The sequence below is a fragment of the Candidatus Thiodiazotropha sp. AKIB8 genome (assembly GCF_058244675.1).
Window position 1 is genome coordinate 1 of the sequence record NZ_JBSYOO010000023.1, and the last position, 57,671, is coordinate 57,671.

Sequence of the window (57,671 nt, forward strand, 5' to 3'; positions counted from 1 at the left end):
ATCAAGACAGATCTGTTGCTTGCGCGATATCGTCATCGCCGGCTCCTTGGCTTAGTTACATTCCTTGTATCGCCTGACTTTAACGCACCTGAATGCTCTTTTCAAATGGTGGCTGTCCCTATACCTCCCTACTAAATGGTGGCTGTCCCTATACCTCCTGTGGCTGTCCCTATACCTCCTACCTATACCTCCTATACCTCGATACCTCCCCAGCCCTATCAGGTCGTTCCAGAATCGCCGACCTGATCAAAGTAGTAAGTGACATATTCTGAAAGATTAAGATAGTTGAGTACGGTTGGGGACAATTCGGAACGACGGCAACTCTCGCTGACACTCAGATCTTCCTCCATAAGATCCAAGATCAGAGCCTCCTCTTTTGGAATCTCCGGATCATACACCAACACATTCGGTTTAAGGAGTTCTTCATGATTGATGGTAACCACGCATGCAATGCGCTGGTCTGAGAGTCGCACTACGGTCCCTGGGGGGTAAACTCCCAGATTGCTGATAAAGGCTGTAAGGATAGATGAATCGTATTTACCCCGCTCCTTACTGTACATCAGCGATACCGCTTCATAGGGCGAAAGTGAACGATTAGGATCCGCATGGTTACACAACTCGTCATAATGATCGACGACCGCAACGATGCGTGACAGCATCCCGACTTCATGTTTCAGACCCTTCGGATAGCCGCTGCCGTCCAGTCGCTCATGATGCTGTCCGATGATGGCGACAGCCTCCTCAGGCAGCGTTCCGATCTTTTTCGCCATCTCGACTCCCAGTAAGGTGTGACGCTGATAGATCTTTTCTTCGACCTCAGTTAGGGGTTCCTTCTTGAGCAGAATCTGGCTTGGGATTCGCTGGTGACCCAGGTCATGAAACAGAGCGCCAAGTCCCAACACATGCAGCTTTCTGGCATCCAGTCCCAACTTTCGGCCCAATACCAGCGACAAAGCGGTTACATTCAGTGAGTGGTAGTAACTGCTCTCGTTCTTGCCCTTCAGACTAACTAACTGCATGGTGACTTCAGTGTCTTCCGTGAGACCGACAACCATATCCCCAATCACCTCATCCGCCACACGTATAGCCTGTTCCGGTGTGGCGAATAGCACCCCCATCAGCTTGCGCACCGAATCAACCGACTTTTCATAGCGACCGGCTGTCTGGTTGAGTTTGCTGCGACGCGCTTTAAGCACCTTAATACGCTTGCGTTTTTCCTCCCAGAGCGCATCTTCGGCACTATCCTGGACCAGCTCTTCTTCTGCAGTGGCCTCGACAAGTGGAAGTGGCTGGGTATCACTTTTATCGGGATCGAACTGTAATGAAGTCAACTTGAGACTGCGTAAAGTATTCAACTGCTTCTGAGAGCGGATCTTGAAGCTACTGGTCATAAAAGGATGCTTCATCCATGGAAGATCCAAGTGGATATACAAACCTATGCAAAGTTGGTCTTTATGGATAGTCTTATCCGACATCTTTTAATAACTGCTCCGGGGTTCTGAGAGTGGCTTGAATAGTCATATATGGGCGCCACAAGTAAAGCAACTATTTACGAAGGGCGCCAACCAACCATTGTGGGGATGTGGCCTGTTATGACTATAGTATCAAGTGACATGTTCCGTAATATGGTTTTTTGTTCCCTCACAACTAGGTATGGCCACCTCGGGAATCCAATCTGATTTGCTGAGAGATTTTGGGAAGCGAGAAACAATTCGCTAGCCCTATTGGATGGTATTAGTCGCGTTATAGCCTGTGTCGCCCCCAATTCTGCGAAAGCAGGCGTAGCTCAGTCCGCTGAAACCTCAGAATTCACCACCATTGCTGAACGAACAGTACGGATAAAACGTCATCCTGACAATCCCGACAGATGGCAGATAGGGAGACTCAACTATCTCCGGGGTCGGAGTCGAATCGAGAACGGATTGGTCTGCTAGAGATATGCACTTGTGCTGTTTCGAGGTGACTCACGCTAGGGAAGCTTTCGACTCCGACCCCTCCCGCTTAAGATAACGGCATGGCAGCAGAGGCCTCAACATCTTGCCTTGTTCAGCCCAACAGACGTTTTACCGGCCCAAAAGAGCGGCGGTGGATCGGTGTTACCCCATGATCATCAAGACCAGCCAGATGTTGCTTGGTTGGGTAGCCTTTGTGCTTTGCCAATCCATAACCTGGATATTGTGCATCCAACTCTACCATCTCCCTGTCCCTGGCAACTTTGGCGATGATCGAGGCAGCACTGATCTCTGCAACACTACTGTCGCCTCCGATAACGGCCTCTGCAGGACACGCTAAGATGGGTAGATGTTTACCATCAACTAGTGCCTGATGTGGTACAACTGATAAACCTTCTACAGCCCGTTTCATTGCCAACAGACTCGCTTGTAGAATATTGATCTTATCTATCTCTTCTACCTCGGCACGCCCCAGGGACCAACAGTAGGCCTGTTCTCGAATTACAATATCGAGTGCTTCCCGTCGTTTTTCGCTCAGCTTTTTTGAGTCTGCAAGGCCCTGAATTGGCCTGTCAGGATGCAATATAACCGCAGCTGCAACCACTGGTCCGGCTAATGGCCCCCTGCCTACTTCATCAACACCTGCCACCAACTGAATTATCTGTTTGCTCTGTTTTGAACTCATGATTTACTTTGATTATCACTCATAGTCAGACAAGATTATTGGTTGGCATCCGGCTGCCAACTCTCTCTCTTCAGAATATCCTCAGAGAGGGTAGCCACAAGCTCCTTGGCCAATAATTTACGATCAATTTTTCCATTTGGATTGGTAGGAACAGTCGAGCGGAATATCACCAGGCTGGGAATCATATAGCTGGTTAATCTCTTTTTACAGGCATTTATCAACTCATCCTCAGAAACTTTTATCCCTTTGTGTGGCACCACGATCAAGGCAATGGAGTGTCCGAGTTTGGGATGTGGAAGCCCCAAGGCCACAACCTCATTCACCAGCCCGGTTGCATGAAAAATCGCTTCAATCTCATTCGGACTGACACGATATCCCGAGGTTTTAATCTGATCATCCTCTCGGCCGATAAAATAGAGATAACCTTCACTATCCTGCTTGACGATATCCCCAGACCAAACCGCCAACTCCCGATCAGCAGAGTCATCTCTCCCATTGGGAACAGGCCTAAATCGTTGAGCTGCTTCATCTTGATCGTTCCAATATCCGAGGGATACCAATGGGCCGCGATGAACCAACTCTCCTGGCTCATCTGTACCACAGGGAGTGCCATCAGGTTTCAACACCATCACTTCAGCATTTGGAATCGCAATACCCATTGAAGTCGGACGAGCCGCCACCTGATCGGGAGGCAGGTAGGTTGAACGAAAGGCCTCGGTCAGTCCATACATCAGATAGATATCTGTATCCGGAAGGTTTCGTTGCAACTGCTCAGTGGTCTCTACAGGTACAACACCACCTGAGCTGGTGACATATCTTAGATACTTAGCAATCTCTGGAGGCCAGCTCTGCTCTACCAGAGAATTCCAAAGTGGGGGGACTGCAGCAAGGCCGGTAATCTTCTCTTTTACCAAGGTGTTCAACACTTCCATTGGTAGTAGATAGTTAATCAATACTGCAGTAGCACCAACCAGAAAGGCGGTGGTCAGTTGGCTGACGCCGTAGTCGAAACTGAGGGGAAGTACGACCAAAATCCGGTCAGAAGCGCAATTGTTCAGGTATTGCGCAACACTCTTCGCCCCTGTCACCATGTTTTGGTGGCTGAGAACTACCCCCTTGGGCTGTCCGGTACTACCAGAGGTATAAAGAAGTGCTGCTATATCAGATTCATTGATTCGAGGCAGTGCGTTGAGCTGCCCCAATTGCAGAAAAGTATGCCAGGAATAGAGTCTCTGCACATCTGTGCTACTCCTTCGACTCTTGCAATCATCGATCAACACCAAATTACTGAGTTGAACCGGCTTTCCAAGATCGCCGTTCAATGCTCTATATTTGCCGCAAGTGGTTATCAATAATTTTGCATCACAATCCTGCAGTATATGAGCCACCTGATGGGGTTTCAGTACCGGGTTGACTGGTACAAAAATCGCCCCGGCGGCTACTGTGCCAAAAATCGAAACCACATTCTCAAGACATTTTGGCAGGTAGATTGCCACCCGATCTGATTTTTCGATGCCGATAGTCATCAGGGAGCTGGCAAACAGCTCGACCTCTCTGGCCAATTCACTATAAATGTGTGAGCACTCTTTGTATTGAAGGGCGCACTGATCCGGCGAGCGATTGGCAGACTCGAATATCAGTTCATGTAGTAGCGCAGCCATTGAATAAAGTATGTTTCCTTACATTCGATATTTTAAAATACTCATCTTGCATCAGAGCAAAAAAAATGGAGCCTGTCTAATTGCATAGGTATTTGAAATTTTTTCATTGTCCAGACTCAATCAGTTGAAGGATCATTTCAGCGGCTCTTGAGGCAGCATCCTGTTTCAGATGCTGATGGATCTTATGGTAACTCAGTGCGATATCTTCTCGCTGCTGAGGGTCATTAAGCAGATCAATCAAAGCTTGCCCCATGGTCTCAGCCTGGCACGCCTCCTGAAGAAATTCTGGTGCCAGCATACGTTCACTCAACAGATTAGCGATCGCCACATAAGGCGTCTTCAGAAGCTTGAATCGCCGTATCAACCAAGCTGTTAGTGGCGACACACGATAAGCTACAACCATCGGTTTTTTTAACAGTAGAGTCTCGAGTGTAGCAGTACCAGACGCTGTCAACACAACATCTGCCGCGCCAATCGCCTCTCTGGGCTGACCATCCAATAGTTTTACAGAGATCTCAGAAGATTGTCCCTTTATCGCATCGCTGAATGCCTGTTTAATCTTCTGGTTAACCATGGGAGCAACAAACTGTAGCTCTGGCTGCTGCCGTTTTAACCAAACAGCAGTTTCAACAAATGGCAAAGCCAGTCGGCTTACTTCACTCATGCGACTGCCAGGCAGAAGCGCAATTACCGGTTTCGTGGCATCTAATCCCAGTTGCTCTCTCACTTCACCAGGGTTCCTGGGCTGTAGTGGTATCTGATCTGCCAGTGGATGCCCCACATAGGCTGCAGGTACTTGATGCTGTTTTAAAAAATCCACTTCGAAATCGAAGATACAGAGCATAAGATCAACCGCTTGACGTAACTTTTTGACCCGCCCCTGGCGCCAGGCCCAGACTGTTGGGCTGACCCAGTGGGCGGTGGTAACGCCAGCCCTCTTAAGCTGAGTTTCCAGCGCCAGATTGAAATCGGGGGCATCAATACCCAGTACCAGATCAGGTGGATGCTTGAGAAAGTGATCCACCAATTGGCGTCTGGTTTTTAACAATCCTGGCAGATGACCCAGCACTTCAACCAATCCCATTACCGGGTCCATGGTTGCCAGAGAGCGACAACCTGCCGCTTCCATCAACGGCCCAGTCATCCCTTCAAAAACCATCTCAGGGGATTTTTCCTGTAGTGCCTCGATCAATGCTGCAGCCAGTTGATCACCTGACACCTCATTAACAATGATGCCAATTCGTTTGCTATGTTGTGATCTATTTGGCTGCATCAGAGAGTGCTCTGAATACTTGTTGTGAAAAGGTGTTATCGCAGGATGCCACGACCACTATGGGAAAGAAATTCCGACAGAATTCGCAATTCCGGAGTATCTGAGGCCAACTTTTCAACCTCTTCCCGCGCCGCTTCCAGGCGCTGTCCCGAGTGATAGATAATTTTGTAAGCCCGCTTAATCTGCTTTATTGCCTCCGGACTGAACCCTCTCCGACTCAACCCTTCACGATTGATCCCATGAGGTTTGGTGGGCTGTCCTGCGGCCATGAAATAGGGCGGAAGATCCATATTGATCGCAGACCCCATGCCGGAAAAGCTGTGAGCACCGATGCGGCAAAATTGATGAACTTTGGTGAATCCGCCGAGAATAGCATAGTCACCAATCTCCACATGCCCACCCAGTGAGGCGGCATTGGCGAGTATGACGTTGTCACCCAATATGCAATCGTGTGCAACATGAATATAGGCCATCAAAAGATTATCGTTGCCGATGCGGGTAATGCTCTGATCCTGAACGGTACCCCGATGAAGCGTCGCAAACTCTCTCACCACATTGCGGTCACCAATCTCCAGAAGAGTCGGTTCACCAGCATATTTTTTATCCTGAGGATCTTCTCCAACTGACGCAAACTGATAGATACGGTTATCTTTACCGATTCGGGTCGGCCCGTTGACTACCACATGAGGACCAATCACCGTTCCAGCGGCAATGCTCACATCCGCACCGATAATTGAAAAAGGTCCGACACTGACCCCCTCTTGCAATTCCGCTTTCGGATCAATAACTGCGCGTGAATCGATCAGCTGCCTATCTCCCTGGCAGTACACATGATCTCTGCAGTGGCTACGGTTCTGCCATCCACAGTAGCTGAGCAGGTAAAGAAACCAATACCCCGTTTCAACTTATTCCGAAAAACATCAATGATCAGTTGATCGCCTGGTTCGACCTGCTGTTTAAAACGTGCCTTATCAATACCGACAAACAGGTAGATGGTGGTCTCATTGACGGTTTCAGGATTAGACTCCATGGCCAAAAGACCTGTTGCCTGAGCCATCGCCTCTACAATCAGCACACCCGGCATAACCGGTTGAATCGGAAAGTGTCCATTAAAAAACGGCTCGTTATAGGTAACATTCTTAAGCGCACGCAATCGGGTATCTTTTTCATATTCCATGACCCGGTCTATGAGCAGAAAAGGATAACGGTGCGGCAGCAGGCTCAGCACCTTGTTGATGTCCATAGCGATCAAACTACCCTCCCATGACTCATGCTTCTCATTTGAATGACTCTCCGGTGAGTGTCTTCACCGCTTTTTTTAGAAATTTCAGATCTTTGGCCATCTCATCGAGATGCCTGAGTCTGGCAATCATCTTACGCCATGCGCCATTTTCCATGGCAGGCAGATTGCCACTGTAATAGCCTGGCTCGGTGAATGAGCGCGATACCAGGGCCGCCCCGGAAAAATGCACATTATCACCTATCGTCAAATGCCCTGCCAGACCGGTTTGGCCGCCGACAGTACAGTAGCTACCTACTTTCGTTGAACCAGCAATTCCGGAACAGCCGGCCATTGCTGTATGTTCACCGACCTCGACGTTGTGCGCGATCATTACCATATTATCCAGCTTGACCCCATCATGCAGAATCGTATCTTCCAGTGCGCCCCGGTCAACTGTGGTATTGGCACCAATCTCCACCTCATCACCAATCCACACCCGTCCCAGTTGCGGCACTTTGATCCATCTACCCTGATCGTTTGCCAAACCAAACCCATCCGCACCAAGTACGGCACCGGGATGTATCAAACAGCGAGCACCTATGCGGGTCCGGTGACAGAGGGTTACCCGAGCGACTAGCCGGGTCTGTTGGCCAATCTCACAATCGGACTCGATCACACTGCCTGGCCCGATGACAACATCTGCCCCAATGCGGACTCTCTCACCAATAACAGAACAAGCGCCAATTGTAGCGCTACCATCAATCTGCGCCGATTCCGCCACAACCGCCGATTCTGCTATACCTGTTTTGGTTTCCGCGACAGGAAAAAGTATGGTTGCTGCCCGAGCATAGGCCAGATATGGATTATCAGTAATCAGCGATGCCGCTGGACAGTCCATCGCCGCATCTTCAGACAGAATCACTGCTGAGGCACCCGTCTCATTGAGGTAGCGACGGTATGCCTTATTGCTGAGAAAACTCAACTGGCCTGAGCTTGCACTCTGCAGGGTAGCAACGCCATCTATTCGCAGATCCGGGTCTCCGCGAAGCTCGGCCCCGATCGCTTCAGCGATATCTCCAAGTCGATTCGACAAGTCTACTAACCCAAACCTATTCAGCTGTTCTGTTGCGGAGCTTTTCTAACACCTTCTCAGATATATCGATCTTTTTACTGAAATAGACCACACCATCTGAGACGATCAAGTCGATATTTTCACTCTTACCCACTTCCTGAATCACCTCACGAACCTGCTGACGGAGCTTTTTGAACTCCTCATTCTGGCGTAGATTCAGATCCTCACGAAATTCGGTCTGTGCATTTTTTAACTTTCGGCTACGGCTGAGAATATCCCGCTCCAAGCGCTTCACCTCTGATTCGCTCATTACCGAACCATCTCGCTGTAGCTTCTCTTCCAGTTGTTTAAGTTGCTTTTGCGATGCCAGAAGGTCTTTCTCCCTGCGGGAAAATTCTGTCTGCAACCGCTCTCTAGCCGTCTTATACTGTGGTGATTCTTCAAAAACTTTTGTGGCATTTACAAATGCGATGCGATACTCCTCGGCGTAGGCACTGCTCGAAGCAGACACAACCAGTATCAAAGCAACTAGAAATATTCGTAATGAGTTCACCCATCAACTCCCTAATTAATTTTTAGAATCCGCTACCAATTCTGAATTGCAGCGATTTAGTCTTATCACCCTCTTCCTCTTTTAGCGGATAGCCCAAGCTGAAAGAGAGTGCACCTACCGGAGAAAACCAGGATAACATTAGACCGGTAGAAGCTCTAAATCCATCCCACTTAATCTCTTCGTTATTCGCCAGATCAAATACATTGCCGACATCAACAAACATACCGGCACGCACTGTATCCTTGAAATCGTCACCAAAGACGGGAAACAGTAACTCCATCTGACCCACGATTCTAGCATTTGCTCCCAGTGCGTCATCCTGGGAATCTTTGGGACCGAGGGTATTCTCTTCAAAAGACCTGACTGACCCTATGCCACCAGCGTAGAAGTTACGAAAAAACGGTAACTCGTCGTTATTTCCGTAACCATCACCGTAACCCAGTTCACCGTTCAACTTTAAGGTCAGGCTGCTAGTCAGCGGAAAATAGTGCGCATTACGGTAACTCAAACGATAGTACTGCAGATCACTGCCCGGCGTGTTCAATTCCGCAGAGAAGATCTGGCGCCCGCCCCGATTGGGGAAAATCGCTCGATCACGGGTATCACGAATCCAGCTGCCGACCAGTTCAAAATCGGAGAATTTCTCGCCATTCTCCTCGAGAAATGATTTGATCTCATCAGAAGGAGACGACCCTTCGAAGAACTTCGTACGCTCATAGGCAAGACTGAACTTCAATCGATCATATTCGGTTACCGGTATTCCGAAATTGATTCCCAAACGCCCGACATCAGTAGAGTAGCTGGATATATTGAGCTCAGAGTAGTCGGTCTCCCGATAACTCATCTCATACCCCTGACTGACGCCATCAATGGTGTAGTAGGGATCAGTATAGACAACAGTCACCTTCTTGGTGGCATCACTGGTATCGAAGCCGGCACTGACCCGCTTTCCTGTACCAAGAAAATTATTCTGGCTGATACTGGCGTTGAACAGCACCCCCTGGGTCTCAGAGTAACCAACACCGGCGCTGAGACTGCCTGATGCCGCTTCGGTGACACTCAGATCGACATCCACCAGGTCTGTGGTCCCTGGCACAGCAGGGGTTTCCATATTAACTTCGTTAAAGAAACCTAACCGTTGCAAACGCTCTCGTGAGAGGCGGGTCTTTTCACCTGAGAACCAGGCCGATTCCATCTGACGCATCTCACGTCGCAACACCTCATCTCTGGTGGTGGAATTTCCGACAATATTGATGTAGCGGACGTAGACCCTTTTTCCAGGATCGACAAAGTAGGTGATGGCAACCTTTCGGTTCTCCCTGTCGATGTCGGGAATGCTGTTTACATTGGCAAACGCATAACCGGCATCCGAATATTTTTTATTCAACCGCTCAGCACTGGCGGTCACTCGTTTGCGGGAGAAAACCCCTCCCCGTCGCAGACGGATCAAAGGAAAGAGCTCCTCCTCATCCAGCTCAAGATCCCCGGCCAGCTTGATGTCGCTGAGGGTAAAAACATCTCCTTCATTGAGCGCTATGGTGATGTAGATATCCCTCTTATCAGGGGTTATGGAGACCTGGGTCGACTCAATCTTAAAATCGATATATCCCCGATCGAGGTAGAAGGAGCGCAAGGTCTCCAAATCACCAGACAAAGCCTGCTTGGAGTACTTATCCTTACTCGAGAAGATGGCATACCAGGCGGGAATCCCCAGTTCGAGTTCATCGAGCAGATCATCATCTTCGTAGGCCTTATTGCCAATGATGTTGATACTCTTGATACGTGCCGTCAAACCTTCAGAGATCTCGATATCCACCCCTACCCGATTGCGCTCAAGTGGTGTGACCGTGGATTTGATCTTCACACCGTACTTTCCGCGGGCAAAATATTGGCGATTGAGCTCCTGCTCTACCTGTTCTAACAGGGATCTCTTGAAGACCCGCCCCTCAGCCAAACCGATATCCTTAAGGCCCATCAACAGCCGATCATTATCCAGATCCTTGTTGCCACTGATATTTATCTCTGCGATAGCCGGCCGTTCGTGGACGAATACAATTAACACCTCACCTTCACGTTCCAGGCGTATCTCTTGAAAGAAACCGGTTTTGTGAAGCGCACGGATAATCCGGGCAGTATTTCCCGCATTTACCTCATCACCGGTTTTAACCGGCAGATAGTTGAATACCGTACCTGCAGAGATACGTTGCAAGCCTTCGACTCGAATATCTTCTACGATAAAAGCAGAAACGAGCTGAGGAAAGAGAGCACCGCCTAGCAGCAACAGAGTGGTTAAAATCCGCAAAGAAAATAGCATTATGTTTTGATACAACAGAGTTTGTTCATTATTAAACTGCTTTTTTGCAGAATCCCCCGAAACATCAGCAATTATTCGAAAGGGCGTAAGTATAAGTTATCTTATTAGTTCAGGATACAGACCTATCCTTTTGATTCATCTGCCAGGACTACCCAAAAAACCGGTTGAAATCCACATAGAAGGCAAGACTCATAACCCCAAGCAGGATGAGCAGCCCAATCTTCTGTCCCTGCTCCATGAATCTGTCGGACAATGGCTTGCCCTGAATCGCTTCAATGAGGAAATAGAAGAGATGCCCGCCATCCAATACAGGGATGGGTAACAGATTCAATACTCCCAGACTGATACTCACCACAGCAAGAAACTTCATGAAGTAGACGATACCATAACTTGCTGATTTACCTGCAGAATCAGCAATCGATAACGGCCCACTCAGATTTTTTACCGAGACCTCGCCGATGACCATTTTACCCAGCATTCTGAGCATCAACACTGAAAGATCCCAGCTTTTTTGCAGCGCATGCCCCATGGAATCCACAGGTCCGTAGCGCACGATAGCCCGATAATCATCCCAGAGGCTGTCTGGGAACTTCTGCGCACCCGCGCCTATTCTGCCATAGGGTTCACCCCCATCAGGTGCTACAGTTTTCGGGGTCACTTCAAGAAAACGTCTATCACCATCTCGATCGACCACCAGCCGCATCGTCTGATTTGGCCTCTCCCTGACATATTCGACCCAGGCTACCCAATCGCTGATCATCTGATCATCGACCTGAACGATCAGATCACCAGGCTTAAGCCCTGCAGCTTCAGCAGGTTCATCAGCAACCACTTCACCTATAATCGGAGGAATTTCTGGCCGATCCGGGGTCAAACCCAAATTGGTCAACAAGCCCCCATCCTCTGCCAGTTCAGACAGATTGTCACTGGGCAGTTGTATCAGCCGTTCATCCTGATGCTGATTCAACAATCGGATGTTGAGTGCATCCTGATCGAGTGACTGGGATAACATCACATACAGCACATTCTCCCAGGTCGGGGTGGGTTCTCCGCCGATCGAAAGAATCTGATCACCAACCACAAACCCGCTTTGCTCTGCAATAGAACCCGCTTCAACCTTTCCAATCAATGGCTTAAGGCCTGTATCCCCGGTTACGAATATCAACCAGAAAGCCAGAATGGCAAAGATAAAATTGAACAGCGGCCCTGCCACAACAATCGCACTACGCACACCGAGTGACTGCCTGTTGAATGCTTGGTCTTGCATTGATTCAGGGACCGGCGCCTCCCTCTCATCGAGCATTTTCACATATCCACCAAGAGGAATCGCTGCTACGACATACTCAGTACCATCCACTGGGCTGACCTTTTTCCAAAGAGGCCGACCAAACCCGATGGAGAAACGCAGCACCTTCACCCCCAGTTTGCGAGCCACCCAAAAATGGCCGAACTCATGCACAGCAATCAAAATTGCCAGCGCAAGAATAAATGAGACGATGGTGAAGAGTAGTGAATTCATAATGTCTATTCAGCCGATACCGCAGCTTGAGACCCTATTTTGTACAACTTGTTCCGCGGTAACCCGCGCCTTACGATCCGCATCAAGCAGGCTATCCAGATCCTTTACCTGTTCTACTGGTTGCAACTGAAGTGTCTCCTCTACAACCTCTGCGATTGCCGTAAAGCCCAAGCGCTCATTTAAAAAGGCATCGACCGCAATCTCATTTGCAGCGTTCAAAACAGCGCAGGCAGTACCGCCACTATCGATTGCCTGATAGGCCAAACCTAGACAGGGAAACCGGTCTAGATCAGGCTCTTCAAAGTCGAGGCGGCCAATTTGAAAGAGATCGAGACTGGACACTCCGGATTCAACCCTCTCTGGCCAGGCGAGGGCGTGGGCGATGGGGGTACGCATATCGGGCTGGCCTAGCTGGGCAAGCACCGAACCATCGATATATTCGACCATCGAGTGGATTACACTTTGTGGGTGTAAAACAACTTTTATCTTATCCGTCTTGGCCCTGAACAACCAGTGGGCCTCGATCACTTCAAGCCCTTTATTCATCATCGTGGCTGAATCTACAGAAATCTTCCTGCCCATATCCCAATTTGGATGAGCACAGGCCTGAGCGGGTGTCACATCATGCAACAGATCAAGAGGTGTAGTACGAAAAGGCCCACCAGATGCGGTAAGCAGTATACGTTTGATGCCGGATTGTGTCAGGTTACCCTGATAGTCATCAGGCATACATTGGAAGAGAGCATTGTGTTCACTGTCTATAGGGAGGATCTGGGCATTATGGCTCTTCACTTCCTGCATAAACAGATCACCAGCAACCACCAGGGCTTCCTTATTGGCAAGCAGCAAACGTTTACCGGCTCTAACTGCAGCCAATGCTGGCAACAACCCTGCTGCGCCGACAATTGCGGCCATAACCCAGTTTGCCTGAGGCATGGCAGCCGCAATCTCCAATCCCCTCACGCCGGATAGAACTTCGGTTGTCAGGCCTCGCTCATTCAAGGCTTTTGCCAATTGATTGGCTGACTGCTGATCCGCCATTACTGCGATTTCAGGACGAAACTGCTCACATTGACCTAGCAGCCCCTGCACATCACTGTTGGCGGTCAAAGCGACTACCCTATATTTATCCGGGTGTCGGGCAACTACATCCAGAGTACTGATACCGATCGATCCGGTCGAACCAAGGATGGTTAAACCTTTCATCATGCTTCCCCAAGCAGGATCAGGCCGAACAGGAATAGAGGTGCTGCGGCAGTCAGGCTGTCTATTCGATCCAGCATACCACCATGTCCCGGCAGCAGTGTGCCACTGTCCTTCATACCACTCTGTCGTTTGAGCACGCTTTCAAACAGATCCCCAACCACCGAAGATAGCATCGTAATCAGACAGAGCATCAGTAGCAGGGGTGCGGTGACCCAGCCAGCATCCAACAACCATATCAGGATGAAACCGAATAAAAACGCACTCGCCAAAGCCCCATATACGCCTTCCCTCGTCTTTCCGGGACTGACTTCCGGGGCCAATTTGTTGCGCCCCCAACGATGTCCTGCAAAATAGGCCCCAACATCTGCACCCCAGATCATCATCAATACAAACAACAGCAAACCGGGGCCATAGTCGGGAATTCGATGCATTGTTATCAAGGCGATCCAGGACGGGAGCAGTACGATAACCCCTTCCGCGGCCTTGATCAGTCTGTTGCTGGAGGGTTCCTGATCAGCCTTATAGCGAACAATACGCAATAGTATAAAACACCACCACAGCACAGCACCTGCCATGATAATGGGTATCCAGGATGCAGGTAGATAGAGATAGCAGCAGAGCATGAGTGAAAGCATCAACAGAGTGTAGGCTATCTGTTGCGGCAGCTGTTTCATCCCACTCAACCTGGCCCACTCCCGACTGCCTACCCCAACCACAACAGCCAGGAACAGTGCAACGTAAACCGTAGGTAAAAACAACACTGCCGAAATCACCAGTGGTGCCAGAATCAATGCGGTGATAACACGCTGTTTTAGCATAGCAGGGAACTCAAGAGGCTTCAGCAGTCTGTCCCTGAACCTGCTCTCCTGTACGGCCAAATCGTCTCTGACGGCCTGCAAAATCTTGAATTGCTGCTTCCAGGGCCTGAATATCGAAATCGGGCCAAAGCAGATCGGTGAAGTAGAGTTCGGTGTAGGCGCATTGCCATAGCAGGAAGTTGCTGATGCGTTTTTCGCCACCGGTACGGATAAAGAGATCTGGTTCAGGTACTCCTGCAAAAGAGAGGTGTTGCTCAAGCGAATGCTCATCAACATCATCTGCAGCCATCTCTCCAGACTCAACCTGTTGAGCCAGATGCCTGGCTGCCTGAGCTATATCCCAACGCCCACCGTAATTGGCCGCAACTTGCAGCAGCAATCCTTGATTGGATTCGGTTTTTTGTTCCGCCTCGGCTATTTGATTCTGGAGTTTTTCAGAAAATGCACTGCGATCGCCAATCACCTTCAGCCGAACCTTATTTCGGTCGAGTCTTTTGACCTCTTTCTTCAGCGAGCGGATGAAGAGATCCATAATCAGATTGACCTCTTTCCGAGGCCGCCGCCAGTTTTCACTGCTGAATGCGAACAGGGTGAGTACCGGGATCTGACGCACAACACATGCCTCAACCACACGACGTACTGCTTCCACACCAGCAGGATGACCAGCATAGCGAGGAAGCCCGCGTTTTTTTGCCCACCGGCCATTGCCATCCATGATAATCGCCAGGTGCCGAGGTAGTTCAGCGACGACAGTTTGAGGGTCCATTGTCATGCCGTTTGTCATAAGGATCTCATTAAATCTCCATCAAATCCTTCTCCTTCTCCTCCAGCAACTCATCAACCTTTTTAATGTGCTTGTCTGTCAGATTCTGAATTAACTCCTGGCCACGATGCTCCTCATCCTCGGAGATCATCTTCTCCTTCACCAGGTCCTTCAAATCGTGGTTGCCATCGCGGCGAATATTGCGAATAGCAACTTTGGCATTCTCTGCTTCGTGACGGACAACACGTATCAGGTCTTTACGACGCTCTTCAGTAAGGGGAGGCATTGGAACGCGCAAAACAGATCCTGCACTCATTGGATTGAGTCCCAAATCTGATGTCATAATCGCCTTCTCTACCGCTTGCACCATATTCTTTTCCCAGGGCACAACCGTCAGCGTACGCGCGTCCTCTACGTTGATATTAGCCACTTGGCTGATCGGAACATCCGATCCATAGTAGTCGACCCGCACATGATCCAGCAAACTGGGGTGTGCTCGGCCTGTACGTACCTTAGCCAACTCGTGGACCAGAGAATCAACACTCTTTCCCATGCGGGTTGCTGCATCACTTTTAATATCATCAATCATTTTCAGTTGCCTTTTTCCACCAGGGAGCCAATCGCCTCACCATGCATCAAACGCATGAGAGCACCGGAATCGTTTATATTCATAATACGAAGGGGCATGCCATTGTCCCGACACAAAACAATTGCAGTCGCATCCATAACCTGTAGATTTTCAGCCAGGGCACGATCGTAGGTCAAACGCGGGTAGAAGCTGGCCTGTGGATCTTTTACAGGGTCAGCAGAGTAGACACCATTAACTTTGGTTGCCTTGATCAATAGCTCTGCTTTGATCTCCACAGCTCTCAGGCTGGCCGCCGAATCGGTAGTGAAATAGGGGTTTCCTGTGCCTGCAGCCAGTATTGCAACTCGACCACTCTCCAAGCTATGCCGAGCGTCCCTTGCAGTAAAAGTCTCGCACACATCAGGCATACTCAAGGCGGAAAAAACATCAGACTTAACGCCAATTCGCGTCAGCATGTCCTGCATGGCCAGTGAGTTCATTACTGTTGCCAGCATGCCCATCTGGTCGCCTCTGACCCGATCGAAACCACCTTGAGCCAGACCTGCACCGCGAAAGATGTTACCACCACCGATGACTATGCCCATTTCGACACCGGCATCAATCAGGTCCTTGATCTCTTCAGCGACACGTTGAAGAACCTCTGGATCGATACCAAAGTCTCCGCCACCCATAAGGGCTTCGCCACTGAGTTTTAGCAGTATGCGCTGACAAATTAGAGAACTCATCTTAATCCCTTTCCCGGCTATACCGCTTTGGATGGTTGAAAAGGTCTGCAGATCGGAATCATAACCGATTCAGATTCCCAGATGCCGGTAAAACCGCCACCTCATATCACAAAACCGATAATCCGCCTGATGGCAAATAATCTGCTGACAGCAGACGCTGCATCTGCCAGCGATAACAATCTCATGCTGTACAGGATCCCGCAACAGGCGCGGGATCCGTTCAGTCAACTACTGATGCAGGTATTTTAAGACATCTTGGCTTGAGCCATGACCTCTTCAGCAAAATTTTCCTGCTTCTTCTCGATTCCTTCACCAACTTCAAAGCGCTTGTACTGCACAATCTGTGCACCTTTGCTCTTCAGCAGTTTTTCAACACTGGTATCCGGATCCTTCACAAATGCCTGACCCAACAGGGTATTTTCAGAAAGGTACTTACGCATGCGACCATCGACCATTTTGGTGACAATCTCATCCGGCTTTCCACTCTCTTTTGCCTGGGCAGTTACGATCTCACGCTCTTTATCGAGCAGATCCTGAGGCATCTGCTCAGCTGAGAGACAGATTGGATTGGTTGCAGCAATGTGCATTGCCAGATCACGACCCAGCTCTTCATCACCGCCTTCAAGTTCGAGAACCACACCGATCCGCACACCGTGACGATAGTTGACCAGGGTACCTGAGGAGGCCTGAAAGCGGGCAAAACGCCGCACATTCATGTTTTCACCCAGTTTAGAAATCAGTGCTTCTCGAGCCTGATTGACTGTGGTCTCTTCACCTTCATGCAGAGGTTGCTCCATCAGTGAGGCAACGTCATCCGAGCCTCCTGCCAGAACACGTTCAGCAACAGCCTCAGCAAAGGAAGTGAAATTGTCATCCTTGCCGACAAAATCAGTTTCACAATTGACTTCAACCATCGCCCCTTGGGTCTTGTCGTCGTTAAAGCTCAAGACGATGATACCTTCAGCAGCAATCCTGCCTGCCTTTTTGGCAGCTTTCGCCTGACCGGATTTGCGCATCTGTTCGATGGCTGCATCCACGTCACCGTTGGACTCAACCAACGCCTTCTTACACTCCATCATACCTGCGCCAGTACGATCGCGCAGTTCCTTCACCAGAGAGGCTGTAATCGCCATAATACGCCTACCTTAAATATAAGTAATGAAATATGTCTGAATGGGATTTTGACCGAACTCCGAAGAATCCAGTCACTGTTTGGATAGCTTAGGCCTGATCCGGCGCCACCTCGACAAATTCCTCATTGCTGTCCGATCCGACGCTATTAGCAGCACTGGCACGACCTTCGAGGATCGCGGCAGAAGCACCCTGCACATACAGTTGAACGGCACGGATGGCATCGTCATTGCCAGGAATCACATAGTCGATATCATCTGGATCATTGTTGGTATCTACCACACCAATCACAGGAATACCCAGCTTGCGCGCTTCGGCCACAGCATTTTTCTCGTGACCGACGTCAATAATATAGAGTGCGTCAGGCAGGCCATTCATGTTTTTGATGCCGCCCAGGCTACGCTCCAGTTTTTCCAGCTCGCGGCTGAGACCCAGAGCCTCTTTCTTATTGAAACGGTGATCGACACTACCGTCTTCAAACATGGCCTCAAGCTCTTTAAGACGCTTGATAGACTGCTTGATGGTTTTGAAGTTGGTCAGCATGCCACCCAGCCAACGATGGTTGACGAAAGGCATACCACAACGCTCTGCCTCTTCGCGCACTACGTTTTGAGCAGCACGCTTGGTGCCAACAAAAAGGACTTTTCCGCCATTTGCGGAGAGAGATCCAATGAAATTCATCGCATCTTTGAACAGAGGCATTGTCTTTTCAAGATTTACAATGTGAATCTTGTTGCGATGTCCAAAGATGTAAGAACCCATTTTAGGGTTCCAATAACGGGTCTGATGCCCAAAATGTACGCCTGCCTCAAGCATCTGGCGCATTGATACTTCACTCATGAGTGACTCCTAATTGTATTGGGTTGAACCTCCACATACCCCATAATCCAACCTCATGATGCTGTTTTATAAGCAAATTATTGCTATAAACAGGATCATCCAAGGCACCCAGGACCACGTGTCGGTATGTGTGTGTTTTTACCCGCGAGAATAACCCTAGGGCTTCCGCGGACTTGGAATGCTGAACCGTTTGCGATTCAGCGGGGCGTTTTATACCATAACCTGCTTGACGCGACAATCTTGCCGCACTCCCCTTCACCCTTAACCTCCCGGACTATCAAGCGATTTCACATGGGCGTCACAATTAAAACAGCGGAAGAGATAGATAAGATGCGGCAGGCTGGAAAACTGGCCGCTGAAGTTCTGGATATCATTGCACCCCATATCCAACCTGGTGTGACAACACTGGAGCTGGATCAAATTTGCCATGAACATATCGTGAATGCACAGCGGGCTATCCCGGCACCATTGAACTACCGGGGCTTTCCCAAATCGATCTGCACTTCAGTAAACCAGGTTGTCTGTCACGGCATTCCCAATGAAAAGAGGCTAAAAAAGGGGGATATCGTGAATATCGATATTACTGTCATCAAAGATGGCTACCACGGGGATACAAGCAAAATGTTCACTGTCGGACAGCCCACAGTTCTCGCGAAGCGTCTGATCGAAGTCACCCAGGACGCCCTATGGCTGGGTATCAACAAGGTAAAACCCGGATGTCGACTTGGAGATATCGGCAGTGTCATTCAGGAATTTGTTGAAAATCACCACTATACGGTAGTACGGGAATATTGCGGTCATGGTATCGGCAAAGCATTTCATGAAGACCCTCAGGTACTCCACTATGGCCAGGCTGGAACCGGCCTGGAACTCCTGCCTGGCATGTGTTTCACCATTGAGCCGATGGTCAATGCCGGTAAGCAACAGGTCAAACTCAAACCGGATGGCTGGACTGTCATCACAAAAGACCGTAGCCTTTCAGCACAATTCGAACATACGATTCTGGTTACTGAAAACGGCTTTGAAGTACTGACTCTTCGGGAAGAAGAGCGTGGCCGGTACGCTTAATTGACCCACAACTCAATCAGTGACTGTCGCCCTGCCACAGACCAACGCCTAATATGATCGACTATCCAGCCCTGAAAGAGGCATTCACTCACGACGTTTCACCCATTCAGCCCTGCAAGGACTATCTAAAGCGGTATGCGGAGGATGTCGATGAACGCTTTTCTACCGGTCAGACGCCGACAAGTGAACTGGTTGCGGAGCGGGCCCTTCTCGTTGATGAGATACTGAAACGGGCCTGGGAACGCTTTTTTCCTGACCAGACCACAGCAACCCTGATTGCTGTAGGTGGATATGGACGTGGTGAACTACATCCTGCATCCGATATCGATATTATGGTTTTGCTGGAACGCGAGAGTCAGTTCGAAGCGTTTGAAGATCATTTACAGCAATTCCTCACCCTGCTGTGGGATATCGGCCTTGAAATTGGTCAGAGCGTAAGAACCATCAAAGATACGGTACGGCAGGCTGAGCAGGATATTACAGTCATTACCAATCTCATTGAGGCCCGCTTTTTAACTGGCTCCAAACCACTTTTCAAAACAATGCTGCAGGCGATCGGCCCTGACAAGATTTGGAACAGCCACGACTTTTTCGAAGCAAAATGGGATGAGCAGAATAGGCGCCATGCCAAACAGGGTTGCAGCCTGAGTAATCTGGAGCCGAATATCAAGGAGAGTCCCGGGGGATTGCGTGATATTCAAATGATCGGCTGGGTTGCCAAGCGCCACTTCCAAATCAAGGACCTGCATGATCTGGTTAACTACAAATTTCTGACCGAGGCGGAATACCAGACCCTGATAGAAGGTCAGAATCATCTATGGCGTGTGCGATTTGCCTTACACCTTCTGACAGGACGTTGCGATGACCGACTACTGTTCGATCATCAGCGAACTCTGGCCTCTTACCTCGGTTACGACGCGGATCACGCCAACCTGGCTGTCGAGTTTTTCATGCGTGACTACTATCGCACGGTTATGGAACTCAGCCGACTCAACGAGATGCTACTGCAACATTTCCAAGAGAGCATACTGCTGAAAGACAATCTCGGTGAACCCGTTGAACTCAATCACCGCTTCCAACAGCGTAGTCAATTCCTCGAAGTATCACATGAGGGGATATTCAAGCGTTACCCCACTGCCCTGCTTGAACTCTTTCTGGTCATCCAGGAGAACCCGGAACTTAAAGGGGTCAGAGCCAGCACCATACGATTGATTCGAAGCCATACCTACCTGATTGATGAGGCATTCCGGCAGGATATACGGGCCCAGAGTCTGTTCATGGAGATTCTTCGCCAACCGGCAGGGCTGACAAGGGCACTGCGTCGAATGAATATCTATGGCGTCCTGGCGGCCTATATCCCCAAGTTTGAGGATATCGTCGGGCGGATGCAGTACGACCTTTTCCATGTCTATACAGTTGATGAACACACATTGATGGTGGTTCGAAATATTCGCCGGTTGAGTGTAGCTAAATATGCAGAAGAGTATCCATTCTGTACTCATTTAGCCAATACCCTGCCAAAAGAGGAACTTATCTATCTGGCCGCCCTCTTCCACGACATCGCCAAAGGGCGCGGCGGCAACCATTCAGAACTGGGCGCAGAGGATGCCTACGACTTTTGTCGTCTACACCATTTGAGTGAATACGACAGCCAGCTGGTCAGCTGGCTGGTACGTCACCACCTGGTGATGTCGATGACTGCACAACGCAAAGACATCACAGATCCCAAAGTAGTACAGGAATTTGCAGCACTGGTTGGTGATCTGAACCGCCTGACCTACCTCTATTTGCTCACCTTCGCTGATAGCCGTGCAACTAACCCAGGGGCCTGGAACTCATGGAAGGACTCTCTACTGCGTGACCTGTTCAACGCTACCCGTCGTGCACTGATCCGAGGATTGGAGAATCCGCTCGTTCAAGATGATTTGATTCGGGAGAAGCAGCTGGCCGCCCTGCACCAGTTGTTAAACCAACAGATCGACGAGCCAGCAATTCGACAGCTCTGGTCCACTTTTACCCACGAGTACTTTCTCACCCACTCCCCGAATGCAATTCAGCGCCACACAAAGTCTATTCTGCAGACACCCCCGGATCAGTTTCCATTGATTCAGATGCGCCAGACTGAGAAAAGAGGGGGCACTGAAGTACTCTATTACGGCCCCGACCGGGACAATCTTTTCGCAGTCACCACGACGCTACTCGATCAACTCTCCCTATCGATAGTCAACGCTCGTGTTATGAGCACTTTGAATGGTCACTCCCTCAACTCATACCTGGTTCTGGAAGATGACGGCTCACCTGTGGAATTCGGCCTGCGTAGTGACGAAATCGTCAGCACCCTGACCGAGGGCCTGATCCAGGAGGGCGACCAACCACTCACTGTAAGTCGTCGTATTCCCAGGCAAAACAAGCATTTCGACAACTCAACTGATATTTTCTTCACCCAGGAACCCACCCTGGAACGCACCATCATGCGCCTGGTCACCCTGGATCGACCAGGTCTGCTCTCTGACGTTGGACAGGCCTTCGAAAAATGTAAAATCCGCTTACAGCATGCCAAAATCACCACCCTGGGTGCCCGAGTGGAAGATATCTTCTTTATCACAGACCGCCAAAATAAGCCCCTTTGGGCCAACTCCAAGCTTGAGTGCCTGAAGAACGCCGTTATGGACCGGATGCCCGAGTCTGTTGATAATCCAGAGTAGTGTGCCGAGCGGAAAACATAGTTTCCTGGTTATCCAGGCATTCTTAGAATTTTCTTGGATATGAAATCAGATGAACTATTTCCCGCCCTGGGAATCAATGGCTCTGAATCTGAGATTTTGTAAGTCGCTCTACCTATTGTAATTATTTCACAATACAAAAACTCTGCAGAGAGACCCTGTGATTACGGAATGAGGACTACTTCAGGAATATCAATGAATTGTCACATTTCAAAATAGTATTATGCTTTATAATAGGCAATTAGGTTTTAGATACCTCATTCTTAAATTCAAACGTTATTGTGCAAATTACCGTGCCAATACCATTCAGTATCGTATGATCACCAAAATGGATTCTGGCAACAGAAAGCAACGGTAGGAAACCATGAAAAAATCAGCTCTTTTTACAATCGTTACCCTCACTTATGCGCTGACCTCCTGTGGCGGCGGAGGTGGCGGTGACAACACAACGACTGATAACAACAATAACAATCCTCCCCAGGATGAACCCACCGTACAGCAACTGAACTGGGTTGCACCCTCCACCCGCACAGATGGCAGTGTTCTCGATCTCAGTGAATTGGGGGGATTCAAGCTCTATGCTGGCACCCAAGAGAATATCCTGGAGTTAATTGCTGACATTCAGGATAGCGATGCAACCAGTTACGATCTTTCAAGTTTTGCGGCCGGTGATTACTATTTTGGTATCGTAGCTTACGATTCAGATGGACTGCAGAGCCCGGTATCTGACCGGATAGTCAAAACCATTACAGAATAAAAAAACCCTGATCTCTCGATCAGGGTTTTTTTGGTTACTCAAGGATTGTCGGAGGGCTTGGCGGGTTTCCCGCGATGAAGCCTTCAGGTGGTCCAATGTAATTATCATCGATAACCAGCTTATCAATTATGAAGTAGTTATCTGGATGCGCTGCCGATGCAGTGTTGAAGTAACCACCAAGAACGTCAATGTAGTTGAACGTGCCACCTGGGCCAGCCATCTGTTGCTGCACATACAAGCCATTCAGAGCACCATCCTGTGTTGTAATGTAGAGCCTGATAACACCAGTACGGGAATTGGCTGAAAACTCAACGCTGACCCACTCTTCTGATCGTGCGTAAGGCGCTGCACCAATCCTGTACGAATCTGTGCCATCGGGCCAGAAATCGCCACCCTCATATTGACAAACCGTGTTGTCACAAGCGCCCCAGGTTCGATAGGTGCCGTCATCATAGACCCGGCCACCGATCATCGGTCTTTCACGATAGTCATTTCGGTTAAATATGATGACCTTGGTGTGAGTCAGCCCAGCTGAGTTGAATCTGGATCCGTGACGGATTAGAAACCTTACATTGAGCTGCTCTGTATCCATGCCCTGGAACTGTCCCAGGCCGTTATAGCCCTGATCAACAGTTATGGGAAAGAACTTTGCAGCGCCGCCGCCATCCCATCCGCCGTTAGACATCCACTCATGCCGGGCACCATTGGTCACCCAAACGAGATCCTGATAATTGTTGGCCTCAAAATCCTCGCTGAAAGGAAACGAGGAGATTCTACGCTCAGCAGAACTGCTTAGTGGCAGCAGAATAAAAAATAGGGCGAGCAAGGCGATGACTGCATAGCGTTTATGCAGAGTTGGTAAACGTTTACTGGTGTTATTTGACATTTTCAGCCTCAGGCAAGATACAAATCCAATTCGTAAGGAAGTTTAAATTCCCGCCATGAAAAATTTGTTGAACATACTCACAAGTTACAATTCAGTCTATGCGAACTGTGAACTGAATCAAGTATAGATGGAATCGTTAACTGACGCCAAACCACTATTGCTTCATTTTCAGTGAGATAGATATCCATATACAAACCGATCATGGTAAAATACTCCACAATCAGGTGAACCACAGTCCTAAAGGGCAACTCATTGAAGATTCCGGTCATTTTCAACCCTACAGCAGTTGCAAACAATCGATTTAATCAATAACCACACAGCTAAGAGAGCAGTTGCCTGATCACATTGACTACATTGTCACTCACAAAATGTGTCGGCAAGGGGCGCTTAAAATGGAATCATAATTGTGAAAAACTGTGGTGTTAATGTGTACACACTTCACAATTTCCAGCAATTAAAATTTCCAGTGTAGTTTAGAGCCAATAGGCAAGAGTGAATGCCAAGGCTTCAGCTCAAACAGTAATATGAAACAATCCAAGGAAATCGTTGATGTCTAACAATCCAGTCTCTGGCGCCAGTTACCTGCTAAGAGGCGTTGGCCTTTTGTCTAAACCGGGCATCAGGCCGTTTGTACTGATTCCACTGTTGATAAACGTCTTGGTGTTTAGTCTGCTGATCTGGCTTGGTATCGATCAATTCGAGCAATTGATGAATCGTTTTCTTCCTGATGATGAAAGTTGGCTGGCCTGGCTTCGCTGGTTGCTTTGGCCGCTCTTCGCCATCGCCATTGTACTGATGGTTTTTTACACCTTTACTGTTATTGCCAATCTGATTGCGGCACCATTCAACGGCCTGCTTGCGGAGAAAGTCGAACTCTATTTGGGCGGAGAGCTACCCAATCAGACCAGTGGCGCAAAGCAGTTGATGAGGGAGGTTTTACCCTCCATTCTGTCTGAATTGCGCAAGCTGTCTTACTTTTTACTACGGGCCATACCGCTACTGATTCTGTTTCTTATCCCGGTAATCAATGTCGCTGCACCCTTCCTCTGGCTGCTCTTCAGCGCCTGGTTTCTTGCACTTGAATATGGGGACTATCCGATGGCCAATCATAATCTCTCATTCAAACAGCAACATAAGCGGTTGAAGCACGCTCGTATGAGTTCACTTGCATTTGGTGGCGGTCTGACATTGATGATGATGGTACCGCTATTGAATTTCGTCGCCATGCCAGCTGCGGTGGCTGGTGCGACACTATTCTGGCGGGAACAACTGCAGAAGATAGCAGATTGATATCTGTTACCCGGACTGGCCATTACCCTTACGCCAGAAATTGACGTATTCGGTCAACCCCTTCCTTCAGTTGATCCATACCGGTGGTATAAGCAAAGCGCAGGTGGGATTCAGGCTTGTTGAAACCGAAATCGAGGCCAGGGGTAACCGCCACACCAGCCTCTTCCAGGAGCTGTAGCGCAAATTTCTGGCTATCATCGGTGATATCTTTACAACCGGCATAGAGATAGAAAGCACCCTGAGGCGTCACAGGCAGGGTAAAACCCAGATCCCGCAAGGCTGGCAACAGATAATCACGGCGCGCCTGAAATGCCTGACGACGCTGTTCAAGGATATCCATAACCTGAGGGGTAAAGGCACTCAAAGCAGCAATTTGAGAGAGTGTCGGCGCTGAGAGAAACATATTTTGCGCCAGACGATCCAGAGGATCGATCAATGACTCCGGCGCGATTAACCAACCCAAGCGCCAACCGGTCATACAGAAGTACTTCGAAAAGCTGCTGATTACACAGAGATCATCACCAAAGCGCAGCGCTGTTCCCGCTGCAGATCCGTAAGTCAGCCCCAGGTAGATCTCATCAACCAGGAGTATGCCACCCAGTTCGCTCACTTTGTCATGCAGACGCTGCATCTCCGAATCTGAGAGAAGGGTGCCGGTTGGATTTGATGGAGAGGCGATCAGAACCGCTTTGGTATCTTCACGCCAAGCCTTTTCAACCAGATCTGCGGTGAGTTGATACTCGGTCTCAGCACCTACTGGTATACCGATCGGCAGCCCATCGACCATGGTTACAAAATGGCGATTGCAGGGATAACCAGGATCAGCCATGAGCACTGAATCACCAGGGTTGATCAGTACACTCATCAACAGCTGCAATGCCCCTGAAGATCCCGGGGTTATGACCACCCGGCCGGGATCAACTTCGACCTGATATTGTTGAAGATAGAAATGGGCAATCTCCTGGCGCAATTCCGGTAGGCCAGTAGCCGGAGTATAGTGGATCCTCCCCTCCACCAGGGCTGCCTGCCCTGCGGCAGACACCGGCCCAGGGGTATTGTAATCGGGCTCTCCAATCTCCATGTGAATAATCGAACGACCCTGGGCCTCCATTTTACGTGCCCTGGCCAACAGATCCATCACATAGAATGGCGCGATCTGCGCCATACGTGTTGCGATCTCTGTCATTTCAATGAACTGTGATGGAGTGCTTTCAACATCGCTACATCGGTATATTGAAAATCCAATGCAGCCCCTTCAAGCAGCTTAAATGGTTGATCGGGCTCTCCCAGGTGATCGATGACCAGACTGGCACCTGTAAAATCATCCTCTGCCGTGTAGCCATTGGTTGTCACCAGGATAGCCCGGATAGAGGCGCGACTGGCTGACTGGACGCCATTATGGGAATCCTCCAGGGCCAGGCAGGACTCAGGCGCCAGACTCATCTGCTGCATTGCCCAGGTATAGATATCAGGCGCCGGCTTCTTGGCAGGCACAATATCCCCGGCAGCGATCACTTCAAACCATGACTCAGCATCTGCATCGAGACTGTGCTGTAGCAGAGCACTGACATTGGCCGGTGTGGTAGTTGTGGCAATAGCCAGACGCAATCCCTGCTGTCTAGATTCATTCAGCAACCGTTTCACCCCCTGACGCATGGGAATCGCGCCCTCAGAGAGCATCCTGGTGTAGTGTTCTGTTTTGGAAGCATGCAGGCCAGCTATAAACCCGTCGAGATCGGAGGATGCTTTGAATTCAGTGTTGTAGTGCTGCAAATAGTAGCGGATACGCTCCTTACCGCCGGTTACGGCAAGTAGTGCACCATACAACTCGACAGACCACACCCAATCCAACCCGGCATCTATGAATGCCTGATTGAATGCGACTCTATGCCCATCCCTCTCTGTGTCAGCAAGGGTTCCATCCACATCAAATATCAGTGCCTCTAATTTCGACATTATCAAACCTACTGCAAATTCAAATGCTCCCAGTGTCTCATATAAACGGCAAATTTCAGAGTAGGTAAAGATGGCCAGCCGAACTTCAGGGAATAATATTCTCAACACAACCTTTATTTTTTCGAAATATTAGCCAACCTTAGTAGGTAGGGGTTAGAGTTTAAAATAATACATCACAAAGCTTCCGAGAAGATGTAGCGTTGGCGTTTTAACCTATTACCAGATGAACCATCCGGATAAAGCTGATGTTGTTTCGTTCTTTCCTTTCTGGTATAGATATGCGCCTTCACATGAGAGGTACCATGAATGGCCCAGAAGAAAGCCACAGCTAAAGGGGCTGGATCCTTCGGCATCGAGCCTTATGAACCCGTTGAGGGTGAAGAGTATATGTGCGAGGCGCACGAAAACCATTTCCGCGCCATACTCGCTGCTTGGAAAGCCAATTTAATGCAAGAGGTCGACCGAACGGTTCACCATATGCAGGATGAGGCTGCCAATTTTCCAGATCCCAACGACCGTGCTACTCAAGAGTCTGAGTTCAGCCTGGAGCTGCGCACACGTGACCGTGAGCGGAAATTGATCAAGAAAATCGATGAAGCCCTTGAGCAGATAGATAACAAAGAGTATGGATTTTGCGAGTCCTGCGGAATCGAGATTGGCATACGCCGTCTGGAGGCACGACCAACGGCTACCCTATGCATCGATTGTAAGACACTCGACGAGATTCGTGAAAAGCAGATGGGTTGATCCTGTCTCTTTTCGTTGCGCAAAAAACCGGCATAAGCCGGTTTTTTGCTTTCTGGATCCCAGGAAATAGATCACATTAGAGTTGAACATGGATTTTTCACAAATTCATGTAGCGTCAGTGATTTCACCCAATGGGGATTATGACTGTGAATAGTACTTTTTTGCAGAGATAAGAGGAATGACAACTCCCGCTTACCGAGGTCGATTTGCCCCTTCGCCCACAGGAAGCCTCCACTTTGGCTCTCTGGTTGCTGCAGTCGGCAGCTTTCTGGATGCACGACACCAGAACGGTGATTGGCTGGTAAGAATCGAGGATCTCGACCGTACCCGGGAAGTTCCCGGGGCCGCTTCCGCTATCTTGAGCAGCTTGGAGGATTTCGGCTTCTATTGGGATGATGAGGTTATCTATCAAAGTCATCGCACAGACAACTATGCTGAGATCGTCGACAGGTTATTGTCGTTAGGACTCGCTTACCCCTGCAGCTGTTCCCGAAAATCAATTCAGGCAGAGGCAGAGATCGGCGCAGAAGGCCCCATCTATCCCGGCACGTGCCGCTCAGGCGCTGTCGACAGGGAGAGACAAAACAGCATCCGCGTACTGACCCAAGAGATGGAGATAACCATTCATGACAGGGTGCAAGGATCCTATACACAGAACCTTGCGCAAGAGATCGGGGATTTCGTGATCCGACGGGCTGACGGTTTTCACGCCTACCAGCTCGCAGTGGTGGTCGATGACGCGATGCAAAAGATCACTCATGTGGTGCGTGGCGCAGACCTGCTCAGCTCAACCCCCAGACAGCACTACCTGCAGCGATTGCTCGGCTTCAACATACCAGACTACATGCACCTTCCCCTGGTGCTTGATCGCTCTGGCCGTAAACTCAGCAAGCAGGATCAAGATACGCCTGTTGATCCTAAACGTCCCATGGATTCGCTTCTGTTGGCACTTGAATTTCTGCAGCAGCCTATCCCGCCGGAACGACCAACAACTGTGGATGAACTCTGGCAATGGTCGATTGCCAGGTGGCGTTGCGACACCATTTCAGCAAAGGCAGGTTGATTGACCAGGTTATGAAATCGTTTACTTTCAGCCGCAGTGATCTTGATCCAGCTGACTAAATACCAGACACTTCCCGGAGGTACTTGAACAGCTTCCTGTAGGCTTGAGGGGGAGCGCCCCGTTCCTGTTCACGCTTTACCGCATGGATCAGATGACGAAGATGTTGTCGGTCAGCGTTTTGGTACTCTGCCAGAAATTCACCAAACACCTCACTATCACCCTCGATTAGCCGATCCCGCCAGCGTTCCAGATTGTGGAAACGGGCAACCGATGAGTGGTGTTTTTGATCCAGTTCGTCAATAACCTGCTGAATTGACGTCAGATCTTCATGCTGCAGCAGTTTACCCAGGCGTCGGTAGTGTCTGCGCATGGCGTTATGAGATTTTATCCGTTTCGCCTCTTCCAGTGCAGAGAGCATATCCTCACTCAAGGTCATTCTTGCCAGATAGGAAGTGGATAGGCCAGTCAGACGCTCACCCAACTTCTGCAGCGCCTGCATTTCCCGCTTTATTTCGCTCTTGCTGGGCCCCTCATCCCAATCCTCTTCTATGTTGTCGTCTCGAGTTTTGATTCTATCTTCTCCACAATCAGTTGCGCGGTCCTTTGACCACGAAATTCATTCACATCCAACTTATACGCCAGAAAAACCTGGGCTGTTTTTTCCGGCAGAGGTGGTTGATTGAATGCGATGGCATCGATTAACCACTCATCTGAATCATCTCCCAGCACCATTTTCAGGTGGGAATCACCAACCACTCTCTGTTGCTTCAAGGCAAACTGCCCCTCAAAGAGCGGCTCGGGGAACCCCTGTCCCCAGGGGCCAGCCTCGCGAAGCGTTTCGGCCAGGCTCAGGTTCAACTCCTGTTGCTTAAGTTCACCATCGGTCAGTACTACCCCATCAAGCAAGTCAGGATCCAGCTGTTCAGCAAGGGTAGCTTCAAAGGCCTCTTTAAATTCACTGAATAACGCTCCATCCAGGCTAAGCCCTGCTGCCATAGCGTGTCCACCGAAACGCTTGATCATACCGGGATGAAGCGTGTCGATGCGTTCAAGCAGATCTCGCATATGCAGACCCGATATGGAACGCCCGGAGCCTTTCAGTATACCTTCACCACCCTCTGCAAAAGCAATGACTGGACGATGATACTGCTCCTTTATTCGTGAAGCGAGAATACCGATGACACCCTGATGCCAACTCTTATCGTAGAGACAGAGTCCATTCGATAAAACACCATCGATCAAGGGCAATTCGCTGTTGAGGATTTTGTCGGCCTGCTGTTTCATCTCATGCTCAATAGCCCGCCTGGCGTGATTGAGCTGATCCAGCTCACGAGCTAAAGGCAGAGCCTCATCATAGGAAACACTCAACAGGCATTCGATACCCAACCCCATATCGTCCAGCCGACCTGCGGCATTCAGCCTTGGACCGACGGCAAAGCCTATGTCAGACGCCACCACGTTTTGATAAGACCGTTTCGCTACTGCCAGCATTGCCAGGATACCCGGCCTGCATCTGCCGGCCCTGATTCGCCTTAAACCCTGCCACACCAGGATACGGTTGTTTTGATCGAGGGGCACCAGGTCACTGACTGTACCCAGGGCTACAAGATCAAGCCAGTCAGCAGGTTGGGGGATGGGTAAATCGCGCTGTTGGAACCACTCTATCGATTTCAGATGGTTAAAGAGTGCCGTCATGACATAAAAGATCACACCGACCCCAGCCAGGTTCCCACTGGGGAAGGAATCATCAGCTTGATTGGGATTGACGATAACCGCAGCGGCAGGCAGGTCCTGGCCAGGAAGATGGTGATCGGTGATCAGCACAGGTATACCCAGTGCACTCGCCCGTTCGACACCGGCATGACTGGAGATGCCATTATCAACAGTCACGATCAAATCGGGTGAACTTTGAGCTGCCAGATCAACGATTTCCGGAGTCAATCCGTAGCCGAATTCAAACCTGTTTGGCACCAGGTAAGATACGGCTCTACAACCAAAGGCACGTAAAGCGAGTACCGACAACGCTGTGCTAGTCGCCCCATCGGCATCATAATCACCGATGATCATTATCGACCGACCTGACTCTATAGACTCAAACAGCAGCTGAGCAGCTGCTTCCACCCCCTTCAACTGACTCACTGGCAGAAGCTGCGACAATGTCAGTTCAAGCTCTTCCTGCCGGGAAATACCCCTGGCACCATATATCCGCTGCAACACAGGATGAACTTCCGCTGAAAACTGATGATTTAAATTGGGATTGCCGCGCGGTCTGATTTTCACAAAGGCTTCAAACTAGGTTCAATGTAGTATAAAAAAATCCAAGGGTAGCTGTCCGCATATAGCTATGACAAATAGACCCCAGCGTATATCTTGAAGAGAGGATTCAGATCAAAAAAATCTGTAAAATCCCACGGAAACTTATGCTTGCCACCCCCCTCTAAAGGGGTGACTAAAAAAACCTCCCCCAGCGAGACATGGTCGTGTTTGCGCGGGGAGATGGAAATCTATTTTCGTGGTGCCATTCGGTGCTGTGGAAGCAAATTAAGATCATACCAGGACTATGCCAGAGTTTAGAAATACCGACACCCTGTTTCTGAGGAGCTTGTTACTACTCTTCCTAAGCCTCTTCACCTCTCACTTGCTTGCGGATGTTGAGGCGATTCTCTCCCAGCAGACTACGGGCCTGGATCAGCCGGTTCAGCTGACACTGCAGATCAAAGGAGATCAGGAGTTAAATCCTGACCTCTCTCTGCTGGAGAAGGATTTTGAGATTCTAAGCCGATCCAGTCAGCAGAGTATTTCGGTAATCAACGGTCAAATGTCTGCGAAACGATCTCTCAGACTCTCTCTGCTGCCCAAACGTGCCGGAACACTATCAATACCCGCGATCCCTATCGGCAATGAAACCACTCTGCCCCTGACCCTGCAGGTAACTGAACAACCTCAGGAGACCTCCCACAACAGGGAGAAGCTGGCGCGCATTGAATTGAGCCTCAACAAGGAGTCTGCCTACCTCGAAGAGGAGATACTTCTCACCCTGAAACTCTACCAGGCACCAGGGGTTAGAGGAGAGAGTCTGGAACCTCCCGAAGCATCCTTTGACGATACACAGATGAACCTGATCCATGAGGATCGCTATGCCAGTCAGAAAGATGGTATCGAGTATCGGGTTTTAGAGCGGGTCTATGCACTGTTTGCCCGTCAATCAGGAAAACTGACCCTGAGTGGAGCGAAATTCCGCGGCCAATCTGGCGGAAACATCGACCCATTCCTCTCACTTTTCAGCAACTCATTCCCATCACAAAAACAGAGCGGACAATTCATCCGTAGCGAATCAAACAGTCTCTCTCTTGAGATCCTACCGATTCCCGACTCTTTTGCCGGTGATCGCTGGCTGCCTGCCAAAAACCTGCAAATAGTCGAACGTGGCATCGATGAAAACGAATTGGTGATCGCCGGCAAACCAATTACCCGACATGTGATGATTGTTGCCGATGGTATGTTGTCGAACCAATTACCGACGCTGGAGCAGACCGTGCCTGCAGGTCTCAAGCTCTATCCGGAAAGCCCCCATCTGAATGACAAAGCAAGCCGCTCAGGAATCAGCAGCACCATGCAGCAAAGACTTACCCTGATAGCGACTGATGCGGGGAGTTACACACTTCCCGCCATGGAGATCCCCTGGTGGAACACTGAAACCAGAGAGCAGGAGGTCGCCCGGCTTCCCGCCAGGGAGATCAGTTTCATGCCCAACCCATCGGTTGCTGCCAACACACAAAACCATAACTTAGTGACTGAGAGTACGGCCGAAGAGAATCCCCCTCCGCAGACACCGGCTGATCCTGCGAAAGTAGAGCCTGAGTTTCCCTGGCTAGTGACACTGCTTGGGCTGGCCTGGTTGCTAACTATGCTTGCCTGGTGGATAAGCAGTCGAAGTAAAAAAGCTGTCGAGACCAGAGTCAAAGCCGAACCTGTAAAGACAGATCGACGCCAGGATGAACTGAAAGAGGTAGTAATACGATTGACCAGTGCATATCAAGAGCAGGATACCGTCAGCGCTCGTAGCGCCTGGTTGGCCTGGGCCCAACTCACCTGGCCTGACAATCCACCCAACAATCTGACCCGACTCGCGAAACGCTGTAATCTGCAAATCGCCTCGGCGGTAGACGCCCTTGAGCGTGCCCTATACAGCCCAACCCTGGAATCAGGCTGGTCGGACTACCCGGTGGCACAACTCATCGAGGAGAGCAGCTCAGAAAGCCCCAGGCGCTCAACCAATGAGGAGAGCATGCTGGTTCCCCTCAACCCATAACCTTAAAAATCAGTTGACCGCTGATATCGGCAGTATTGAGGTGTTACTCCTCCTCCCAGCCACCATAATCAAAGGTAATCTCATCATCGGGTTCAATATCACTTAAGGCAAAAAGATCAAAACCATCAAATTCGGCATTACCCTCATCCTGATGGTTCAGGTAGCGAAGTAGATTCCTGCCACTGCGTCCGATCGGCTTTTTCTCATCTTCGAAGACCCAAAGTACATAGGTACCATCCCGCTTCGCGGTCGGCCCTTCGTAGGTTCCAATGTAATCTCCCTTGGGGATCGAGACCTTGGCAAACAGCCCGGTACCATGTATATCAGAGGGAGCCTTGTAGACAATATTACCTAGTCTTATTTTCTTGTTCGCCATGCTTTAAACCACTTGATTTGATGTCTGAAGGATACTCAATCGGACAGCTGTCTCCATAGACAGCCATAATGGCACGCAATTCTTTGAGAACCTTCTGCCTGGACAGGTCGTCCAATGCCTCCAATTCAGGTAAGATCACCCCTTGTTCCAACAATTGAATGTCTTCACGGACTGATCTGCAACCCTTCTGGCACAGTATCTCGACATATTGATCTATCTGTTTATTTCCCATGAATCACAACCTGCACAGGATATTTCAACCTGGATTTAACCAATTCGTCATACCGTACCGGGAACCATACTGCTATTCAAATTTCTAACGGAATTCAATAGGATTTAACCCTACACAACGTGACAACATACTGAAGGACAGATTATGCCCTTAATAAATAGACTAATAATACTACTACTGCTTGTGACCGCACACTCTGCTTTTGCCGCAGATTGGGGCGAGGGATGGGATCCTGTCGACCCGCCTGTGGCTACATCCACCCCCGAAGGTAAGGTGGAAGTCCTTGAATTCTTTTGGTATGGCTGCCCCCACTGCTACCACATGGAACCCGATTTGGATGAGTGGCTCAAGAACAAACCTGAAAATGTCGAGTTTCTTCGTGTTCCCGCACCACTCAACAGTCGCTGGACCCCCCACGCACAATTCTACTATACCGCTGAAATTCTCGGTTTGATTGACAAGCTGCATACACCACTATTCTCCGCCATTCACGATAAGAAGCGGAAAATCTTCGACAAAAATGCACTTATCGACTTCGCTGTTGAGCAGGGCGTGGATAAAGAGAAGTTTACTGAAGCCTGGAATTCGTTCGGCGTCTACGTCAAGGTACAGAATGCCAAGAAGCTTGGTCAACGTTATCAGCTCGATGGCGTGCCAGCCGTGGCTATCAACGGCAAGTATCTTACCAGCGGAAGCCGGGCTGGCACCTACAGCAAAATGTTTGAGATCGTCAGCCAGTTGGTCGCTGAAGAGAACGGCAAGAAAACACCTTGACCCTCGGCTCTGCAAATTACTACTTTGCAGGTCAGGGTTTGAACGTAAGCTGGATTATCACTACTCCCTGCTTAAAGGGAGTGTTGGATAAACAGGTTTTGCACCCTGAATAGACATCATGCATTGGATCTACACAAAGCGAGTATCGCGGGCGGGGCATGGCCCCACCCTTGCTCTCAAAGAGATTCAATAACCTGAAGCAGCATCCAGCGGTAGGGTGGGGCCATGCCCCACCAGGTAAGGTGAAAAACAGAATAAAGCTGGCTCTCCAGTCATTCAAGTTCTATCCCATCCACCCACTTAAGCGAGCCTCTATCGCTATTTGGTGGGGCATGGCCCCACCCTACCTTGATCATAAAGTTTGTCTATTTCATCCTCTTGAAGCAGAGGAAGCCCTTGGGATAGTAGTGAAAACAATTGACATATCACTCCACGGTAAAACAAAACCGTAGGGTGGGGCCATGCCCCACCATTGCCCTCAAAGAGATCCAATAACCTGAAGTGTCATCTAGCGGTAGGGTGGGGCCATGCCCCACCAAAAGGTATTCGATTCCCACCAATAGCAGGGCATCAGTGTTGATCTTGATTCAATCGTCAGCGGCCGCTAAATAACACTCTCATCCTTGAACCTAAAAAATCAGGAACCTGCTATTAGAATGGAGCGGCCCACTAGAAGTGATAGGAGACCCCGAAGTTAACAACCGGCCAGTACCTGAAATCATCCAGATCATCACTGTTGATCCGGTTCTCTTCTACGGCAATTTCTGATTCCAGTTGCGCCTTTAACACCGGATTGGAGTCTGCCAATGCACTATCCGCTTCGATCGACACAGTCGGGTTATCGGTAAACAATATACCGAAATCAACACTGAAACTGAATTTCGAACCGGGTTTCACCGCATTACCCCAGCCTATACCTACGTAGGGTGCAAAATTACGACTGTAATCCACCTCAGCTTTCAGAGTACCCACCTGGTCAGGTGAAAAGGTGGTGTTACCAATTTCCACCGCCTCGGTAGGCGTCGCTGTGGCTGTGATATCAGGCTGCAGTGAAAAGAGCCCACCGCTCACTCTGAAACCGTTCTCCATCGGGTGCCAATCCAGCAGTGCGCCAATGGAAAACATGTCCAGATCAATGTCGTATTCAATGTCGTCCAGCTTCTCTTCCGTATCGTAAGGCATGGTCGCCATGACGGTACGGAAATTCAGGCTTTCGTTTCTCACCGGCACAGTCAATGCCAGACCGACCCCGGTTGTTCCCATGAACAGACCTGCGGCTACGCTTTGATTCTCACGACTTTGAAGCAGATGTATATCTTCTGATGGTCCACCAAACTCCATGCGTGCACCAAGTTGCCAGGTATCCAGATTAATATCGTCCCTGGCCAGCATTGTGCTGTAGCGGAAAAATCCGGTCACCCCATTCTTGAATACGCCGGTAACAGATATACCGGTATTAACATAGCTGTCGTCAGGATCTTCATTGGTGAGTGTGAAAGTTCCGGCTTCCGGCACCAAGGCGAACTCAGCTTCGATTTCCGGCGCTTCGTTTTTGAAGTCTTTTACCAGCTCTAGCTCGAATTGTGGAACCAGAACACCAAAGCTGAAGCTAATCGCATTACTGGCACGAACACCAAGACGCCCGCTCAACACATCAGTTGAGGTCTTATAGATATTCATATCCAGGCCGGCATCGTTTCTTTCCCGATAGGCATCCACAGTGCTTGAACGATATTCAAGGTTTGTATAAGTATCGAGTGTCCAAGCCTGATGAACGTAGCTGTATCCCGTGCCGATCACCGCGCTCAGGTGATCAGCATCGGTATCCCCCTTCGCTTTGGTGGTAACCGCACCGATATCGATGGATCGGCTGGTATCAATGGAGGACTCTCCATACCCCAGTAACCAGTCCACATACCAGTTACGGGCGGGATAGTAGTTGCCGTAGAGCGATAGATTCCAGCCATCAACATCAAGCCCGGTATCACCACCGTCCTCTCTGGTCTCAGAGGTGGTGTAACCCAAAGCACTACCCATAACCAGATCCTTGTTAAAGCGGTAGTCCAGCCCCGCCAGCAACTCCTGGTTGTCAATATCGAATCTGTTCTCTCTGTTACGAGACTCCCCCTCGCCAATGTTAAGGGTACCGGTAATAAAACCTCCCAGTCTTGCCGGTCCCTCAGAATCACCGGCGTTGCCGCCTCTCTGAACGTCAGTTAGCAATTGCCCCAAGTTGAGGTGTTTATCATTCAGGATAGCCCTCAGCCCGACTAAACTGACACCAGGCACACCCGAGCGAATCTCCTGAAGACGGGCGCCAACATTTTTGATCTGATTTGCAGCCACCCCCTTCATTGAGCTGGCTTGGGCACCAACCTGTCGCAGCAGCACCATTTCCAATGCACTATCAAGCTCTGAACCACTGAGTGATGACAAAGCGGTACAAGTTGCCGCCAGGGCTTCATCTGTCTGAGATACAATGCCCGCCGAGTTGGCATCACAGGCCACCTGCATAACACTGGCCAGGCTGCTCTGGGCCTCGTCGATTCCAGCGTTGGCTATTGGATCGAGTGAAGCATCCAGTTGAATCGAGACGGTCGCAGCTGTGCTGACTGCGCCGCTATCACCCACCAGGCGATAGTCGAAACTGACTGAAGTAGTCCCATCGATATCTGCTGGTGGTGTGTAGAGATAGAGGCCGGTGATATCTGTTGTAGAGAGTGCCCCTTGATTTGGTTGAGTAAGGATTTCAACACTATAGCCGCTGCTTGGATGGATATCGTTCTCTGAGGGGAATAGATTGATTGCACTACCACCGGTTATATAGTGATCATTTACCGCCTCCAGAGTGGAAGTAGTTGAAACAATATTCAGCACTACCGGTGTTTCACTGCTGATGCCTCTAATATCCTGCACCCGATACGTGAAGGTAACACTGCCGGAATATCCGTTAGTGGGAAAAACATTGATTGAAAAAGCATCGTCCGGATCAATCTGCACCGAACCAGCATTCGGATCGGAGAGATTACTGATCGATACGATACTGATGGCGTTGATCGCTTCCTGTGAAGCGATTTCCAGACGATCATTGACCGTTACCACAATAGTCTCAGAACTGTCACTGGAATCAATGGTGTAGATGTCAGGCACACCTGTTGCGGCTTTTGCACCAGGCATGATAAATGTTGCCCCTGTAAACAGGGCAGCAGTCAATACAGAAAAACGTAGCTTTTTCTCAAAGGGATAGAGAGATTGTTCTTTCATGAGGAAACCGCCTTAAGGTAATTTTGGACTACCGCATGCATGTCGTAATAGTGCTCAGGAAATTCAGATCAAGGAGCACATGATCAATTCATGAAATGAGTCAAGAGACTCCTCAAGCCATCAAAGTAGTAATTATTATTTATATTGATTGGCTTTTTAGAGGCAGTTTTACAGCATAGCGCTGATTGTGACAATCACTATACTGAATCTGAATGGATGCAAGTTGGGGTTAGCAAAACTTCAGTAGCAGACATTCAGGTACCGCAAAAGGTTCGATAGCCCAGATCCTCATCTGCTGAAGATTTCTGGTAGGAGCGGGTCTTTTCAGTCAGCTGATAGGGTGAAAGCAAGACATCAAGAAAGTCTTCAGCAGCGCTGGCGTCACCTTGCTGGGTACAGGATTGAATAACCTGCTCCATATGTCGATTTCTGGGGATGACAACCGGGTTGGCCCCCTTCATAACCACTTCAGGATCGATATCTACGGGCTGTTGCTGCAGGCGTGCACGCCAATCGTCATACCAGTCAGTCAGTTCACCCTGTAGCGCCCGTTCCACTACCGGGGAAGTGAAAGAAAGGGTCAATCTATGAAAGCTGTCGGTGTAATCGAGACGCCCACTTTTCAGCTTATCCAAGAGGCTGGATATCAGTAGTTGATCTGAGGAACTGGTCTGACTGATGCCAATTTTTCTGGCCATCATCTGATGATAACGATCCTTGAATAGCGCTGAAAAGGTCTCCAGGCAAGCACCAGCCTTATCGATTGCATTTTTTTCATCATTATCGATCAACGGCAATAGTGATTCAGCAAATCGCGCCATATTCCACTGTGCTATCGAGGGTTGATTAGCAAAAGCATATCGTCCCTGTCTGTCAATCGAGCTGAAAACCGTATTCGGGTCATAAGTGCCCATCATGGCGCAAGGACCATAATCGATGGTTTCACCGGATATTGCTGTGTTATCAGTATTCATAACACCATGAATAAATCCCACCCGCATCCATTCAACCACAAGATCTATCTGGCGCTTCATGACCTTCTCGAGGAGTAATAGGAATCGCTCCTCGCCATGCTCCTGTAGTTCAGGATAGTGACGAAGGATTGCGTAATCACACAGCTGCTCGAGGGCCTGGAGGTTTTGTCTGGCTGCAAAATATTCGAAGCTGCCAACACGCAGGTGACTCGCTGCAATACGGGTAAGCACTGCACCTTGTTGAGCTGTTTCACGAAAAACAATTTCACCGGTAGTGGTCACAGCTAAACTACGGGTTGTAGGAATTCCCAGTGCATGTATGGCTTCACCCATAACGAACTCTCGGATAGCAGGCCCTAACGCATAACGACCATCACCGCTTCTTGAAAATGGCGTTGGACCAGAACCTTTGAGCTGAACATCTCGCCGCTCACCTGACTGATCAACTATCTCTCCTAGCAGATGCGCTCTGCCATCTCCCAGCTGAGGAACAAAGTTTCCGAATTGGTGGCCTGCATAGGCAAGTGCCACTGGTTCTGAACCTGGTAGAAGCGTGTTACCGGATAGTGCATCAATCAGCTCTTCAGAGGGTAGTTCCCCGGTTTCACCCAGCTGCAACTCTTCAGCCAGCCGACTGTTCCATAGAAAAAGTTTAGGATCTTTTACCGGCTCTGGCGGAACACTTTTAAAAAAAGCAGTGCCAAGCGTTGTATAGCTGTTAGAGAATTCCATAGTATAAATTTAACATAGGGTTAGCGCTCAACATCCATACAGGATAAATGGGATAGCGATGCAATAGCTGCCTATGATGTGCCCTTTTCGCCTTATCCGAACCTTCATGCCATTTCACACAATCGATCCATGATTAATCGAAAGCGTCTTACCCGGACTGCATCAGCAACCAGCTCTTTTTTTCAACAAGAAAGGCTCCATAGCGATCTGCAAAATCATCAACAACCGAGGCTTGAACTGAGGGTCGGTTGAGCAGTCTTGCAGCCCATTGTGATACGGAAGCAGGCATCTGCACCTCCCCTTCCTGGTGAAATTCCTTGTGGTAGTGGAGGCGCATAAAAAGCGGTGCAATTGCTGCATCAACCAGACTAAAAACACCCTCTTCACCAAACAATCCAGACTCTAGTGGTTCAGCCAAACGCTCTATATCCCTCTCGAGTGAAGCCTTTTTCTCAATGAAAGTCTCACGGTCAGTCGCCATTGCCATGCCATACATGCCCATCAACAGAGTCGAGCCATACTCAATCCATGACTTGTGCTGCGCCCGTTTCAGAATATCGGCAGGGTGAAACCTTGGAGGAAAACGTTCATCAAGAAAGTCCAGGATCACAGATGACTCGAACAATACAGCGTCATCTACCAGCAGTAACGGGACTTTTCCAGTGGGTGAAAGTCGTAAAAACCACTCAGGTGGCTGATCCAGATCGATATATTCCAACTCAAACACGACCTGCTTCTCGCGTAGAAGGATAACCGACCGCTGAACAAACGGGCACAACGCAAAGCTTACCAGTTTTATTTTTAAACTCATTTACCTGAATCCTGTAGTGTTATTAACCCGGCAACTGAATAGGTCGTCTTCAGGGCTTCAAGCGTGCCCTTGATCAAGGCACGGAAGCAGCCCACTATGGCTGAAAGATGTTGATCCATAAGCTTTTCAGAGACTCCTTGGACCATCACACCATACTATTGGCCCGGCGACCAAATCGATGACTTTCTGCAGCAGAAGAGGTCTCTGACTGACTCGCTCCAGACTCCATTCTGGGTAAGGGTAAACACTGAGGTGTATCTATGAGTATTATCAGCAGCTAAAGCTAAAGAGATCAACACAAGGGACAGAATAAAGATCACTGTTTAATTTCGGGAATTTAAGGATCTGTTGCAATCCTTAAATACAGGGCTTATATTTGTAAAAGATCGAACCCTATTACACAATTAATTATATAGATATCAATTAGTTACACCAAATCACCAAGGAAGCAGTCACAATATGGAATGTGTTTTACGCAAAAAATACAAGGTTATTTACAAACGTTCACAAAATCTGTATTTTTTGACAAGATGAATTAATGGATTTCTGGCTCATGGATGACCAAGGTATACGCAGATACCATCCCGCAGGCACACTCCCACGGAGATCTCAACACGTTAAACCAGTGCATATCACTGCTGTGTACGCGTATTGGATAGATTCCGATGTCCAACTGGATTGAGGGCTCGCATAACCTTGCGATTGCGCCAAATCAGTGAATCAATTGGAAAATGTGGCTAGTCTAATCTTATATATAGAGTAACAGTTAATTCGGCGGCGCAATAAATATGGCTACACCCAATCCAATCGGCTTAAGAATACCAGAGCAGTCATCCCCGTCTGGAGAGCCTTTTTACCTGAGTGACAAAAAAGTCACAGCCTGGGCCAAAGAGTTGCCTATGGCCAATGTTGGTGAAACTTCACGCCAGATATTTCAAACATTGCGCGCCTTCAACCGAACATCCCTTCCAGCAAAACAGAGACTGCTGAGCATTGAAGGTTTCCGTGAACCACTGGATTATGTGGCCACTAATCTCAATAAACACTATCTGGGCACGCGTTTTCCTCTTAGCGAAAAATCACACAAAATCGCTAATCTGAACAGAGAACTCCACAGTGGAATGGCGACCGCCTACAAGGCAGTTATTGTCGACCTCCTGACCAATCAGCAAGGAGGAATTGACCGAGCACTTCTCGCTCAGGCCATACACCGCTGTATTACCTATTTAGCTAAAGTCATACTGCTCTCGGTAATTGTCTATGACCCTTACCCCAAACGTACCTGGCATGAGTTGCATGTCTTACACCGACTGGCCAAGCGGTATGATATAGGTTCAAATTCAGTCAGTGACCCGATGGAATCATCGAATAATCAGACCACAATTGACCAGAATTACACACGCTGTCTGCTTTTCTCTCTCGCCTCTCCCTATAAGATGAGACAGAAGGAGAATCTAAAGATCTTCGATACTCTGGTGAACTGGAGCCGCTATACCACGCTCTACGGTTTTGATGAGGCACCTGAAGAGAGCTCGATCACCATTCGGCAGGATACTGATCTGGCACCCAGCCATGAGGGCAGAGCCCATGACGCAGAAACGAAATACCTGCTAATTCTGGAGGCCTCTCAACTTCTGCTGCTGATGCGAGAGCATTTCACCGAATCAGAAGATGCCAAGCAATCCCTCCAGGGTATCAGCGACCTGGACAAAGTGGTTGTACGGCAGCTCATCATGCTCTGGTCAAAAGCCCAGAAACGCGCCTTTGTACGCACAAAACTCAATTTTGAGCTTCGTATTGCTGTTGGCCTGCGTTCTGTCCATGAATTGATCAACCTGGGCGATACAAGCTCCTCTCTAAGTGAGGAAGAAGAGGAGAATGAAGCTACCTGGATTGATGCACAATTTGCCCATGGTAATGAGATGCATGTTGAGTCGAGGTTTTCCCTGCAACCTATGGATATCGCCTCATACAACCCACGCCGAGGCAATTTTGAGGAGTTTGGGCCCAACACCACAGATATTGGCGAAATAAATAGTGAACCAAAGGTTGAGATCTGGCAAGACGACAAAGATCAGCAAGTGAATAGCGCCACGTGTCTGTTCACCACGATTAATGAGAGTGCTGGCGGCTACTGCCTGGATTGGCGTGGACGTGACATTCCCAAGATTCAGGTCGGCGAGTTGATTGGGGTTCAATCGGCCATGTCAGCAGCCCAGTTCGGCGTTGGTATGGTGCGCTGGATGCGCAGCGGTGAATCGAACTCAATGCTGGTCGGCATACAGATGATTGCGCCAAATGCGATGGCGGTATCAGCAAAAATCACAGATCAAAAATCGACTCAGATGGAAAAGTGTCTGCTATTGCCCGAGGTTGGTACTTCTGGTCAACCCACCAGTTTAATTTCCCCCTCTTACCCATTTAGCGTAGGCAAGACACTATTGATAAATGATGGTGAAAATACCCAGGAAATCAAACTCACCCGACTACTGGAGTCGAGTGGTTCCATTTCTCAATTTCAATTTGTTCATCTGGATGAGAATGCCTCTGCTATCAACAAAGACGATCAGGACGATTTAGATGATGATTCAGATTTTGAGAGTCTCTGGTCCACATTGATCTGATCATACTAACGCGACTCAGAAGAGTCTAAAAGCTGCTGTCGAAGAGGCTATTAGAATCCGGCCAACTTATACCAGCGTTTAGCCTCTTCAGGGTCTTTTTCCACTCCCCTCCCCTCTTCATATAACATTGCCAGTGTAGTTTGAGAACCGGCCAAACCCTGTTCGGCAGCCTTCTTGAACCATTCAACCGCCTTTGTCAGGTTTTGTTCTACACACTCACCTTCCAGGTACATAAATCCAAGCCCATGTTGTGCCATACCATGGCCAGCCTCAGCGGCTGACTTCATATATTTGTATGCCATAAGCTCGTTTTTTGAGATTCCCAGACCACCTTGAGACATAATGGCCATTCGATACTGGGCTTCGACACTTCCATCTTCAGCCAAGGGGGAGAGCAGAGTGGCGGCGCGTGAAAAATTCTTACCTTCAAAAGCCGCTATTGCACTACTTAACTCAAAATTCATTTCACCGCTTGAATCTGTCATATCACTCTCTCAGTTTATTACTCTACTGGGGCCTGTTAAACCTAAAAAAAACACTAAATGGTCGTCAGCCAGGTAAATAGTTTAAAACCTTTCCTGGCATAGTTACAGAAACTGTTTTAAAGCCGCCATGGCGTGATGCCAGGCAGATACTCTCCACAGAGTCACACTATTTTGTTACTACTTTCATTTCCGGGTCGAATCGCTACAGTATTGTCCACCCATGCGGCCAAATCATTACTCGCATCATAGATGCCAAATTCAAAAGCTGGCGTAGCTCTCCCTCTCTTTTGCAGTTGATAGACAACATCTGCAGCAGTTTTTTCGGGAAAATTAAAGCGGAGCTCCAAATCACTCATGCCAGGCTTGCGAAAATCAACATTGAGTGTGCGAGTCCAAACCGTAAAATCCGGAAAGCGATTGTGGCAGGCTAAAGCGGCTACCGGATCAGCAAGTGCCGCAATACTGCCTCCGAACATACTCCCCCCAGGGTTCATATTGTGCCGATTGAGTGGCAGCAGCAATCGTACCAGGCTCCAATCATCAGTTATCTCCAGCAGCTCAACACCCATACTTTTAAATGGAGGAAAGAGCTCTAATCTATTCGTCACACTTGTCTCTTGGGGGGCTTCAGACATACTCAGCCTCACGCTTTGACCTTATACCATCCCAAGTCATGGCAACTCCCTTCAGGTTCTTAGGGAATATCTTGGTTTTCCTTTGAATAGACTTCACAATAGACACTCTAAATTATGCAGACTCAACTAACTTCCGACATTCTAGCATCTGAAAGCGGCCGCGAAGCGGAAGCTATTCTGCGCAACTGTGTACACTGTGGATTTTGCACTGCGACCTGTCCAACCTATCAGTTACTCGGCAATGAGCTGGACGGACCTAGGGGCAGAATATATCAAGTTAAACAGTTACTTGAAGGTGCAGCGCCAACCGCGGCAGTACAACAGCATCTGGATCGGTGTTTGTTGTGTCGAGCCTGTGAAACAACCTGCCCTTCCGGTGTTGACTATGGCCGATTACTTGAAATCGGCCGTCAGCATCTGCATGATCACCAATCCCGCACGCTAACAGACAGGTCTCTACGCTGGCTATTACGCAAGACACTTCCGAATCGCAGCCTGTTCGCCTCTCTGCTAGGTCTGGGGAGGATCTTCAAGCCATTTTTACCCGCTGCCATTGGCCGAGCTATTCCACAAAAAGAGCAGCTCAGTGAAAACGACTGGCCCTCGCAAGAGCATCCCAGAAAGATGCTGATTCTGGATGGCTGTGTTCAACCCTCACTGGCACCTGGTATCAACCTAGCGACAGCGCAAGTTTTGGATCGTCTCGGCATTTCGCTGATTCGCACACCCCAGGCAGGTTGCTGCGGCGCTGTTGAACACCATCTTGACGACCACACGGCTTCACGCCAAGCTGCCAGACGAAACATCGACCTGTGGTTGCCACTGCTGCAACAGCAGGCTGAACTACTGATTATTACTGCCAGCGGTTGTGCGCAGATGGTCAAAACCTATGATCAACTGCTTGCTGACGACCCAGACTATGCCGCCAAGGCGAGAGAGCTTGTTAGTCGTTGCAAGGATATCGCTGAGGTTATTAATCAGGAGGACATTAAGCCATTGATTTGTGAAATGGAACGACATCCCCGGATTGCATTTCATTCATCATGCACACTACAACATGGCCAAAAATTGAGTGGTGTAGTTGAGTCGCTACTGAGCAACATCGGATACACCCTGACGGCAGTAGAAGAGCCTCATCTTTGCTGTGGCTCAGCAGGCACCTATTCAATCCTGCAGCCCCAACTCTCAGCTCAACTGGGAGCACGCAAAACTGAGGCCCTGCTGAAGGGGGAACCTGAGTTAATCGCCACCGCCAATATCGGTTGTCTCAGCCACATAGCCAAAATGACACCGACCGACATTCCGGTCGTGCATTGGATTGAATTGTTAACTCCTGATCGCATCAAAACCCTATCATCATCGAAAACCTAGTTTGGTGTAACGTATAAACTGACCAACTAAAGGCGATCTCAATTCGGCCGATAACCCCCCTGTGACGCGAAGATCTTAATTACTTCCATAAATGCGGAAGTTTTTACAATTTAAGCATTACCAACTGCTACTATTTCTGCTTATACTCGCGTACAACCATGTAGTATGAATGAGTGTTTGCCTGACAGGCTTTACGCCTTAAAACCTAATAATAACTACAACAGCAAGGTTGCAAGCACCAATGGGAAACCCAAGCTGCTGAAAGCGAGGTAACTTCCTTCATCTAAACAAACAGTGGATGACATAAATGACCTTGAAGCCTGTTTTTACCAAAACACTGCTAATCGGCTTTTTACTCAGCTTCGCCACCCTCGGTAGAGGGGCTACTGAGACCATCTCAGATGAACAGCGCTTAGAATCCCAGCGTAAGGATTTCCTGGCTGCTGAAAGGGCTCTTGTAAATAAGGATTTTCTGGCTTATCAGCAGTTACGGGAGCAGTTGTCAGATTATCCACTTTTGGTTTATCTGGATTACCAGGAGACCCTGACCAGCATCGAACAGCAATCGGTGCAAAGTATCAGTAATCGATTAAAACGCCTTGAAGGCACACCACTGCAAAAACGACTGGAGAGTCAGTGGCTCGGTTTTCTGGCAAAACACAAACTATGGAAAACTTATCTGCAATTCTCATCAGAAGGCGGCAGCATCAGACAACAATGCCAGCGACTGCATGCCATGATTAAAACCGGCCAATCTGCAAAGGCCTATCCTAAAGTCCCTGAAATTTGGTTAAGTGGCAGATCACGCCCCAAGGTCTGTGATCCCGTATTTAAAAGCTGGATAGCAGCCGGACATCTTTCTGAACAGTTGGTATGGCAGAGAATTAACCTGGCCATGTCACAACGCCAGATTAAACTTGCCAGCTATCTGAAACGCCATCTTAGTCAAGATCAGCAGAAGATCGCTGCGCTTTGGTTAAAACTCTACAAACGTCCTCAGAAGGTTGAACAGCTGGCAAAAATTGACCATCCCTATGTGGATGAAATGGTAATTCAGGCGATCAGAAAGCTGGCCTGGCGTGACATAGAGGCAGCATTCAATGCTTGGGAAAAATTTCATGCTCTTGATATATTTTCCAAGAAGCAGCAACAAAAGGCGGTTTACGCACTCGCAGGTGGATTAGCAAGAGAGCCCGACAAAAAACTGAGTCAGTTATTAAATAAATTATTGCCTGAGCATCTCAAACTTGACAGCGGGCTTTCAGAAAGGGAACTACAGACTGCTCTGCAAGTAAAGGATTGGGGCTGGGTACTGCAAGTTACAGAGACTCTACCCGCTGATAAAAAACAGTTGGGTCAGTGGCAATACTGGCGAGCACGGGCTTTGATAAAACTCGACCGTGTGGATGAGGCAAAACCAATACTATCGAACCTCGCACAAGAGCGCAGTTACTATGGCTTCATGGCTGCCAATCAACTTGGTATTCCGCCCAAACTAGATCATATTGCTTTACAAACTGATCAAGTACTAACAGATCAGGTGGCTCTCAAACCAGGGTTACAGAGGGCGCGCGAACTGCATGTTTTAAACCGACTGTTGCCTGCACGTCGCGAATGGAATCTGGCTCTGTACAAGGCCAAACCTGGTGAACTGAAGGCAGCAGCACGTCTTGCACAACTCTGGAACTGGCCCTCACAGAGTATTATCACCCTGGCAAAACTACGCCAGTGGAACGACCTGGAATTACGCTTCCCTCTGGCTCATCATAAAACCATTACCGGACAGGCTCAGGGACACGGTATAGACCGGGCATGGGTATATGCCATTCTTCGTCAGGAGAGCGCATTCATCAGCGATGCCAAATCTTCAGCAGGGGCGAGAGGGTTAATGCAATTGATGCCAAAAACCGCCAAACAGGTTGCCAGGGAACTAAAGCATTCACCTCTACATCTGGATGACCTGTTTCAGCCAGATGTTAATATCAGACTTGGAACCGGTTATCTGAATAAAATCTATCGACAATTACAGGAGAACCCTGTCTTGGCAACAGCGGCCTATAATGCAGGGCCATCACGGGTGAAAAGCTGGTTACCCGACCAACCTCAGGCCACTGATATCTGGATCGAGACTATTCCCTTTCACGAAACCCGAGAGTATCTGAAGCGGGTACTCTCCTATACAGTGATCTACAACTATCGCCTCGGCGTCCCATCTAGGGTTGTACCGAAAAAGTGGTTAGCGCCGATAGAGGCGAGGCATACATTTTCAGGTGTCTGATTCCAGACTGAGTGGTAATTCATCTCTCTCCTGAAAATCATCCTGAGCTTGTGGACGCTTGGCATTGAGCCTGTTTTTCACCTTGCCAACCAACTCAGGGTCAGTCACAACTTCGTAGAAGCACTCTTCTGACTGCTCTACACGTTGAGTCTGGTCATCTCTCTTCCAGGTTTTTATGATGGCCTCTCTAATCACAAGCCAGTGCGCGCTACCTCTCCGATCGACAAAGCGACCGACATGGTAATTATCTGTGTAACCAGAGTGGCTACTCACCTTCAGCTTATGCAGCACCATTTCAGATTTGAGTTTTTTAAAGGCAGGCTGAGCAAGCTCGATGCCATTCACATTGAATCGCAAACGACGAGCCCCTTTTGACTCATCTCCACTGTCATCAGTAAACACCTCAACACGATGCCTCAGGCTCTTACGCCAGCTTGTATCATGACGCAACTCAGATGAGCATGATGAAAGCCTGTCAGCCTCATTGATTGCTGGAGAGATCATGATTTTGCGTTGCTCATCGTATAGATAAGCTGGTGAATCATCACTAAAAGAGATCCCCAACCCCAACTCCAGTTTTGGTAGATTATGGGCTCTGTTCTGACTATTCTGAGCTTCCATGACTAGTAGAATTTTCCGCGCCAATCCACAGGCGTTGGCAACGGTCATCGCCTGAGTCGTCATAGCTCCTGTTTCCAAAACTGTGAGAATAAGCGCATCACCTTCGACAAACACCTTCTTCGCGCCAAAACGATCAAGTAGTTTGGTGATCGGTCCAAAAAAATTCATACTGAAATGGGTAGCTGGATTAAGTCGCTTCTCCACAAGCTGGCGTGTGATTTCAGTAGAGCCTCTGACATCCGCTTTCAGAACCACATGAGCCTTGATCTTTTTCTCTTGTACATCTGTATCTTGACTGAGTCTAAACTCATATAGACTGCCGTTATCCCGTGATAGCTGTATACTTTCGCCATCCTGTAAAATCTTCAAACGATTCATCTGCTGGTAGGTATAGTAAGCCAGCTTCAGATCACGACGAAAAGATAAAAAATCCTTGAGATAGCGAATCGCATAACCTTGCTGTTTGGCGGCAGGCATACGGCGCACATAGCCATGTACCACATCAAGTGCTTTGATTACCGCAACCCCCTTATCTTCAGTTGTTGCGAGTTTCTTGGACAGGGCTCTCTTTGGCAATACATCTATCAGATAGTGATAGATATCCCGACTGGAAACCTGACCACTTAACTGCCGGTAGAGTCTGGGTGTACGATATGCGGCGATTGCTCGATGGGTAATCCCCGATCGATCAAAGTGTTTGAGCAGATTCGTCTGCAACCGCTGCTGTATTTTGTCATATTCAGGGTTTTTCCAAAGACTCTTTCGCTGCTTATCTTGGCTACGAGTAAACCAACCACCTTTAGCATCAGCTGGCCTCTGTAGAAGTAGATCCACATTTCTCGGATCGTCCAGCCAGCTGACAAACATTTCTTTAAACTCTTGCTCCGAAAGATTCCGCTCCAATAATCTCTGTCCTTCAAGAAACTCTGAAAAGCCACTGTGAAGTTCACGCTGAGTTATCTGAAACTGAGTAGTCTCGCTCGCTGATGCTCTATTTTTCTCAGTAGTTTCACGCTGCTTGGCCCACTCAGGAAGGAATTCAGCATAGACCTCGGTGACAAAATGGTTGGTCAGATCGAAGATATTATCTCCCTCACGATCCACACAGATTAGTGGATAGTGATTTATGAAATACTCTTCACTGGTCAGGTCAGGCAGGTGTAATAAGGGGTTGAATAAAATTCGTTTGGAGACTACCCAGGAGCTGCCCACCACAGATTTGCGCATCTTGCGCAACTCTTTTGATTCCAGGCGCTGTACAATTTTAAAAAGTCGGCACAAGGTGCGATAACGAATTCCCGGCTCAAGGCGTGCCAAGGCTACAATACGCTCATGCATCTCCATGGATTTACCACTATGCATACCCGTGGTTGACTCTGCATCCTGCTGTAACTTACTGCGCAGCTTGGCTAAACTGGCCATAGGTGCATTAAGCATTAGCTTCAGTAGAACCAAATGCAGCATTTGCAGAAGCTCTTTAACTGCCGCGTTAGCGTGTATCTGCTCAAGGGCACCTTGCACGATGCTACGATAGTTCGATTTAAAGGCCTCGATATCACTGCCTGAAGTGGGTTGAGCTAAGTTTGCCCAACCATGTTTAGCCAGGTCCTCCTGAACAATACGCTCCACCACAGATAATAGGGAAGCACGGAATTGATGACTGATCGCCACATCGATATGGCGATTATCAATCCCGATCTGAAACTGCTCCAGGCTCACCCGCCAAGATGGACATCGACGAAGCGGCGCCAGGAACTCTCCGACATCCGTTTGAGTTGCCAATATTGCTCTATTCCCCATTTCGTTTTCTATCACTGACCTGTCTAGTACTCATCCTAATCTTTCAAAATAAGGATAGCTAAGAAACCGCTGAATCAAAACACCGCATCATAATTAAAACTCTTATGAAACTCAGCTAGTTACACCAATTGAGTCTAGATGATGGCAGTCAAGAATTAAACATTACTAAGTGAGATTCATTCACATCCGAATAAAAATGTGATCGAAGTTTGTTTTTTGTACATCGATCAATTAAACCGCTCACCCTAAACCCCGAAAGCACTAACAGTCATTGATTTAGGGCCTGCTAACAAGTCATGCCCCCTTATCAAGAGAACCATAGTGCCAAATCCAGCAACACCTGATCGTAGTTAACCACTGATATCTGTCGTAAGGGAATAGTGTGCCACATCAATTAATGGTATTTATGCTCACACACTGGGTGACCCCATTAACGCCACATGATTTTGTGAAAAATCTCTCTGGCTCTTAGCGTAAATTCGGTAACTTTCAGAAACAGCGCGAGTGGTGATTAAGGGCAGTGACACTGACTTTTGAGCTGAAATCAAGAGTGAGATAAACGGCTAGGACGAAACAATAAAGCAGAGGCCACGCCATGCATATTCTGACACCCATTTTGGATTGGCATGAAATCTTCGCTCATCATCGAATAATCGATAACGCAGGTAAGATGAAATTTAGCGATCAAGCATTGTTGCAAGCAGTTGATCTTCCAGTTCTATTCTTACTGCTAACTCTTCACCCAGTTGAGACAGATCTTCAGCCAAATGATCCAACTGAAGCTCATGGTCAGATAGATCATAGCGATCATTGAAGTTAACTGCGACTTCACTTGCCTTGACGAATTCAGGATATATATCCTCAGCGACCTTTAGCACACCACTACGTCTTTCATTTCCATTGCTCACATAGCCAAAAACCTCAAAATGGCCAAAAGCAGTGTAGTCAATCAAAACCTGACAAAATGTCTGCAACTGCTGATCGAGTGAACTCGAGCGATGATAGGGCTCAAGACCAGCGACCTCACAAAACAGAACCAACACCTCTTGTCTCTCTTTCAAGAGTTTGTCAATCAAATCTCGAGTGACTGTTCTACGCTCTTCAACTACTCCCCCTTGAGAACTCATCAAGACCCTCCGTAACGGTACTTATATATTTTCATTTAATCCGTGCTGCACAACAAACTGAAAACCATGCTTTCAGCAGCGGTTGACTAATGCGGATTAGGAATACAGAACCACACATTAGTCTGTGTCGCCAATTGTATAGCAAATGCCGATAATATCACGCATTTTTATCTATTAGGGATATATTGCCAAGATTAACCCGATGAGCAAATAGTTTCCTCTCAGCCGCCGTGAGCCCCTATTTAGGGTAATTAAATTGTCAGGGGCATCTAGTGGGCCATATTGATTGCTATTATTAGACTTGCGCCATAGTATGATGCGCGGGGGGGGATATCACCCCTGAAAAGGTACTATTCACCTCTCACTAATTCGTGTTGATATCAGCCACAATGGAGAAGCTTGAGATATTCAATACCAATAAATAGTTTACGCCAGTGACTTGTACCTTAAAGCAATATTTACAAAATCGGGAGAGTGTCGTTTTCCTCCCGCATCAAGGTAGGACCATATAATGCCTGCATTCAAACTCCCTACTCATCATTACTCTATCTGGCTGTTGATCGTACTATCAGTGGTGATCCCATTGTGTTCAGCAGATACATCTCCAGCCCGGATCATGAGCAGAGCGATGCTGAGTATGATGGATACTATGGGTAACCTGGCCCATCAGTACAAACGTGGAGATGACTGGAGCTACAACAATTGGAATCGTTCTCGCAGCTACCGACCACCGACAATTCCCGCTTACCCGGAAGGCTACTATTCTGAGCAGCGCCCTCCCCTTTATGACCCCGAACCCTATTATCAGGATCCAATGCAATCTGAAGTTGACGGTATCTGGTTAGGCCGCGGTGGTGAAATTGTGCTGGTGATGTATGGTTATTTCCGTATATATGCTGACGCTGAAACCTACCAGGATGGGCGTTACCATATTGATGGTGATTTGTTGCTGATGCAGGATCCTGAATCCGGGTTAACTCAAAAGTATCAGTTTGTATTGGAGAGCGGCCGAATGATTATGCGGGACAAACATGGAAACTATTTGCTGTTTAAACAACTCCCAATTCCTGTTCCACCCTACGCACTCATTCCTCAAACTGAGCCTGTACAACAGCCTGAAACCGATTCAGAATAGTTTTCAATACTCGCTTCCTGTAAATGTTTATCTCAAACTATTGCCATATTCTTCAATCCGGTTAATATTTTGCTTGCAACTATATGGCGCTGTCTATTGCCAAAGGAAACTGTTCCCGTGCGAGTGGAAAGTGTTGGCGCAAACATCGATTTGGATATCGTAAACACTTCTTCGGGCTTCGCATTAGCGTGTTTGATACTGGCCTCTCTTCCCAAGTCCAATCATTGGTTTGTGTGAGATACCACATTGATTCGAAATTTCAGCTGCAATTAAATCCATACTTAGTGATCCGTAATGAATGAATGGCGACAATCTGATATACACAAAACCCTAAAATCATGGCATGGTCAGACGACAGGGAAAAGATGATGAACAGGATTTGCATACTTGGCGGAACCGGCTTTGTTGGCCAATGGCTAGTTGCGACTTTGAGCAAACGGGGATACCCATGCAGACTGCTATGCCGACACCCACATCGCCATGCAGGACTAAAGGTTCACCCCAACATCGAACTGGTCAAGGCTTCACAATTCGACTCCCCCACCCTGCAAAAGCACTTCTCTGGATGTCAGACCATTATTAACCTGATTGGCGTGCTCAACGAATCGAGTAAACTGACTTTCAGGAGTATTCATATCGATCTGGTTGACCATGTCGTGGAGGCAGCCATCAAGAGCGGAGCCACCCGGCTACTACACATGAGCGCCTTACATGCTGATGCAGGAAAGGGATCGAGCGAATATCTACGCAGTAAGGGGGAGGGAGAAAACAGGGCCCACACCCACGGCAGTTCTGCCCTGAAGGTTACCAGCTTCCGGCCTTCAGTGATTTTTGGGCCAGATGACTCATTTTTCAATAGATTCGCAGCCTTACTGAGGCTTTCACCTTGGATTTTTCCTCTGGCCTCACCTCATAGCCGTTTCGCTCCGGTCTATGTTGGCGATGTAGCTGAAGCTTTCACGCGCACAATTGAAAATCCTGATACCACGGGCGCCCACTACGACCTGTGCGGCCCTGAAGTCTATACACTGAAAGAGCTGGTCGAGTATACCGCCAACCAGTTAGGTCTCCGCCGCATAGTCCTGCCACTGAATCCAACGCTTTCACAATTACAAGCAATCGTACTTGGAAAATTGCCAGGCAAACCCTTCACGATGGACAACTATCAATCCTTGCAGACCGACAGTATCTGCAGCAGGAATGGACTCATCGAGTTGGGTGTAGCGCCACAATCCATCCAAAGCCAGGTACCCTGCTATTTAGCCAAGCAGGGATATCGCAGCCGTTTCAACCGCTATCGCCAGGTTATTAAACCTAAAAAAATCAGTTGACCGCTCCATTCTAATAGCAGGTTCCTGATTTTGTAGAAAATAGCTTCGATGCACATGGTCACCTGTTGGGTGAATCACGCTACAGCATGCATTTTGCTCGATAACCTTAGCAAAATGCTTGATGACAAGCCTGGCTCCTACCTGAAAAGCAAAACCAGTCACTTTTACATAGCCATCAAAATATAGACCGAATAATTGCAATATTAGAAAAACTATATATACTGCTCTTTCAAATCATCGACTAGCAGTAATTACTGATGATCAAGCAGTACATATTTTTAACAATCCTACTAATCAGCAGCAGTTTGTCTGTGGCTGATCCCATACTCGCGACCACTAACCTGTCGGATATCTCTACGACAGCGCAAAAAAACCATACGCCAATCGTGGTGGTTTTTGAGTCTGAGACCTGTGGTTACTGTAGACGATTGAAGCAGGAGATCCTGCAGCCCCTCTCAGAGACAATCTCCCTGCAGCCTCCCGTGGTGATGGAGTTCGATATCTTTTCCGGTGGAAAAATCACTGATTTCAATGGCGACAAGATACGCAGTCGTCAATTCAAAGAGAGATATCATATCTTTGCAGTACCGACGCTGTTAATTCTCGACCATGAAGGAAATCCTCTGGCTGACCCGATTGTTGGTTATAATTCCCGAGAAGAGTATCAGGCGCTTCTTCGCTCATCACTTGATGCATCCTACGATGCGCTGAATTAAACCTGAACTCCATAGGTTAAAAATAACCCCTGAACGAGACAGCCAATGTCGCCTCAAGCTTTAGCGTCCCTGCTAGTAGCCGGACTTATAAATCTACTGCTTGTCTGCTCAGTCAATGCGGATCAAAACAGATTTCCTGTCGCCGATGACCTCTACAAACTTGGCGCGGAAGCTGAAAAAAGAGAACTGCCGATCCTGCTGCTGATATCCCAATACCATTGCGAATATTGCGAGCGGATGAAGCGTGAAGTTCTGCAGCCCATGCAAACCAACAAAGATTTTCAGAACCGGGTTCTGGTCGGGGAGTTGATGATCGATGCCGGTGAGAAGGTGGTCGATTTCCAGGGCAAGCAGGTTGAATCAGCTGCATTCTCTCAGCGATATGGGGTATTCGTAACCCCTACCCTACTCTTCCTGGACAATCAGGGTAGGGAGGCCGCAGAGCGCATTCTCGGTATCAACACCCTCGACTACCTGGTCTTCTATATCGAGGATGCGATTGAAAAGGCCACAAAAAAGAGCTTTGGGAAGTAATCTACCTGAAAAGATCTGATTATTTTCGGCTTCACTTCTCCGCGTGAGCATAGATAAGTCTGCTCGCTAATCCTGTAGATCTCCAATACCAGTTCCTGAACGATTACTGTTTGATCTCCGAATCAATAGAAGTGCAATGCTTGGTGCGGCCCTGCCGCACCATAAGGGCATAGATTCTCCAGAAATCCTCTAATTTGTCTCGTGAAAGTGAAACTCGCTCCAGGCATCACAACTCAACAATGAACCATACTCTGTTGACAATATCGGCCCTTTCTCAATTTTCAATCAGCCATAGTTTCAGTGAATCAGGTAATGGATACTCAGGAAATCTGAGACGGAACTGTTCAAGCTGTTGTTTTGCTGCCTGAAGCTGATTTGACTCAATCAACAACTCAATCTGATTCAACCAGGCCACAGGAGTAAGTTCGGCACCCGTTTCGCCGAACGCTTGCAATTCAGCCTCTCGCTTCTCATTTGAAGCTGTATCGAGTGAACGCCTCATCTTGGGGGTTAAAGCCTGGCGCCTGATGGTGGATGATGAATCGGCACCGGTTGCGCTCTCCTCGATAGAGTAAGGCAGGGCGGGTGCGCTCGCAGGAGCTGCCGGCACAGGTGCTTTTTTCAAATAGATATCCGCTTCAGGATAGCTATCCTGTTTTAGTATGGTTGGCGTTTTTAACTGCTGTGATGGTTCATATGGCAACTCTATCAAAGGCAATGACAATCCCACGCCCAACAGAACCAATGCTGCGGATGAGAGCGGAACAATCCAGCGATTGCGGCGCTTGGATGCAACCTTTCGAGCCTCACTCAAAATTGCTTGATCCAGCGCTTCAGAAGGTTGCTCTTTTCTGCTAGCCCGATAAAGTGTTGTGAGCTGAGAATCATCTGGCAATTTCTGTGATCTGTTCACAAACACTCCTCCAACAGATTTCGTAATTGCTTTAAGGCATAACGAAATCGGCTTTTGACTGTCTCTCTTCCAACGTCGATCATTGAAGCGATCTGCACCAGACTCAATCCGGCCTCCTCTTTCAAGAGAAAAACCTCACGCTGTTCGGCAGGCAGATCGGTCAGGTGCTGCTTCAAGCGGTCACTGCAATCCTCATCTACCATTTTATCCTCGAGTGTCTTGCCGGGATTTGCGACTTCCGCTAGCGCCTGATCATCTTTCACCAGGGTCAAATGGTGTCGGCGGTGACGATCGATAAGAAGATTGCGTGCTATACGAAAAATATAGGCCTTGAAAGCACCTTCCTGAAAGGGTTTGGTTGCAGTAATAATGCGTGACCAGAGATCCTGATAAATCTCTTCAGCATCCCCCCGCTCAGAACAGCTGCGTAGTAAAAACAGATATACCGTTTGACGATAACGCTGATAAAGCACCTCAAATGCACCATTATCGCCATTGCGAAAATGACGAAACAGCGCTTCATCACTCTGCTCTGAGCTACTCATGCATCGATATCCTCAAAACAAATAGATCTTATACAACTCAAAGTTTATACCTACCGATCATTTCCATACCGCAATTTTTAACCGCTTGCCCCACTATCCCCTCACCCGATCCAGAGTGAGGAAATAATAAGACACGTCAGCGGAGTGTAGAGATATTTATGATCTAGTTAGTATTCAGTGACAATGGAGAAGCTTCTAAGCTACCAGCCAGTCTGACCAGACGTATAAATTCACCCCGATAACCAAAACGATCCCCCCCTCGAGCTGCATTTGCAAGCTCTGCTGCATCTTCATAGTCAAAAGACTCAGTATAGCGACCTCCCCTGAGCAGCTGAGAAAAACCAGCCACCGCAGCACTGAAGCGGTAATCATCGCTGGTATTATCCAGACTCTGTTCCAATCCAGAGATCATAATCGGTTGCTCTATCAGATGTGACCGCTCTTGATCAGGTTGTTTATAACGCAATCTTAAAAAGGCAAGTTCCTCAGACGGAGGATTACCGCTGCTGGGGCTACCATAACGCAGAGGTGACAAACGCTGCCCCTCACTCTCAGTCAAGGCTATCTCATACAGTGCAGTTACCGTATGACCCGCGCCGATATCTCCGGCATCAACCTTGTCATTATTGAAATCCTCCCTCGACAATAACCGGTTCTCATAGCCGATCAACCGGTACTCAGCAACCCTGTCCGGGTTCCACTCGATCTCAATTTTCACATCCTTGGCGATAGTCTCGAGGGTGGCACTCAACTCCTCAACCAGGACTTTTCGTGCTTCATTTATATTATCTATATAGGCGTAGTTGCCATTCCCCTTATCGGCCAACTGCTCCATCAGATGGTCATTATAGTTCCCCTGACCGAAGCCCATCGTAGTCAATGAGATACCTCGCTGGCGCTGAGCTTCAATCAGCTCAATCAAGCGTCTGTGATCGACCGTTCCCACATTGAAGTCACCATCAGTAGCTAAGATAACCCGGTTAATACCCTCTGCGATACGCCCCTGTTCTGCCATCTCGTAGGCGAGCTTGATTCCCGCTGAACCATGGGTCGAACCACCTGCATCAAGCTGTTCCAGTGCGCTGATGATCTTTCCCTGTTGATCACCGGCCGTAGGCTCCAATACCACCCCCGAAGCGCCGGCATAGACAACCAGTGAGACCCGATCATTTTTGTTCAGCTGCTTAAGCAGTAATCTAAACGCAGATTTAAGCAACGGCAGTTTACTCTGATCACTCATTGATCCTGAGACATCGATTAAGAAGACC

51 protein-coding genes (1 of these 51 running past the window's edge) are annotated in these 57,671 nt (G+C 48.6%); 16 read left to right on the plus strand and 35 right to left on the minus strand.

The annotated features are described in order from the left end of the window. Positions 1-218: 218 nt before the first annotated feature. From AC4IFB_RS04215 to pyrH, 15 genes are all read right to left on the minus strand, one after another. Positions 219-1,475, minus strand: coding sequence for a cyclic di-GMP phosphodiesterase (locus tag AC4IFB_RS04215; protein WP_490779470.1), 1,257 nt, complete (start codon positions 1,473-1,475; stop codon positions 219-221). 571 nt (positions 1,476-2,046) lie between these two features. Continuing rightward, positions 2,047-2,637: a ribonuclease HII gene (rnhB, locus tag AC4IFB_RS04220; RefSeq protein WP_490779471.1), complete on the minus strand. Its 591-nt coding sequence runs from the start codon at positions 2,635-2,637 to the stop codon at positions 2,047-2,049. Positions 2,638-2,672: 35 nt separating this feature from the next. Further along, the gene (locus AC4IFB_RS04225) at positions 2,673-4,298 is read right to left on the minus strand and encodes an acyl-CoA ligase (AMP-forming), exosortase A system-associated (RefSeq protein ID WP_490778304.1); all 1,626 of its coding nucleotides are present in this window, start codon (positions 4,296-4,298) and stop codon (positions 2,673-2,675) included. Between the two features lie 103 nt (positions 4,299-4,401). Continuing rightward, positions 4,402-5,571: a lipid-A-disaccharide synthase gene (gene lpxB / locus AC4IFB_RS04230; protein ID WP_490778305.1), complete on the minus strand. Its 1,170-nt coding sequence runs from the start codon at positions 5,569-5,571 to the stop codon at positions 4,402-4,404. 35 nt (positions 5,572-5,606) lie between these two features. Continuing rightward, complete coding sequence (lpxA, locus tag AC4IFB_RS04235; RefSeq protein ID WP_490778306.1) at positions 5,607-6,401, minus strand: acyl-ACP--UDP-N-acetylglucosamine O-acyltransferase; 795 nt, start codon at positions 6,399-6,401, stop codon at positions 5,607-5,609. Continuing rightward, positions 6,374-6,814 (minus strand): 3-hydroxyacyl-ACP dehydratase FabZ, encoded by a 441-nt coding sequence (gene fabZ / locus AC4IFB_RS04240; protein WP_490778372.1) that lies wholly within the window; start codon positions 6,812-6,814, stop codon positions 6,374-6,376. Before fabZ ends, lpxA begins: the two co-directional genes overlap by 28 nt. A 34-nt stretch (positions 6,815-6,848) precedes the next feature. After that, entirely contained in the window at positions 6,849-7,886 is a 1,038-nt protein-coding gene (gene lpxD, locus AC4IFB_RS04245; protein WP_490778307.1) for a UDP-3-O-(3-hydroxymyristoyl)glucosamine N-acyltransferase, read from the minus strand. A 16-nt stretch (positions 7,887-7,902) separates the two neighbouring features. Next, positions 7,903-8,418, minus strand: coding sequence for an OmpH/Skp family outer membrane protein (locus tag AC4IFB_RS04250; RefSeq protein ID WP_490778308.1), 516 nt, complete (start codon positions 8,416-8,418; stop codon positions 7,903-7,905). 22 nt (positions 8,419-8,440) lie between these two features. Beyond that, the gene (gene bamA, locus AC4IFB_RS04255) at positions 8,441-10,732 is read right to left on the minus strand and encodes an outer membrane protein assembly factor BamA (RefSeq protein WP_490778309.1); all 2,292 of its coding nucleotides are present in this window, start codon (positions 10,730-10,732) and stop codon (positions 8,441-8,443) included. Between the two features lie 148 nt (positions 10,733-10,880). After that, positions 10,881-12,251, minus strand: a complete 1,371-nt coding sequence (rseP, locus tag AC4IFB_RS04260) for an RIP metalloprotease RseP (protein WP_490778310.1) — start codon at positions 12,249-12,251, stop codon at positions 10,881-10,883. A 9-nt stretch (positions 12,252-12,260) separates the two neighbouring features. Further along, the gene (gene ispC / locus AC4IFB_RS04265; protein ID WP_490778373.1) at positions 12,261-13,457 is read right to left on the minus strand and encodes a 1-deoxy-D-xylulose-5-phosphate reductoisomerase; all 1,197 of its coding nucleotides are present in this window, start codon (positions 13,455-13,457) and stop codon (positions 12,261-12,263) included. Then, positions 13,457-14,275, minus strand: coding sequence for a phosphatidate cytidylyltransferase (locus AC4IFB_RS04270; protein WP_490778311.1), 819 nt, complete (start codon positions 14,273-14,275; stop codon positions 13,457-13,459). Before AC4IFB_RS04270 ends, ispC begins: the two co-directional genes overlap by 1 nt. A gap of 10 nt (positions 14,276-14,285) precedes the next feature. Further along, the gene (uppS, locus tag AC4IFB_RS04275) at positions 14,286-15,059 is read right to left on the minus strand and encodes an undecaprenyl pyrophosphate synthase (protein ID WP_490778312.1); all 774 of its coding nucleotides are present in this window, start codon (positions 15,057-15,059) and stop codon (positions 14,286-14,288) included. 10 nt (positions 15,060-15,069) lie between these two features. Further along, a complete protein-coding gene (gene frr, locus AC4IFB_RS04280) occupies positions 15,070-15,627 on the minus strand; it encodes a ribosome recycling factor (RefSeq protein ID WP_490778313.1) in 558 nt (185 codons plus the stop codon). Positions 15,628-15,629: 2 nt separating this feature from the next. Beyond that, on the minus strand, positions 15,630-16,352 hold the full coding sequence (gene pyrH, locus AC4IFB_RS04285; protein WP_490779472.1) for a UMP kinase: 723 nt from the start codon (positions 16,350-16,352) through the stop codon (positions 15,630-15,632). A gap of 81 nt (positions 16,353-16,433) precedes the next feature. On the opposite strand from pyrH, the gene AC4IFB_RS04290 reads away from it, so the two are divergent. Then, positions 16,434-16,601, plus strand: coding sequence for a hypothetical protein (locus AC4IFB_RS04290; RefSeq protein WP_490778315.1), 168 nt, complete (start codon positions 16,434-16,436; stop codon positions 16,599-16,601). Here AC4IFB_RS04290 and tsf read toward each other — a convergent pair. Further along, positions 16,598-17,485, minus strand: a complete 888-nt coding sequence (gene tsf, locus AC4IFB_RS04295; RefSeq protein ID WP_490778316.1) for a translation elongation factor Ts — start codon at positions 17,483-17,485, stop codon at positions 16,598-16,600. The genes AC4IFB_RS04290 and tsf overlap by 4 nt on opposite strands. Before the next feature lie 88 nt (positions 17,486-17,573). After that, positions 17,574-18,308, minus strand: coding sequence for a 30S ribosomal protein S2 (gene rpsB / locus AC4IFB_RS04300; protein WP_490778374.1), 735 nt, complete (start codon positions 18,306-18,308; stop codon positions 17,574-17,576). 306 nt (positions 18,309-18,614) lie between these two features. Here rpsB and map point away from each other — a divergent pair, with 306 nt between their 5' ends. The 3 genes from map to AC4IFB_RS04315 all read left to right on the plus strand — a co-directional run bounded on the left by map (position 18,615) and on the right by AC4IFB_RS04315 (position 22,871). Next, positions 18,615-19,391, plus strand: coding sequence for a type I methionyl aminopeptidase (gene map / locus AC4IFB_RS04305; RefSeq protein ID WP_490779473.1), 777 nt, complete (start codon positions 18,615-18,617; stop codon positions 19,389-19,391). Between the two features lie 53 nt (positions 19,392-19,444). Further along, positions 19,445-22,096, plus strand: coding sequence for a [protein-PII] uridylyltransferase (glnD, locus tag AC4IFB_RS04310; protein WP_490778318.1), 2,652 nt, complete (start codon positions 19,445-19,447; stop codon positions 22,094-22,096). A gap of 382 nt (positions 22,097-22,478) precedes the next feature. Then, complete coding sequence (locus AC4IFB_RS04315; RefSeq protein WP_490778319.1) at positions 22,479-22,871, plus strand: hypothetical protein; 393 nt, start codon at positions 22,479-22,481, stop codon at positions 22,869-22,871. Positions 22,872-22,905: 34 nt separating this feature from the next. Here the strand turns inward: AC4IFB_RS04315 and AC4IFB_RS04320 are convergent, their stop codons facing one another. Further along, a complete protein-coding gene (locus tag AC4IFB_RS04320) occupies positions 22,906-23,757 on the minus strand; it encodes a hypothetical protein (protein ID WP_490778320.1) in 852 nt (283 codons plus the stop codon). Between the two features lie 549 nt (positions 23,758-24,306). On the opposite strand from AC4IFB_RS04320, the gene cysZ reads away from it, so the two are divergent. Next, entirely contained in the window at positions 24,307-25,047 is a 741-nt protein-coding gene (gene cysZ / locus AC4IFB_RS04325) for a sulfate transporter CysZ (RefSeq protein WP_490778321.1), read from the plus strand. 28 nt (positions 25,048-25,075) lie between these two features. Here cysZ and AC4IFB_RS04330 read toward each other — a convergent pair whose 3' ends face one another. Together AC4IFB_RS04330 and AC4IFB_RS04335 are read right to left on the minus strand one after the other, a co-directional pair. After that, positions 25,076-26,233 (minus strand): pyridoxal phosphate-dependent aminotransferase, encoded by a 1,158-nt coding sequence (locus AC4IFB_RS04330; RefSeq protein ID WP_490778322.1) that lies wholly within the window; start codon positions 26,231-26,233, stop codon positions 25,076-25,078. Further along, complete coding sequence (locus AC4IFB_RS04335) at positions 26,230-27,003, minus strand: HAD family hydrolase (protein WP_490779474.1); 774 nt, start codon at positions 27,001-27,003, stop codon at positions 26,230-26,232. Before AC4IFB_RS04335 ends, AC4IFB_RS04330 begins: the two co-directional genes overlap by 4 nt. A 306-nt stretch (positions 27,004-27,309) precedes the next feature. Here AC4IFB_RS04335 and dksA point away from each other — a divergent pair, with 306 nt between their 5' ends. Both dksA and gluQRS read left to right on the plus strand, forming a co-directional pair. Then, a complete protein-coding gene (dksA, locus tag AC4IFB_RS04340; protein WP_490778324.1) occupies positions 27,310-27,750 on the plus strand; it encodes an RNA polymerase-binding protein DksA in 441 nt (146 codons plus the stop codon). Positions 27,751-27,928: 178 nt separating this feature from the next. After that, entirely contained in the window at positions 27,929-28,813 is an 885-nt protein-coding gene (gene gluQRS / locus AC4IFB_RS04345; RefSeq protein ID WP_490779475.1) for a tRNA glutamyl-Q(34) synthetase GluQRS, read from the plus strand. A gap of 55 nt (positions 28,814-28,868) precedes the next feature. Here the strand turns inward: gluQRS and yjgA are convergent, their stop codons facing one another. Further along, complete coding sequence (yjgA, locus tag AC4IFB_RS04350; protein WP_490778375.1) at positions 28,869-29,429, minus strand: ribosome biogenesis factor YjgA; 561 nt, start codon at positions 29,427-29,429, stop codon at positions 28,869-28,871. After that, positions 29,360-31,093, minus strand: coding sequence for a single-stranded-DNA-specific exonuclease RecJ (gene recJ, locus AC4IFB_RS04355; RefSeq protein WP_490778326.1), 1,734 nt, complete (start codon positions 31,091-31,093; stop codon positions 29,360-29,362). The genes yjgA and recJ overlap by 70 nt, the downstream gene beginning before the upstream one ends. A gap of 280 nt (positions 31,094-31,373) precedes the next feature. On the opposite strand from recJ, the gene AC4IFB_RS04360 reads away from it, so the two are divergent. Continuing rightward, positions 31,374-33,125 (plus strand): BatD family protein, encoded by a 1,752-nt coding sequence (locus AC4IFB_RS04360; protein WP_490779476.1) that lies wholly within the window; start codon positions 31,374-31,376, stop codon positions 33,123-33,125. A 43-nt stretch (positions 33,126-33,168) separates the two neighbouring features. Here AC4IFB_RS04360 and AC4IFB_RS04365 read toward each other — a convergent pair whose 3' ends face one another. Further along, complete coding sequence (locus AC4IFB_RS04365) at positions 33,169-33,501, minus strand: SET domain-containing protein (RefSeq protein WP_490778328.1); 333 nt, start codon at positions 33,499-33,501, stop codon at positions 33,169-33,171. After that, the gene (locus tag AC4IFB_RS04370) at positions 33,473-33,733 is read right to left on the minus strand and encodes a hypothetical protein (protein ID WP_490779477.1); all 261 of its coding nucleotides are present in this window, start codon (positions 33,731-33,733) and stop codon (positions 33,473-33,475) included. Before AC4IFB_RS04370 ends, AC4IFB_RS04365 begins: the two co-directional genes overlap by 29 nt. Positions 33,734-33,877: 144 nt before the next feature. Here AC4IFB_RS04370 and AC4IFB_RS04375 point away from each other — a divergent pair, with 144 nt between their 5' ends. Then, positions 33,878-34,507, plus strand: a complete 630-nt coding sequence (locus AC4IFB_RS04375; RefSeq protein WP_490778330.1) for a thiol:disulfide interchange protein DsbA/DsbL — start codon at positions 33,878-33,880, stop codon at positions 34,505-34,507. Between the two features lie 669 nt (positions 34,508-35,176). Here the strand turns inward: AC4IFB_RS04375 and AC4IFB_RS04380 are convergent. The 4 genes from AC4IFB_RS04380 to AC4IFB_RS04395 all read right to left on the minus strand — a co-directional run bounded on the left by AC4IFB_RS04380 (position 35,177) and on the right by AC4IFB_RS04395 (position 40,407). Next, complete coding sequence (locus AC4IFB_RS04380) at positions 35,177-37,771, minus strand: autotransporter domain-containing protein (protein WP_490779478.1); 2,595 nt, start codon at positions 37,769-37,771, stop codon at positions 35,177-35,179. Positions 37,772-38,025: 254 nt separating this feature from the next. Further along, entirely contained in the window at positions 38,026-39,477 is a 1,452-nt protein-coding gene (locus AC4IFB_RS04385; protein ID WP_490779479.1) for a protein adenylyltransferase SelO, read from the minus strand. Positions 39,478-39,625: 148 nt separating this feature from the next. Beyond that, positions 39,626-40,288: a glutathione S-transferase family protein gene (locus tag AC4IFB_RS04390; protein ID WP_490778333.1), complete on the minus strand. Its 663-nt coding sequence runs from the start codon at positions 40,286-40,288 to the stop codon at positions 39,626-39,628. Next, positions 40,285-40,407 (minus strand): hypothetical protein, encoded by a 123-nt coding sequence (locus tag AC4IFB_RS04395; RefSeq protein ID WP_490779480.1) that lies wholly within the window; start codon positions 40,405-40,407, stop codon positions 40,285-40,287. The genes AC4IFB_RS04390 and AC4IFB_RS04395 overlap by 4 nt, the downstream gene beginning before the upstream one ends. 669 nt (positions 40,408-41,076) lie before the next feature. Between AC4IFB_RS04395 and AC4IFB_RS04400 the strand changes: the two genes are divergently transcribed. Beyond that, positions 41,077-42,912, plus strand: coding sequence for a cyclic-di-GMP receptor FimW-related protein (locus tag AC4IFB_RS04400; protein ID WP_490779481.1), 1,836 nt, complete (start codon positions 41,077-41,079; stop codon positions 42,910-42,912). Between the two features lie 50 nt (positions 42,913-42,962). Here AC4IFB_RS04400 and AC4IFB_RS04405 read toward each other — a convergent pair whose 3' ends face one another. Both AC4IFB_RS04405 and AC4IFB_RS04410 read right to left on the minus strand, forming a co-directional pair. After that, the gene (locus tag AC4IFB_RS04405) at positions 42,963-43,397 is read right to left on the minus strand and encodes a tetratricopeptide repeat protein (RefSeq protein ID WP_490778336.1); all 435 of its coding nucleotides are present in this window, start codon (positions 43,395-43,397) and stop codon (positions 42,963-42,965) included. Positions 43,398-43,558: 161 nt separating this feature from the next. After that, the gene (locus tag AC4IFB_RS04410; protein ID WP_490779482.1) at positions 43,559-44,005 is read right to left on the minus strand and encodes a PaaI family thioesterase; all 447 of its coding nucleotides are present in this window, start codon (positions 44,003-44,005) and stop codon (positions 43,559-43,561) included. Between the two features lie 141 nt (positions 44,006-44,146). On the opposite strand from AC4IFB_RS04410, the gene glcF reads away from it, so the two are divergent. Both glcF and AC4IFB_RS04420 read left to right on the plus strand, forming a co-directional pair. Next, on the plus strand, positions 44,147-45,403 hold the full coding sequence (gene glcF, locus AC4IFB_RS04415; protein WP_490779483.1) for a glycolate oxidase subunit GlcF: 1,257 nt from the start codon (positions 44,147-44,149) through the stop codon (positions 45,401-45,403). A gap of 307 nt (positions 45,404-45,710) precedes the next feature. Further along, entirely contained in the window at positions 45,711-47,681 is a 1,971-nt protein-coding gene (locus tag AC4IFB_RS04420) for a transglycosylase SLT domain-containing protein (RefSeq protein ID WP_490779484.1), read from the plus strand. On the opposite strand, the gene AC4IFB_RS04425 is transcribed toward AC4IFB_RS04420, so the two are convergent. After that, the gene (locus tag AC4IFB_RS04425; RefSeq protein ID WP_490778340.1) at positions 47,670-50,102 is read right to left on the minus strand and encodes a nucleotidyl cyclase domain-containing protein; all 2,433 of its coding nucleotides are present in this window, start codon (positions 50,100-50,102) and stop codon (positions 47,670-47,672) included. The genes AC4IFB_RS04420 and AC4IFB_RS04425 overlap by 12 nt on opposite strands. Before the next feature lie 677 nt (positions 50,103-50,779). Next, positions 50,780-51,229, minus strand: coding sequence for an Rsd/AlgQ family anti-sigma factor (locus tag AC4IFB_RS04430; RefSeq protein WP_490778341.1), 450 nt, complete (start codon positions 51,227-51,229; stop codon positions 50,780-50,782). A 616-nt stretch (positions 51,230-51,845) separates the two neighbouring features. Between AC4IFB_RS04430 and AC4IFB_RS04435 the strand changes: the two genes are divergently transcribed. The 4 genes from AC4IFB_RS04435 to AC4IFB_RS04450 all read left to right on the plus strand — a co-directional run bounded on the left by AC4IFB_RS04435 (position 51,846) and on the right by AC4IFB_RS04450 (position 54,945). Further along, the gene (locus tag AC4IFB_RS04435; RefSeq protein WP_490779485.1) at positions 51,846-52,364 is read left to right on the plus strand and encodes a hypothetical protein; all 519 of its coding nucleotides are present in this window, start codon (positions 51,846-51,848) and stop codon (positions 52,362-52,364) included. A gap of 368 nt (positions 52,365-52,732) precedes the next feature. Beyond that, complete coding sequence (locus AC4IFB_RS04440) at positions 52,733-53,695, plus strand: complex I NDUFA9 subunit family protein (protein ID WP_490779486.1); 963 nt, start codon at positions 52,733-52,735, stop codon at positions 53,693-53,695. Between the two features lie 311 nt (positions 53,696-54,006). Continuing rightward, positions 54,007-54,411, plus strand: coding sequence for a thioredoxin family protein (locus AC4IFB_RS04445; RefSeq protein ID WP_490779487.1), 405 nt, complete (start codon positions 54,007-54,009; stop codon positions 54,409-54,411). A 45-nt stretch (positions 54,412-54,456) separates the two neighbouring features. Next, the gene (locus AC4IFB_RS04450) at positions 54,457-54,945 is read left to right on the plus strand and encodes a thioredoxin family protein (protein WP_490778345.1); all 489 of its coding nucleotides are present in this window, start codon (positions 54,457-54,459) and stop codon (positions 54,943-54,945) included. A gap of 274 nt (positions 54,946-55,219) precedes the next feature. Here the strand turns inward: AC4IFB_RS04450 and AC4IFB_RS04455 are convergent, their stop codons facing one another. From AC4IFB_RS04455 to AC4IFB_RS04465, 3 genes are all read right to left on the minus strand, one after another. After that, positions 55,220-55,858: a hypothetical protein gene (locus AC4IFB_RS04455; protein WP_490779488.1), complete on the minus strand. Its 639-nt coding sequence runs from the start codon at positions 55,856-55,858 to the stop codon at positions 55,220-55,222. Beyond that, positions 55,855-56,403 (minus strand): sigma-70 family RNA polymerase sigma factor, encoded by a 549-nt coding sequence (locus AC4IFB_RS04460; protein WP_490778347.1) that lies wholly within the window; start codon positions 56,401-56,403, stop codon positions 55,855-55,857. The genes AC4IFB_RS04455 and AC4IFB_RS04460 overlap by 4 nt, the downstream gene beginning before the upstream one ends. A 163-nt stretch (positions 56,404-56,566) precedes the next feature. Next, positions 56,567-57,671 carry the 3' portion of a vWA domain-containing protein gene (locus tag AC4IFB_RS04465; RefSeq protein ID WP_490779489.1) on the minus strand. 629 nt of this gene lie beyond the right edge of the window, so 1,105 of the gene's 1,734 nt are visible here — the last part of the coding sequence; the start codon falls outside the window, past its right edge; its stop codon occupies positions 56,567-56,569.

Bases quoted from the DNA above. Each gene is read 5' to 3' on its own strand.
- AC4IFB_RS04215 (WP_490779470.1), bottom strand. From the start codon at position 1,475: ATGTCGGATAAGACTATCCATAAAGACCAACTTTGCATAGGTTTGTAT.
- rnhB (WP_490779471.1), bottom strand. From the start codon at position 2,637: ATGAGTTCAAAACAGAGCAAACAGATAATTCAGTTGGTGGCAGGTGTT.
- AC4IFB_RS04225 (WP_490778304.1), bottom strand. From the start codon at position 4,298: ATGGCTGCGCTACTACATGAACTGATATTCGAGTCTGCCAATCGCTCG.
- lpxB (WP_490778305.1), bottom strand. From the start codon at position 5,571: ATGCAGCCAAATAGATCACAACATAGCAAACGAATTGGCATCATTGTT.
- fabZ (WP_490778372.1), bottom strand. From the start codon at position 6,814: ATGGACATCAACAAGGTGCTGAGCCTGCTGCCGCACCGTTATCCTTTT.
- bamA (WP_490778309.1), bottom strand. From the start codon at position 10,732: ATGCTATTTTCTTTGCGGATTTTAACCACTCTGTTGCTGCTAGGCGGT.
- rseP (WP_490778310.1), bottom strand. From the start codon at position 12,251: ATGAATTCACTACTCTTCACCATCGTCTCATTTATTCTTGCGCTGGCA.
- ispC (WP_490778373.1), bottom strand. From the start codon at position 13,457: ATGAAAGGTTTAACCATCCTTGGTTCGACCGGATCGATCGGTATCAGT.
- AC4IFB_RS04270 (WP_490778311.1), bottom strand. From the start codon at position 14,275: ATGCTAAAACAGCGTGTTATCACCGCATTGATTCTGGCACCACTGGTG.
- uppS (WP_490778312.1), bottom strand. From the start codon at position 15,059: ATGACAAACGGCATGACAATGGACCCTCAAACTGTCGTCGCTGAACTA.
- frr (WP_490778313.1), bottom strand. From the start codon at position 15,627: ATGATTGATGATATTAAAAGTGATGCAGCAACCCGCATGGGAAAGAGT.
- pyrH (WP_490779472.1), bottom strand. From the start codon at position 16,352: ATGAGTTCTCTAATTTGTCAGCGCATACTGCTAAAACTCAGTGGCGAA.
- AC4IFB_RS04290 (WP_490778315.1), top strand. From the start codon at position 16,434: ATGCCGGTAAAACCGCCACCTCATATCACAAAACCGATAATCCGCCTG.
- tsf (WP_490778316.1), bottom strand. From the start codon at position 17,485: ATGGCGATTACAGCCTCTCTGGTGAAGGAACTGCGCGATCGTACTGGC.
- rpsB (WP_490778374.1), bottom strand. From the start codon at position 18,308: ATGCGCCAGATGCTTGAGGCAGGCGTACATTTTGGGCATCAGACCCGT.
- map (WP_490779473.1), top strand. From the start codon at position 18,615: ATGGGCGTCACAATTAAAACAGCGGAAGAGATAGATAAGATGCGGCAG.
- glnD (WP_490778318.1), top strand. From the start codon at position 19,445: ATGATCGACTATCCAGCCCTGAAAGAGGCATTCACTCACGACGTTTCA.
- AC4IFB_RS04315 (WP_490778319.1), top strand. From the start codon at position 22,479: ATGAAAAAATCAGCTCTTTTTACAATCGTTACCCTCACTTATGCGCTG.
- AC4IFB_RS04320 (WP_490778320.1), bottom strand. From the start codon at position 23,757: ATGTCAAATAACACCAGTAAACGTTTACCAACTCTGCATAAACGCTAT.
- cysZ (WP_490778321.1), top strand. From the start codon at position 24,307: ATGTCTAACAATCCAGTCTCTGGCGCCAGTTACCTGCTAAGAGGCGTT.
- AC4IFB_RS04330 (WP_490778322.1), bottom strand. From the start codon at position 26,233: ATGACAGAGATCGCAACACGTATGGCGCAGATCGCGCCATTCTATGTG.
- AC4IFB_RS04335 (WP_490779474.1), bottom strand. From the start codon at position 27,003: ATGTCGAAATTAGAGGCACTGATATTTGATGTGGATGGAACCCTTGCT.
- dksA (WP_490778324.1), top strand. From the start codon at position 27,310: ATGGCCCAGAAGAAAGCCACAGCTAAAGGGGCTGGATCCTTCGGCATC.
- gluQRS (WP_490779475.1), top strand. From the start codon at position 27,929: ATGACAACTCCCGCTTACCGAGGTCGATTTGCCCCTTCGCCCACAGGA.
- AC4IFB_RS04360 (WP_490779476.1), top strand. From the start codon at position 31,374: ATGCCAGAGTTTAGAAATACCGACACCCTGTTTCTGAGGAGCTTGTTA.
- AC4IFB_RS04365 (WP_490778328.1), bottom strand. From the start codon at position 33,501: ATGGCGAACAAGAAAATAAGACTAGGTAATATTGTCTACAAGGCTCCC.
- AC4IFB_RS04370 (WP_490779477.1), bottom strand. From the start codon at position 33,733: ATGGGAAATAAACAGATAGATCAATATGTCGAGATACTGTGCCAGAAG.
- AC4IFB_RS04375 (WP_490778330.1), top strand. From the start codon at position 33,878: ATGCCCTTAATAAATAGACTAATAATACTACTACTGCTTGTGACCGCA.
- AC4IFB_RS04380 (WP_490779478.1), bottom strand. From the start codon at position 37,771: ATGAAAGAACAATCTCTCTATCCCTTTGAGAAAAAGCTACGTTTTTCT.
- AC4IFB_RS04385 (WP_490779479.1), bottom strand. From the start codon at position 39,477: ATGGAATTCTCTAACAGCTATACAACGCTTGGCACTGCTTTTTTTAAA.
- AC4IFB_RS04390 (WP_490778333.1), bottom strand. From the start codon at position 40,288: ATGAGTTTAAAAATAAAACTGGTAAGCTTTGCGTTGTGCCCGTTTGTT.
- AC4IFB_RS04395 (WP_490779480.1), bottom strand. From the start codon at position 40,407: ATGGATCAACATCTTTCAGCCATAGTGGGCTGCTTCCGTGCCTTGATC.
- AC4IFB_RS04400 (WP_490779481.1), top strand. From the start codon at position 41,077: ATGGCTACACCCAATCCAATCGGCTTAAGAATACCAGAGCAGTCATCC.
- AC4IFB_RS04405 (WP_490778336.1), bottom strand. From the start codon at position 43,397: ATGACAGATTCAAGCGGTGAAATGAATTTTGAGTTAAGTAGTGCAATA.
- glcF (WP_490779483.1), top strand. From the start codon at position 44,147: ATGCAGACTCAACTAACTTCCGACATTCTAGCATCTGAAAGCGGCCGC.
- AC4IFB_RS04420 (WP_490779484.1), top strand. From the start codon at position 45,711: ATGACCTTGAAGCCTGTTTTTACCAAAACACTGCTAATCGGCTTTTTA.
- AC4IFB_RS04425 (WP_490778340.1), bottom strand. From the start codon at position 50,102: ATGGGGAATAGAGCAATATTGGCAACTCAAACGGATGTCGGAGAGTTC.
- AC4IFB_RS04430 (WP_490778341.1), bottom strand. From the start codon at position 51,229: ATGAGTTCTCAAGGGGGAGTAGTTGAAGAGCGTAGAACAGTCACTCGA.
- AC4IFB_RS04435 (WP_490779485.1), top strand. From the start codon at position 51,846: ATGAGCAGAGCGATGCTGAGTATGATGGATACTATGGGTAACCTGGCC.
- AC4IFB_RS04440 (WP_490779486.1), top strand. From the start codon at position 52,733: ATGAACAGGATTTGCATACTTGGCGGAACCGGCTTTGTTGGCCAATGG.
- AC4IFB_RS04450 (WP_490778345.1), top strand. From the start codon at position 54,457: ATGTCGCCTCAAGCTTTAGCGTCCCTGCTAGTAGCCGGACTTATAAAT.
- AC4IFB_RS04460 (WP_490778347.1), bottom strand. From the start codon at position 56,403: ATGAGTAGCTCAGAGCAGAGTGATGAAGCGCTGTTTCGTCATTTTCGC.